Raw genomic sequence first — 41,334 nt, 5'->3', positions numbered from 1 at the left:
ACTATATAATAACACATATTTAAACCATTTTAAATATTTCAATCCACGTTCCCTCGTGGGGAACGACGGTGTAAAAGCACAGTGGGGCGGCAGTTCTTATATTTCAATCCACGTTCCCTCGTGGGGAACGACAGCTTCTGGGGATCCTTCAACCGCTCCTGATCGAATTTCAATCCACGTTCCCTCGTGGGGAACGACGAATCGGACACCAGCGATATGATTTCTTCTAAGATTTCAATCCACGTTCCCTCGTGGGGAACGACAGATTACAGGCATACGGGATCGAAAGACAGGAAAAATTTCAATCCACGTTCCCTCGTGGGGAACGACGACTCAGCTACGAGGCAACGTCCCGCGATATGAGCATTTCAATCCACGTTCCCTCGTGGGGAACGACCCGGGATCACGATGACATTCACCAGAGCATTGCCATTTCAATCCACGTTCCCTCGTGGGGAACGACCATGGAGAAACCTCTAAGTTATCCCAATCAGCAGATTTCAATCCACGTTCCCTCGTGGGGAACGACGAGGTCCTTATTTGATCTTCCTTTCCCCTTGCCGATTTCAATCCACGTTCCCTCGTGGGGAACGACATCTATGCTGGCTGGTTGCGGTAAAGCATATCCATTTCAATCCACGTTCCCTCGTGGGGAACGACTATATTCCAGTAGGAACCTATACCATTGTTGAGATTTCAATCCACGTTCCCTCGTGGGGAACGACGATTTTTACGAGGAGGCAGCCGCCTTGTATCTTATTTCAATCCACGTTCCCTCGTGGGGAACGACGCCATAGATATCAAATTCTACGTACCAAAAATAGATTTCAATCCACGTTCCCTCGTGGGGAACGACGAACAGGCGGAAGCCAGGCAGTGGCAGCATGCAATTTCAATCCACGTTCCCTCGTGGGGAACGACGGCCTGCACTTCCATCGAGACTGGCGTAGATTTATTTCAATCCACGTTCCCTCGTGGGGAACGACGCAGTGTTTAGCTAACACAAGACGCATGAGGTTATTTCAATCCACGTTCCCTCGTGGGGAACGACGAAGGCGGTGGATTTGCTCCACTGAAGAAGGTAATTTCAATCCACGTTCCCTCGTGGGGAACGACCGGAGACTTCGCCAGGACATCCGGCTCCTGGGCATTTCAATCCACGTTCCCTCGTGGGGAACGACTTGCACGACTTGGTAAGTTTGGCTGGACAGCACTATTTCAATCCACGTTCCCTCGTGGGGAACGACGGCAAATTTTCACAAATATTCTTTGTTTTTTATGCAATAAATATAATTTTCTACTTTTATTATCCCTTCTCTCTTTTCTTTAGTGTTATTCATGTTACTTTTCTGATTTTTGTAGTGCGAATCCTGCCGGCATTTTATGTGTACTTCTGATTCGCACCTACATAATTAAAGGTTGATCTACTGGAATTCCACGTTCTATACCTACATGTTCTATTTTAGTCTGATAATTATTTCCGAGGTAATAAAAACGTAAGCTATCTTTATTTTTGTCAATAATATCAGACAATATCCCCTTCAAAGCAACACTTTGAGCGCTATCCAAAATACACTCAAATACAGAATTTTGCACCCTTCTTCCATAATTTGTACATTGCTTCGCCACTTTACGCAAACGAGTTCTTCCTGCAGTTGTCTCTGTATTTACATCATAAGTAATCACTACCAACACTTTGTCACCTCATTTCCACAAAAACACTGGATAACTGTCCAAATCTCCTCTTAAATATCTTGCCAACAACATTGCCTGTACATAAGGAACCATTCCCCATTCCACCTTTTCTTTCAAGAACGGATGTGTGATGGTTTCCTTCTTTTTCTTCTGCCATTCTACCAACAGCTTTTTTCGCAGCTCATCATCCATCAGAACAGCTCCATTTTCTTTTTTGGTAAAATTCTTTCCATTTACAATCTTTTTGTTAACAAGCGATAATACAAAACGATCTGCCAATACAGCTCTTAATTCCTCTATCATATCCAAAGCCAGTGATACTCTACCTGGTCTTTCGGTATGAAGATATCCCACATAAGGATCCAGCCCCACACACTCCAGGGAAGAAGCAATCGTATTTGTCAACAACGTATATACAAAAGACAACATTGCATTCATATTATCTAACGGTGGTCTTTTATTTCTTCCTTGAAATGAAAAATCCTTTTTCTGTTGCAAAATCATTTCATCAAAAACTCCAAAATACACGCTGGCCGCTTCCCCTTCAAAACCTCTTAATTGTGCTTTTGATTCACATGTTTGAATTAATCCCAACGTATGTTTCAGCTTTTCTGATGCTATTTTTATTTTGTCCGCATCTACCTGCATACTATGATCTCTAACACAGCGTTCCAACACCCATCTTGCATTATACACCTTTCCAAGTATACAGTTTTTTGCAATTTCCAGGCTGATTGCTGAATCCAAACTGCTTGCATACTGCTGTTCTCGCAAAAGCACATTTCCTCTTGTCTTTCCGGTTATCCTCGCAAGAAATTTTCCCTGGGGCGTCATAAAACAAAGAGAGATATTTTTTTCTGCACAAGATCCCATCAATGCCGGACTGACGCCCCTGTATCCAAAGGAAACTATCCCTTCCAGATTATGTAATGGAAGTCTTCCTTTTTCTTTATCCTCTTCAAAAACAACTATATTTTCTCCATCTAAACCCAAATAGCTGTTTTCAGAAGTTACATACAACGTATTCAAAAGTTTTTTCATGTCTCTTCCTCCTTCAGCATCTGGTCTATATAATGTTTCACAGAAACTTGTTTGTTTAATTTGGGCAGACAAAGTTCCTTTAATGAACAGGAATTACACATTTTACCTGTTTTTACCTTCGGAGTATAACCTCTATTGTAATACTGATGCATCTCTTCAAATATATCTTTGACTGCATTTCTCAGATCCTCTGTAATTTCCACAACTTCTCTTCGTCTTGTTTCTCCATAAAAAAGAGCTGCTTCAGGTATTGTTGCAGAAAACATTTCTTCGAGACATAAAACCTGTGCCACAAGCTGCAATCTATCGGCATCTGTTGATTTTTCTTTTCCTTTTTGTATTCTACCGGATAAACAGAATACATTCCCCGATGTCCATGAAGCCGTATTCCATCTTCACATTTATGAAATTCTACAAGATCACACTCTCCACTCACTCCCATAATTCTTGAAGAAACCGGCAAAGCTCTTACCAAAATAGTATCTTTTCTTTTTTCCGTCAAATATGGATCATGTACCTTCTGGTGCATCAGTTTTCCAACAGCTGTATGAACATTTTCTGCCCACTGCTGCTCAACATGGATCAATGCCCACTGTCTTCTGCAAAATTTAAAATGCTGTATACCTGATATCATCAAATAATCATCTTCTGTATACTCCATCAAATCATCCTTTTTACTTCAACAGATTCCGGTATTTTATCATTATGAATTTCAACTGTATAATCCTGATATCTTCTCGGATATTCTACATTTTCTTTTCGTGTTACTTCAACTGCATCAAACAATTTATATGCCGGACAATCTCCCAATTCTTTACTGTGCTTAAACACGATCAGTTCACGTACTGACATTTTTCCACGGGCTGCTGAATGGTCATTTTCAAACATATTTATGATCGCATCCCACAGAAGTTCCAGATCTTCTTCTGTAAATCCTGTTGTTTTTCGTGCAAGATTTGCAGATATAAAGCCCTCTGCGCGATACAATGCATATGGCACAATACTCTTTCTTCCCATTTCGGTACTTTTATTTTCGGCATCTTTTTCTGTTGTGATTGCCACACGGGTAATGGTAACTTCCTGACTGATCACTGGGTCGATACTTCTGGCAAATCCAAGCTGAACTGGGCCACGCACCTGTCCGCAGTTTAAAGAAGCTTTTACAAAAGTAGTCATTACTGCCCCAAAAGTTCTGATATCATAATAATTTTCACACATGTAATCCCGCAATTTTGAATCCACACCCGGATCACTTTTTTCAGTTTTTTTAATGCTTCCGTTACTTTCTTATCATCTGTTTCTTTGATTCCAACATTTTCACATGCCGTTCGGTCACTTCGATTCAACGGAACATCTTCTTTAATATAAATTTTGTAACCCTGTGCATCCTCTTTTACTGTTTCCACATAATTTCTTATTTTTCTTTTCAGGCAGACATCCGTAACAAGCCCTAAGCCGCTTTCCGGATCTATTCTTGGCATATTTCCTGCATCCGGATCTCCATTTGGATTACCATTTTCCACATCAAATAAAACTACAAACTCATATCTGTTTTTAATAACTTCGCTCATCTATTTTCCCTCCCGTTTTCCCAAATACTTTCCTGTTTCTGGTGGTAATACCCCAAAATAAATTTTCCTTGTTCCTCCAATGGCAAACGTTTTGGATAAGCTTCTAGCTTACTCACCAATTCGCCCAAAAGATCTTCATATTTTCTTTTCAAATACCCTTTATCTCTTTCTATTTTTTTTATATGACTATTCTTTAATTTAAACAATACTGGAAATACTGATGCCGGTGTTGCACATGCTGAATTAAAATACCGATCTCGAATTGTTGATTTTATTCCAGGATTTGCCTCTGTCTGAATCGACTCCAACACAGAAAATAATCTTCCCAATACATATGCTACATCATTAGATTCTTCATTTAATCCCATACAGATCTCTCCTTCCGTATTTTTATAATTTTTTATCAGAAATGCCTTAACAATAGAAACTCTTCCCCATGTTACACATCCCTGCTCAGCCCGTATTCTTATTAATGTATCTGTATACAAACTTGCCGGATACCTGGAATTTTGTAAAATAGCTGAAAACGCCATAGCGGCCATATTGGAGATTGTTTTTTATCCCGTGAATTCATATTCACTGTTTCTTTTAACATATCTTCAATTCCAAGATATTCCCGCTCTTCCCATTTAGGTTTTATCATCTGCATTCGTTCATAATGACATGCCAGATTTTTCGTAATATTTCCAAATGAACTCTGATAAAAAAATCTTACAGATAACCTGGCAGCATTTGGTGCCAGACATAAAATATAAAACTTCTGAGATGGATTTAATTCAATGTCATCAATTATGATCTGTTCATCTTTTCTGAGTTTTTCAAAAAATCCATGTACCTCACTTTGATTATCTTTTACCGGATTTAACAATGCTAAAAGCGCATCCTGATATTCCGTCTTTGCCTCCTCTGCCCAATATACAATAATAGAATCTCCCAGCGGAAACGTATATTTCTTTTGTGCCAGCAAATAATTCAACGCACTTGTGTAAGCAAACTCTGCATATTTTCCGACCGGTGCATTATAGCTCTGTTCTTTTCCATAAGATTCAAATGATGGTGCATTAAAAGAAACCAAAGCTGCACCACTGGACTGTGCTCCCGGCACCCCTTTTATATTCCTGTGAATTCTTGAAATTTCAGTTTTTTCTCCTGTTACCAGACAAATTCCACTTATATCTGTTTCCGACTGTTTACTTTCTACATTCCATATTTGCTCTATTTCCTTGTCATCCTGGGCATATTTTTTATCCATACAGAATATAAGATTTCCACCATCCGTGATCTCCTCCCAGTTTTCTAAAACAGCAGCATTTTCTTTTGCTTTTTCCGGATTCCATTTATAAAAAAAGCACATATAGCCTGTGCCATTTCTCCGGAAGTATTTTTCAACAACTTCAGATGCTTCTCCTTTGCCGCTTCAAAGCATTCTGTAATTCTTTTTCCTGTACCACTCTTATCAATTCCAAGCATATATTTCGAATTATCACATAAAAAATTCGCCGCAACTCCGGATGATCGCGTGAGCATTGCCGGAACTTTCATTGTTTGTGAAATCCAAATCTGTTTCTTCCCTGCCTGTCTCTCCTCCTTCAGCCATAAGATATTCTTTATATCCCCGTCTGTAGACAAATTGATTCCATAAGAAACTTTTGCCTGACACCACCCCTGTTTGGGTAATTTTTCTTGTCTTTCCAAATCTTCATAATATTTCACCAATGCCTGCAGTATCATCGAACCACCTCGCAGTTTCGCACATCTATTACTCCCTGTTTCATGATTGCTCTAAAAAACATGGGGCTAAGATTCTCTTCATCCGAATAATCAATATCATATAGCATAAATCCAAAATCTTTTTCCTCTACATCGTCATATGCAGTATGAATTTCCTCTTCATTACACAACTCAAAATTTGCAGGAAATTCCCGACACCCAAAATAAGGCATACTGTAACATGCGCCTCTTTTCAATCTCCTCATAATAATATCCTTGAATTTCCCTGGATTATCCGTTTCATTTGCTTTCTCCGTCATTTCAAAATGAGCTTCAATAACATACTCTACATCACTTAACAACAAAGACGCTCTCTGTACAATTTCCTCTTTACTGCTTAAATATAGGGGTTTCATTCCTCCATTATAGGCTTCAAGCACTTTACTTGCAGATACCTTACTCTTCACTTCATTTCTTCTTACACTGGTAAATTTAACCGGTTTCTTCACATAAATCTTATCTATACACCATTTCATGCCCGGATGCCAGTAAATTGCTTCCAAAATTCCTCTGGCAGCCGACGGTGTTATTACATCATAAGAACACCGTTCTACTTTCATCTCTGGTCTTGAAAATAATGCATAATCCCCCCACACTCTGACCTTTACTCCCATTCCCATAGGCACTTTCCCTCTTTTCTCATATTATTTCACCAGCTTTATAACATGCTGCTATATAATCTCGTGATTGATAATAAAAATCTGTATTATAGTCCGAAATATGTGCATCAATCCAGGAATGATAAATTTCCCATATTCCCTTTTCAAGTTCTGTATCATCGTATATGTCTTCTATTAATCTCTCATATACTTCTCCAATATCCCAGTAATCCGGAATTGCATACCTGCATATTGATACATTGTCAAATTCGCCCTCCGGAATATCACATTGCTCTGTAAATTCTGCCGCAACTTTTTCTATTGGCTCACAGTGAAAGACATCCGCATAGTTATATATTCGCTTTATATTTTCCATTCCAAGATAATCCGTAACTTTCCACCGACGTTGTTTTTGAGTTCGTCCTATGTACTCGATCAAACTACAGGTAAAAACAAAGCATTATTATTTTTTCTCGCCATAAACAACCTCACTTCCTACAAATTTCAATGTATCCAGTGCTGAAATTGTATGAAAACTGATTTGATGCGTTGGATACTTGAATTTTACCAATTCCCAGAAAGCAGCTCTTGAAATCTTTCCATCCAGATAATTTTGCAGATAATTGTAGATTGTATCATCTGCCATTGGTCCTTCCACAATATCATACTGATGTGCCTGTCCCTTTCGACAGGAAATAATAAAATCCAGCCATTCTTCCGTCATTTTATCGAATTTAAGAATATTTAATCTCTGATTTTCTGTATACTCATACTTGTTAATATATCCTTTTTTACCATATCTTATAGCCCATCGTTCTGCCTGCTTTTCAATATTTGTACAATAAAAACCAAAATAAAAATCTTTGTTAAATCTGGCTTTTCTGATTTCCGGATATTCCACTACCTCTTTGCTCCCATGATATAGAATCATATGCAGCTCCTTTTTTCTGTAAATTCTTTTATTTTAATAATTTTCTTTTATTTTTTCTCGTCATCTTAAATATACTACACTCATCCAAAATATACAATACTTGCCCCTAAATTATTTACATTTAAATTTATTGAATTCTTTTTATTTATATATTATATTTATAGTATGTCAGAAAACATTTTAATGCCTATGAAGGCAGGCGACTTGCTTGATTCGATTAAAATGGTTCCTGTGGATTGAAATAATAATTTTAAATGTAACCGTGTAGAATTAGAACAGGGAGATTAAGGTTTTTCCACCTTAATCTCCCTGCTCTAATCTACATATTTTCACAACCAAACTGCCATGCCACAGTCAACCTCAAGATTCAGTCCTGTCTCCTCTGAATATTGTTCTAAATCTGTCAGTTCATAGAAATCCTTTATATCTTCCGAAACCAGCTTCAGCATCCCCGCATCATTATATTTCTCAAATTCCTGTTTATACAAATTCACACAATATTGTACAGCCCGTCTCATTCCGGATTTTGTAAAACCTTTATTTTTCAGATCCTGTATCACTTCCTGAGCATCTTCTTCCTGATTTACAAAAACGGTTACCGTGTTTTCATCTATCAGTTTAAACTCTCTTTCCACTGTAGCAAAATGATGCCATCCCCCATTAAACTCTTCGCAGATTTTCTTTTTATCCAAACTTTCACCTCGCATATGATAAAGCATTTCAAAGTATCTTGTTACAGTCTGCATATCTTCAATTTTACATTCATTCGCAAGCAGCGCTTTCGAAACATCCATCTGCTGTCTCTGCCCTGGAACTTTTTCAGCATCATCAAACTGAAAAATCACCACTTTGCTTTCTTCTATCGTCCGTTTTCCCTCACGATTACACCTTCCTGCCGCCTGAATGATAGAATCTATTCCTGAAAGCTGTCTGTATACTGTATAAAAATCAAGATCTACTCCTGCCTCTACCAGACTTGTTGAAATTACAATGCACTTTTTCCCTTCTCTCAATCGTTCTTTTATCTGCTTTAACATACGCTTTCTATGTTTTGGATACATGCTCGTAGATAAATGATAAACGCCATCTTCTCTCATAGCATTATAAATTTTTGAGCTTTCTTTTTTGTATTCACAATGCATAATGCCTGTGTTTCTCTTAACAGACATTCTTCCACGTCTTCTTCTGACAATTTTCCATCGTTTTCAAAGTGAACTCTTTTAAAAAACTCAAACTGTTCCTCTGTCCTTGGACAAAGCTCAGTAATCTGCTTTATATTGCAAAAAAAGCATCCAATGCCGGTTGTGTAGCTGTACATAATACTGCACTCACCTTATAATTTATCACCAGTTCTTCAATTGCTGTCAGACAGGGTTTCAAATAGTCATTTGGCAACATCTGTGCTTCATCAAATATGATCACACTATTTGCCATATTATGTAATTTTCTGCATTTTGAAGATTTATTTGAAAACAAGGATTCAAAAAATTGTACATTCGTTGTAACTACTACTGGTTTATCCCAGTTTTCAGAAGCAAGCTGCATAGGTTTCAGTTCTTCTGCTTCCTCATAATCTATGTTGCAATGATTTTCCAGAACATTTTCATCTCCTAATATCCTTCGAAAAACTGCTGCATTTTGTTCGATAATACTGGTATAAGGTATCACATAAATAATACGTTTCATGTGATGCTTAACTGCATGCCTTAATGCAAATGCAAGCGATGCAACCGTTTTACCTCCACCAGTCGGAACCGTCAGCCGAAAAAGGCCTTTTTCTCTCTCTCCGTTTTCCAGGCAAGCTTTTAAAATCTCTGTTCTTCTGCCATTTACACTTTCTGTTTCTGTATTTTTCAGCCACTCTGTTATATATTTTTCCAATTTATCCAGAAGCACCTGTATCTCTTGCCCCTGCTGTCGTCCCGATCTTTCTTCTGTCATAAATTCTTCTGTATCAAGAAAATCGGCATCGACAAGACAAGAATACATCATTCTCGTAAACATACTTAAAGAAAAATTTAAATCCTTCGTTTTCTCTACATTAACTGGTGATGTTTTTAACTCTGGAATCTTCACTTCTTTTTTGTATGCATAAAAATCTTCTATTTTCTTCTTTCTTCTTCCAAGTGTAGTAGATGAATTTCCTGTATCTGTGCTGACGCCATAATCGGATAAGCCAGCATGATGTCCCGCAATACACATCTCCAAAAACGGATACATCCCACCCAATTCCATGCAAACTCTTGCTCCTGCTGTTGCATGATCCACTTTTATTTCTTCTCCACGAATCCGACGTTGAAATTTATCGCTATATTTTCCGATATCATGCAGCATTCCACAGCAATATCCCCAATCTCCTTTTTCAAAAACTTCTGCAAAATCTTTTGCTTTTTCTGCCGTTCCCTGCAAATGCTCTAATATACTTTGTTCACGTTCACCATCACAATGTGCAATATAATTCATCTTCTTCTCTTCCATTTACAACACCGTACCCTCACTACAAGTTATATATTATACTGCTTTAGTTCATCTATATCAATGTATCCAAAGCGCCATCTCTTATGATAATCTCCCATTCTCCATCTCATACACCACATTCATAGTGGAGACTCTGTGGGATACCAGGACTACAGTGCGGCGGGTGGTGTCTTCTTTCAGGGACTTGAGGATGGTGGCTTCGTAGAGCTGACCTTTGTCTACGTATTTCAGGGAGGAGAGCCTTCCCCTCATATCTGCCCGTCAAACCGGGAATGAGCGTGCATCTCACGAATGGTCAGTTCCAGCCAGATCACCGTAAGCTGTGAGGTAGATGGCGGGGTGGTGATCAGATTCTCGGCTTCACACCTTTGGTGTCTCGCTTGGCGAGTTTGACTTTGTTAAGTACATATGGTTTGTCGTGGTAGGTAATGGCATACTCCTGCCTGCTTTCCAAAAGATACGCATGGTGGATCCGGTCTTCGCCGGTAAGCTTCATGCCGCGGACACCCATAGCGTTTTTCTTAGTGACGGAGATCTCGGTTTTCATGATACGGAGAAAGTAACCCTTTTCAGACTGGAACACAACCTGATCCATCTCGTCCGCTGCTCCTACGAATACAAGGCGGTCATCCTCTGCAAGCTTGGTGGAAACAATGGTACGCTTGGAAGCACGGAACTCATCTCCTTTTACCAGCTTGCACATGCCGTTCTCTGTAACAAAGAGCACTGTGGAGGCTGCCACCTGGCTCAGCGGTGCCACATAAAGGATCTGCTCGGAAGTACTATCATAATTACCCAGATTATCTGCCGGAACACCTTTATCACGGAAACGCACCAGCGGGATATCCTCTGCCTTCACGGTGTGGAGCTTGCCGGTATCTGTAAAGATACAGATCTTGTCCGTATTCATGCAGGTAAAGACATAGCGGCTCTCTGCATGAGCGGCATCCTTATTACGCTCGTAGGCATTCTTGTCAATGAGACGCATATATCCGAAACGATCCATCAGGAAGCAGACTTCGGTCTCTTCCATCTTCTTCTCCTCATAAACAGCTTCCTCGGCGTTTTCAATGGAAGTCTTACGCTTACTGCCGTATTCCTTCTTGATCTGATCCAGTTCACCCATGATCACTGCTGCCATGGAGTCATAATTATTCAGGATATCCTCATAAGCAGCAATGTTCTTCATGGTTTCCTCATGCTCCTTCATCAGAGCATCGATCTCCAGACCGATCAGCTTGTAAAGACGCATGTCCAGAATAGCTGCGGCCTGTTTTTCTGTGAATTTCAGGGTTTTTGCCGCTTTTTCGGAGGTCTTGGTCTTGAATTTAATCCCTTCTGTGATACCATCGGTCAGGCATTTCTTTACCTGGTCACGGCTCTTGCTGCCACGGAGGATCTCGATGATCAGATCAATGACATCGCAGGCTTTGATAAGGCCTTCCTGGATCTCCCGTTTCTCCTGTTCCTTGGCAAGAAGGGTTGTATATTTTCTGGAATTTACTTCAAATACAAAGTCCACATGGTGAGCAATGATCTGCTTCAGTCCCAGTGTTTCCGGTCTTCCGTCTGCAACTGCCAGCATGTTGACACCGAAGGTATCCTCCAGTCGGGTCTTCTTATAGAGCATGTTGGTAAGGTTCTCCACGTCTGCATCGCGCTTCAGTTCCAGAACGATACGGATCCCCTCTTTGGAGGACTGGTTGGAAATATCCACGATATCTGTGGTCTTCTTGGTCTCTACCAGGGTTGCGATATCATTAAGGAATTTTCCGATGTTTGCACCGATCATGGTGTAAGGAATCTCTGTGATCACCAGCTGCTGGCGACCGCCCTTCAGCTTCTCTATTTCCACCCGTCCACGGATACGGAGCTTACCTGTTCCAGATTCATAGATCTTTACAAGGTCGTCCTTATTTACTACGATACCACCTGTCGGAAAATCCGGGCCCTTGAGATAACGCATCAGCCCACGGGTGCTGATATCATTATTCTTCATGTATGCCTTCACAGCATCCACCACTTCGCCCAGGTTATGCGGCGGGATACTGGTAGCCATACCAACGGCGATTCCGTCTGCTCCGTTTACAAGGAGATTTGGGATACGCACCGGAAGTACTACCGGCTCCTTCTCTGTTTCATCAAAGTTCGGCATGAAGTCCACAACGTTCTTATCAAGGTCTTCCAGAAAAACCTCCTGGGTCAGCTTCTCCAGGCGGGCCTCTGTGTATCGCATGGCTGCGGCTCCGTCGCCTTCAATGGAACCAAAGTTTCCATGTCCGTCCACCAGTGTACGACCCTTTTTAAATTCCTGCGCCATGACTACAAGCGCATCATAAATGGAGCTGTCACCGTGGGGATGATATTTACCCATAGTATCTCCTACGATACGGGCACATTTACGGTACGGGCGGTCGTAACGGATGCCAAGCTCATACATATCGTAAAGGGTACGGCGCTGTACCGGCTTCAGTCCGTCACGTACATCCGGCAGTGCTCTGGAAATGATAACGCTCATGGCGTAATCGATATATGATTTCTGCATGATCTCCGCATAATCGGTGCGGATGATATTGTCCTGTTTCGTATTCATAGTTTATTCTCCCAATCAAATATCCAGCTCTGCATCTGTTGCATGCTCATAGATAAAGGCCTTACGTGGCGGAACATCGCTTCCCATCAGGATCTCTGTCACATCGGAGGCCATGCGGGCATCTTCGATCTCCACACGCTTCATCATTCTTGTCTCAGGGTTCAGGGTAGTCTCCCAGAGCTGCTGGGCGTCCATCTCACCGAGACCTTTGTATCTCTGGAGCGTGAAGCTTCCCGGTTTATGGCTCTTACGGTATTTCTCAAGAGCCTTGTCATCGTAGAGATATTCCTCCTGCCCCTTCTTCGGCATTACCTTATAAAGAGGTGGCATGGCAATATACACATGTCCCTCATAGATAAGCTCCGGCATAAAACGGTAAAACAAGGTCAGAAGCAGAGTAGAGATATGAGCACCATCCACATCCGCATCGGCCATGATCACGATCTTGTCATAACGAAGCTTCGTGATATCAAAATCATTTCCGTAGCCTTCGGAAAAGCCGCAGCCAAAGGCATTGATCATAGTCTTGATCTCTGCGTTGGCCAGCACCTTGTCGATGGTAGCCTTCTCTACGTTGAGGATCTTACCGCGGATTGGAAGGATCGCCTGATAGTTACGATCTCTGGCTGTCTTGGCCGAACCGCCGGCGGAATCTCCCTCTACGATAAAGATCTCACACAGTGACGGATCCTTTTTCTCACAGTTGGCCAGCTTGCCGTTGGAATCAAAAGAGTATTTCTGTTTGGTGAGAAGGTTTGTCTTGGCACGCTCCTCGGTCTTACGGATCTTGGCCGCCTTTTCCGCACAGGAAAGGACGATCTTCAGTGTTTCCAGATTTCGGTCAAAAAACAGTACCAGCTGTTCTCCTGCTACCTTGCCGGTGGCTCTGGATGCGTCCTGGTTATCCAGCTTGGTCTTGGTCTGTCCCTCAAAGCGGGGTGCCGGATGTTTGATGGAGACTACAGCAGTCATTCCGTTTCGGATATCTGCACCTGTAAAATTGGGGTCTTTATCCTTCAGTACACCGATCTCACGTGCGTAGGTGTTCATTACCGTTGTGAATGTAGTCTTAAATCCGGTCAGATGAGTTCCTCCCTCTGCATTGTAGATATTATTGCAGAATCCGAGAACGTTCTCACGGAACTCATTGGTAAACTGAAAAGCAACCTCCACCTGGATCCCGTCTGCCTCTCCTTTAAAATAAACCGGATCATGGAGAGGCTGTGCATTCTTGTTAAGGTCACGGATAAAGCCTACGATTCCCTCCGGCTCATGATACTCGATATCCTCAGGAGTGTCCCCTCTTCGATCCTCAAAATGGATGGTAAGCTCCGGATTCAGATAGGCAGTCTCATGAAGACGGCTCTTTACATCCGCTGCTCCAAATCTTGTTTTCTCAAAAATCTCCGGATCCGGAAGGAAATTCACACAGGTTCCGGTACCTCTGGTCTTCCCTAATTTGGGGAGAAGTCCTGCTTCCAGTTCAATGGTAGGGATTCCTCTCTCATAGTGGTCATGATGTATATAGCCATCACGGCTGATCTTAATATCCAGATACGTAGATAATGCGTTCACTACGGAAGAACCTACACCATGAAGTCCGCCGCTTGTCTTATATGCGGAATTGTCAAACTTACCGCCTGCATGAAGGGTTGTAAAAACAAGACGCTCCGCAGATATTCCCTTGGCATGCATATCCACCGGGATCCCTCGTCCATTATCCTCTACTGTACAGGAACCGTCCTTCTCAAGAACTACATGGATACGGCTGCAGTACCCTGCAAGGTGCTCATCCACCGCATTGTCTACGATCTCATATATCAGATGGTTCAGTCCCTTTCTGGATACGCTTCCGATATACATACCGGGGCGCTTTCGCACGGCCTCGAGGCCCTCCAGGACAGAGATACTGCCCGCATCATAAGTGTCTTTTTTTGCCATTCCACTGATTCCTTTCTTTTTATATTCGAACATTTGTTTGTATTATACTCAAAATATATGTACTTGTAAAGTCCACATGATCATCTTTTTTCTGCAATTTTTCCAAAAGATACGCGTGGCAGTTCAAGGAACCGATCTTCCGAAAAATCGCTTTCTTCAGCCGCCACAGCCTATCTATTCTATCAAAAGTATCTGTAAACTTCAAGCAATTTGTGTCTGTCTGAATACAACAGGCGGAAAACCCTGCTTTTTATGAAAGCATGTTTTCCGCCTGTTTCTGATCATTTCAGGAAATTTTTTCCAGAAGCTTCTCCTCGCACAGGGGCCTGGAAAAATAATATCCCTGTATCATATCCACACCCCATTTTTCCAGAAGCTTTACCTCCTTTTCGGTCTCAGCGCCTTCTGCGATCACCTTATATCCCATATGCTGCAGGATCATGACAATGCTGCGATAAAAGGTAGCCGTCTGAGGATCGCTGCTGACCCCGGACAAAAGAGAACGGTCCATTTTTACTGCTGAAAACGGGATGCGAAGAACTGCGTTCAGATTTGCATAACCGGAACCGAAATCATCCAGGCACATGTGGATCCCCACTTCTGCAAAATCATCAATGGCTGTGCAGAAGCTTTCGCTGTATTCGGTTGCCACGTTTTCCGTGATCTCAAACTGAAAATATCCTGGATCTAATCCATACCCCTGTATGATCCCGATAAGCACATGGCTGTATCCGGGTTTCATCAGTTCGGAAGGAGAAAGATTGAATTTCACATTCCGGATCTTCTTCATGATATATTCATGTTCTTTTATAAAACGGCAGACCTTGTGAAGCTGAAGACATCCCACTGCAGAGATCATTCCCTGTTTTTCCGCGATCCCGATAAACACATCCGGCGGGATCATTCCCAGAACAGGATGTTTCAGCCGGCTCAGTGCCTCCAGAGTAATAAAATCCTGGTTTTTTATAGAATATACCGGCTGATAATATACTTCAAACAGATCCTCTTTCACAGCCTTCTGAAGAAAATGCTCCACTTCCTGCTCATAGCGGAAGCCCTCCAGGATCTTGCTGTCCGACTGGATCAGGACCGTATCCTGACGGTTCTGTATCAGAGAGATCATATATTCAATATAAGAAAGAATACTATCCTCTTTTTCCAGTTTTTCCGCATTCATGATCCCGCAGATCGCAGCATGGAACGACACCTTTTCGTTTTCGATAAAAAACGGCTTTTTCAGAAATTCTTCTATGCCGTCTCTGGCTTTTTCATAATCTGTCAGCGAGTCCAGCACTGCCAGAAAGCAATTGCCTGTGATACGAAAGATCTGCACTGAATCCGTGATCTCCCGAAATCCCTTCGCCGCCCGGATCAGCAGCTGATCTCCCACTCTGGTACCGTAGATCCGGTTGATCTGCTTCATATTGCGGGCATCCACAGCAAGCAGATGAAAGCTTTCTTTTCGATAGAGCTTTTCTCCGATCCATTTGTCAAAATACTGTTTGTCAAATAAACCTGTCATACTGTCCGTATATTCACCTGGATTGTTCATAGTAAGATAGATCAGCCAAAGTCCTACAGAAAGTCCGAAGCCGGTAAGCAGTATTCTTTCCGCGGCAATCTGGAGAAACAGGCAGGCTGCTTCGATAAACCAAAATCTCCATATGGTGCGCCGTATTTCTTTTTCTGCTGTTTTTCCATAAAGTAACATAAATGCAACGATCACCAGCATAAAAAAGAATACATATCCATAGAGCAGAAAATGAAAACTTCCCCGGATAAATCTACCTTCCTGGTCAAAATAAAAAGCCATCCCGTCCGTAAGTTTGCTGTAACTGCCAGCAGCATTGCAGCCGGCAGGACCACCCAGCCGGTTTTCAGCCATTTATACTTCTCCTTCTGTCTTCCGGTGATGATCCGAATGTAGCAGAAAAGCCCGTAGGTAAGTATGACATCACAGAAATAATAGAGCGTCAGGACCAGCGCTGACATTCTGCAACCTTCGCTGCTGCCGCCTCCCGCGATCACCGCACTCAGCATATCCAGCAGCACGTAAACGCCGCTGAAAGCCAGAAAACATACAAAATTCCTGTTTTCCGCATTGTTCAGTCTTTTATGAGAAAAATAATGTATCGCGATCATCGTCACCAAAACAAGGGATGTGATCTGAAAACAGTTAATATACTCCATTTTTCAAATCCCCCTTCTTTTTGTTCTCATAAAGCTTCCTGTCTGCCTCATATTTCCATTCTCCCATGGATTTCAGAGAGCCATCCTTATTTCGCAGATGGCTGCATCCCAGGGACAACGAAAAACGATGTCTGCATCCTCTCCCGATATTCCGGAGTTCTTCTTTCAGGCGTTCCGACCAGAATTCGTCCGGTACTTCCGGATCATAGACCAGAACCGCAAATTCATCCCCGCCGATGCGGTAGCAGGTTCCTTTTTCCTGGAAAACGTTCTCCACACATCTGGCCGAGATCACCACCATCTCGTCTCCTGCAGCCCGTCCGTATTCTTCGTTGATCACGCGAAGCTGATCGATATCGATATACATAAGAAGGATATCCCGGTATCTGCCCATATCTGCGGAAATACTTTCCAGTTTTTTCTCAAAATTGGCTCTCGTCTCAAGTCCTGTCATCCCATCCTCTCTGGACAGTCGTTCGTAAGCCTGGGATTCCAGACGGTAACGGACGTTGTCTGCCATCATCATGACTGCGTCTGCAATGACCAGCACAAGAAACACAAGATTTCCCAATTCAAAAATGGATCCATAGTAGGAAATCTCGAACAGCCAGTACAGGATCAGCGCTATGATACCGCTTGCTCCCACGATGATATATGCAATGAGAAGCAAATGTATCTCACGCTGTTTATGCTTCCGGTACTCCCGGATCAGAAGTACCGCTGATATCAGGACCCACACAAACAGCAGGATATGTGTTACAAACAGCATATCCTTAAATTCAAAGGCTCCTAGGATCACCAGAACTCCCTGTAAAACAGCATTCAGATAAAATGTAAAGATTCCAAGATCCAGGAGCCTGTATTTTTTCATGTTTCCGATATTCTGCAAAAAACGCAGCATCGGAACTGCCAGCAGCATGAACATATAAAAAGAAATGAGACATAATACTTCGGGGCATCTGCTGTAGCTTTGTGCCAGTGATGAGTCCGTCACCAGCCAGATACTGCACATCATAAGGAACAGTGCCACATCCCGGAACCGTCTGTCCGGCATCTGCCTTATTCTCATATAGATGCAGATGCACAGGGCGATCATACTTAATACGATCATGATCGTTGCCGCCCCTAAAGGAATGGCTGCTTTTCTGATCTGATACCAGGCTATTGCACTTCCGGTTCCTATGCATACCGGCTCTATAACATATTTTCCTCTCTGAGGCGCAGAATAGCTGAACGTCAGGACTTTTCCCTCTGTGTCATTACCCAGAGCGGCGATGCACTGCACCTTGGAACGCATCTGCACATTTTTGGAAAACATGGCCTCCTTATATTCATACAGGATCTTTCCATTCAGGCGTATCACCAGATCGTACTGGGCTCCTGTAGAAACCACGGTCATTCCTCTGCTTTCCGCTCCCAGACTTTCATTGTACAGGATCAGCTTTTCACCTGTTTTTGCCGGAATTTCCGCAGGCAGGGTGATCTCCTGTTTTTTTCCGTCCTTTATGTAGTACCATCCTTTGTTAAGAAGCTGTACACTGTCCTGCTTCTGGATCAGCCCCCCTGTGTGGATCGCCGCAAAGATCGCGCCAAAAACCAGCAGTACCACAAAAAAAGAAAGGATTCTCCCTTCCATATCAAATTTTTCTTTTTTCTGTAATCCATACTCTTCCTCTTTATATTTTTTTATTCCATTTCGTTTTGTATCTATCATATCATCAATCGATTTTTCCGTCAAAAAAATTGTCAAAAAACAGGGTGAAAATTTTTTTCAAAAAAGAAAAAAAGTGCTTGCATTTTGTAAGAAAGTATTATATACTAACGAAGTCGGTTGCGGGAAACAACAGAAATCAAGAGCAAACGACACAAATGAATATGGCCAGTTGGTCAAGGGGTTAAGACGCCGCCCTCTCACGGCGGAAACACGGGTTCGATTCCCGTACTGGCTATCAACTAAAAGCAGTTAGGATTTTTATTCTGACTGCTTTTTTTGTGATTGTTATACTTCACTTTTTCCTGTTATCGCTATCAAACGTTGCTCTGAACATTGCATATAAAAATTTCGTTCTTCCTGTTTATCTGTTTTCTGTATTTTCACATATATTATTTTGCATTTCTTTCTCTTCTGTTTTATAATTTCCCCTGAAAATACTTAAGATAAGGGGCGACTTCTCATGCATCACAAACGTTCTTTTCGCAGAAAGCTGCAGACATTTTTTCTTTCTCTGCTGCTTGTTCTGCTAACAGTCGCAGAAGTTCCCTCTGCTGCTTACACAGCCGAGGCTGCTTCTGCTGACACAACAATGGCTGTACACTTTCTGGATGTAGGGCAGGGGCTTTCGATCCTGGTCCAGTCACAGGGGCAGAATCTCCTGTATGACGGCGGTGACCGAGGACATTCCAGTTTCGTGGTTTCCTATCTGCAGAAACAGAATATTTCCATCATTGACTATATGATCTCCTCCCATTATGACGAGGACCATGTGGCTGGTCTTGTAGGATGCCTGGACAGCTTTTCCGTAAAAAATGTGATCGGTGCAGATTATATACAGGATACAAAGATCTATCAATCTTTTGAAAACAGTGTTGCCTCTCAAGGATTAACTGTGCAGCATCCGGAGCCCGGAACGGATTTTACTTTCGGAGGCGGGAAATTTACGGTTCTTTCTCCTCAATCGATCAGCAGCAACGATAACGACAATTCTGTTGCGATCCGACTGGAAAACGGAAATAACCATTTTCTTTTTACCGGGGATGCAGAATCTGCCGGGGAGGAAGCGATCTGTGATCTGGGACTTGATCTTTCCTGCGATGTGATCGTTCCTGGACATCACGGTTCTGCCACTGCCACCACCTGGGATCTGCTCCAGCAGACTGTTCCGGAATATGCAGTGATCAGCTGCGGCGCCGGTAATTCCTACGGACATCCTCATAAGGATACCATGGATAAGCTTGCGGATATGGGAATACAGGTATTTCGTACTGATGAGCAGGGTACGGTGATCGCAATCAGCGACGGAAGCAATATCCAGTGGAACCAGAGTCCCTGTAATGATTATTCTGCTGGAGATGAATCGGATACCGGCACACAGCCTTCCTCCGCTTATAAGGATTCCGGTGCGTCCGGCTATGGATCTTCTGATTCGGCTGCTGCAGATCCTCAGACCGGAGTGCAGGCCGATCCGGAACCAGTGGGTGATATGGTCTGGATCTCCGCTACCGGAAGCAAGTACCACCGGATCCCTAACTGCGGAAATATGAATCCGGATAATGCCACAGAGATGACACGCTCCCAGGCTGAAGCTGCAGGATATAAAGCCTGCAAGAAGTGTTATTAGAAACGTCCGCATGCTGTCAGTTTTTCTGAATATCATGCAGTATTGACATAATATGGATAATCTTTGAGAACATTATTTAAGGACAGCTGTATCATAAATTGATATGACAGGCTGTCCTTTTCTTTTACTATTTTATAATATCCTCCGCCGGTTCAGCCGGTACGAAAACTCTCTTCTTTTCTTTTTTCTCCTTTTTTGCTGCCTTTGCCCGCTCGGTAGCCTCCCTGCAGAATTCCATCTGGGAATTTATCAGCGTTTTGCCACGTTTGTCCTGCTTCTCATACAAACCGGAGGGCTGCAGGATATGTGCTTTTACATTGTCACGGAATTCCAGATCCAACACATGCATGATCTCTTCCTTGATCCGCTCATCTTCCACAGGGAAAACAATCTCCACACGACGATCAAGGTTACGTGGCATCCAGTCCGCACTTCCCATATAGATTTCATCGGAACCGCCATTGCGGAAATAGAAAATACGGCTGTGCTCCAGGAAATTACCAACGATCGAACGCACGTGGATATTTTCGCTGATACCCGGAATGCCCACCTTCAGGCAGCAGATGCCGCGGATCAGAAGATCGATCCTGACACCACAGGAAGAAGCATAATACAGCGCTGCAATGATCTCAGGGTCACACAGAGAATTCATCTTTGCCGCAATGTGAGCCTCTTCTCCCTTTTTCGCATGCTCCGCTTCTCTTTCGATCATTTTTACAAAACGGTCCTTCATCCAGATCGGTGCAACGATCAGGCGATTCCAGCGCTTCGGCTCGGAATATCCGGAAAGCATGTTGAACACAGCAGTTGCATCCTCTCCAAACCGTTCGTCACAGGTAAATATACCACAGTCTGTATAAAGCTTGGCTGTGGAATCGTTATAGTTTCCGGTTGCCAGATGCACATATCTGCGGATCCCGTTTTCTTCTCTTCTCACAACAAGAGTGATCTTACTGTGTGTTTTCAGGCCCACCAGACCATAGATGACATGACAGCCTGCCTTTTCCAGCATTTTTGCCCAGACGATATTATTTTCCTCATCAAAACGCGCTTTCAGCTCTACAAGAACAGAAACCTGCTTGCCGTTTTCTGCGGCTTGAGCAAGTGCCGCGATGATGGGTGAATTGCCGCTGACGCGATACAGGGTCTGCTTGATTGCCAGTACATCCGGGTCCTTTGCCGCCTGACGCACAAAATTTACCACCGGATCAAAGCTCATATACGGATGATGCAGGAACACATCACCCTCCCTGATCACCTGAAAAATATCTTTATCATTCTGAAATGCAGGCACTGCTGCCGGTTTGTATTTCGGTTCCTTGAACTGATCGTATCCGTCAATACCATAAACCTTCATCAGCATGGTCAGATCCAGCGGTCCGTTGATAAAAAAGATATCATCTCCATGAACCTGAAACTCCATTTTCAGAATATCCAGAAGCCGCAGATCCATCTTATCTTCCACTTCCAGGCGGATCACCTCTCCCCACTGGCGTTTTTTCAGCTGTTTCTGGATCTCAACCAGAAGATCCTCTGCCTCATCCTCGTCAATAGGAAGATCCGCATTACGCATGATCCTGTACGGATGGGCACAGATCACATCATAGCTTAAGAACAGCTTGTCGATGTTGCGCTCAATGATCTGTTCCAGAAGTGTTACGGTTGTATGGCCTTTTTTCTCAGATGGAATGATCACTACTCTCGGAAGTACAGAAGGCACCTGTACAGTGGCAAAATCAATCTCTTCTTTTCCTTTTTGGTATCTTTTTTGGAAAGAAGTGCTCCGATATTCAACGTTTTATTACGGATCAGAGGAAACGGTCTGGAAGAATCCATTGCCATTGGTGTCAGGACCGGATATACATTATCTTCAAAATACTGATCCACAAATTCTTTCTGCTTCTCGGAAAATGCCTCGTGCTCAAAGATCACATGAAGTCCTGCTTTTTCAAGTGCAGGGACCAGAGACCGGTTTAATGTACTGTACTGTACGTGAACAAGATCATGTGTCTGCCGGCTGATGGCTTTCAGCTGTTCCTTGGCTGTCATTCCTGCAATATCTGTTTTTTTGTACCCTGCATGAACCTGATCCTTCAGGGATGCAACACGGACCATATAAAATTCATCCAGATTGGATGAGGTGATACTCAAAAATTTCAGTCTCTCAAACAGAGGTAGATTTTTGTCTCTGGCTTCACTGAGCACACGATCATCAAATTTGATCCAGCTCAGCTCTCTGTTTACAAAATATTCCGGTTTGTCAAATTCCTTAAATTTCATACAAAAACCTCCTCCGTTATCTTCTTCCCTTCCGTCTCATTACAAGCCGGATTCCAAACACCTCTTCAAAAAATTCTTTTTTATCTTTCAGAAGCCCCAGCTCCAGAGAAACATCCCTTGCGGAATCCACCACCAGGTAAAGGATCCTGTCTTTTAAGGTTACATTAAGCGCTTTTACCTTCTGGTAATGGCTTCTGTCCATAGCATTGGCCAGGCGGAGAATCGCGGTCAGCTTCGCAGTCAGGAGATAATTTTCCCTGCTCATGGATGTTTCACGGTTGATCTCTTTGTAGCAGCCGAATTCTCTGGTATTATACCTCACCGCACTAGCGATCACCTGCCGCTCCTCTGTGGAAAGACCTATGATCTCCGTAGCCATGATGATCCGGTAAGAGCATTCTGCCACCTCACTCATACTGATATATTTTCCGCAGTCATGAAGAAGAACTGCGATCTGCAGAAGAAGCCGTTCACGTTTTCCCATGCCGTGGATCTTCCTTGTGCTGTCAAAAATATCCAGTGCCACATCGGTAGTTCCTGCAATGTGGTTCTTTCCGCTGGAATACCTTTTGGCAATGTTCCTGGATGCCACCAGAATATCATTTTCAAAATTGTGTACACTTTTCAGATATTTGTTTTTTCCGCATAGTCATAGGCAATCCCGTCCAGAAGCGAAACACCCGGGATCCAGAGTGCTTCTGCCTGAAAGATTTCTATAAAGTTTCGGATGATAACCATGTTCGGCACGATCAGAGACGCATATTCCGGTTCCAACTCCATGGATTCGGCAAGGTCATGATCGGACATGTTTACAATGGTCTCGTATTTCTTCAGGAATTCCTCCTTTGTGATGATATTCTCTCCGGATCTGTCCTGAAAGATCGTATCTGTGAGAAAATCTCCCATCAGGATCAGATTGGAGATTTCCTTGTCCTTAAGATAAAGACGTTGAAAGCTTATCAGATCATTTCGGATAAATTCCTCTATCAGCCGGTCATAATGTGGAGTTGTTTTCTCCAGTTCTTTCAGACGTTCGCGGATACGAAGACTTCCCATACGGATACTCTGGGTCAGCACCAGAGCATCTTTATCAAAGAGAGAGATCTGCAGATTTCCTCCTCCGATATCCAGGATCGCCGTCCCCTTCTGAATAGCCTTTTTGAAGCCGGATTCAATGGCAGCAATGGATTTATATCCCAGAAAATGCTGTTCCGCATTACTCAGGATCTCTACCCGGATACCAGTTCTCTGATAGATCTGCTCCAGGATGATCACCGGATTTTCCAGCTCACGGAGAGAGCTTGTTGCACACGCACGCCAGCTTTCTACCCCAAATTCAGCCATCATGCATTTAAAATCATTAAGGGTCTCGCAGAGCTCATCCACAGTCTCCATCTCTAGCCGTCCTGCAGCATAAGTTCCACGGCCCAGCTCCAGCTGGTAACGGACATCATTGATCTCCCGGAAGCCGATCCGCTTTGACATTTCAAAGATCTTCATACTGACTTCATAGGAGCCTATATCAATTGCTGCAAAGGTTGTCACCGCCATAGTTTTTCATCCTTTCCCCCAATACACAGGTAAACTATTTCTTTTTTCTTCCTCTGTTCCCACAATGTAATCAATAAACTGCTGCGCTGCACGTCCGGTCAGTCCGCCGTGAGAGATCTCCCACTGGTTGGCTTTCAAAAGCAGTTCCTCATCCGGCATGGTAACTCCATAACGAGCTGCCAGTGTACGGACGATCTCCTGGAACTGTTTTTTGTCCGGTTTGCCAAAGTAGATACGGACACCAAAGCGATATACCAGGGAAAGCTTCTCCTGCACGGTGTCGGAGGAATGCAGATCATTGTCATCTGCGATCTCCAGCTTATCTGTGGCACGCTCACGGACAAGATTACGCCGGTTGCTTGTGGCATAGATCAGGACATTGTCCGGTTTTTTCTCAAGACCGCCCTCGATCACGGCTTTCAGGTATTTATATTCAATCTCAAATTCCTCAAAGGAAAGATCATCCATATAAATGATAAAACGATAGTTACGGTTTTTGATCTGGGCGATGACTTCATTAAGATCCTGGAACTGATGCTTATAGGCCTCAATGATACGAAGTCCCTGATCATAATACTGGTTCAGGATTCCCTTGATACTGGAAGATTTACCGGTTCCCGCATCACCAAAGAGCAGACAGTTGTTCGCCTTTCTCCCCTGTACAAATGCCTCTGTATTATCAATGAGCTTTTTCTTGGCGATCTCATATCCTACCAGATCATCGATCTTCACATGTGCGATCCTTGTGATAGGCTGGATCTCCACCTTTCCCTCCTCATCGTGGCCGATACGGAATGCCTTATGGAGACCAAGCTTGCCAACACCGAAATCTTTATAGAAGGATACCATATCATCCATAAATTCTTCGGTTGTGGTGGCTGCTGCCAGGGTTTTGCTCATCTGACAGATACGGTCACGGATCCTGGTATTAAAGAGCTTGCTGTTCTCATCCGGTGTCTGGTAATCACAGATCACCCTGCAGCATACAGTTCCGAACACTTTATCAAAGACCGTGATGTCAAAATCATACAATTCCTTGAAAATCTGGAAATCATTTTTTGCCAGGTCGTTAATGCTGCCCTTGATCGCTCCTCGTATCTCGCTTGCCATACTGAAAGCGTTCTCATGATTTACCAGAAGGAAGGTAAGATATGTATGCCAGATATTTCCGGAAAAACCGTACATTCCTGCCAGCTCCACCAGCCCGTTGACACTTTTGAAAAACTGGTCTTCTCTTGCCTTGAGTGCTTCTTCATCTGCTTCATAAAGATTAATAAGTTCTGTCATATCGTCCAGTATCTCACCGTTTGAAAATCCACGGTAAAGGATACATTCCTGAATTCTTGCCAACATAATAATTTAGCTCCTCTGTCTCTTAATAATTTCCAAGAACACGGAGAACATTCGCCTCCGCCTCGATTCCTCTTAACGCATTCTCCACAGCGCTTTCGCCAAGTTTCCCTGTGAAATCCACGAAAAAACGGTATTCCCAGGATTTTCCCGGAATCGGACGGGATTCAATTTTGGTCATGTTCAGTCCGTTGTAGATAATATGTGAAAGCATGTTGTAAAGAGTTCCGCTTTCATGAGGCAGCTCAAAACAGATGCTGATCTTCCCGGCCTTTTCCTCGTATTCCGGTTTCCTGCTTACAATAATAAAACGTGTAGAGTTTGCTTTTTCTCTGCAGATATTTTCTGCAAGGACCTTCAGACCAAATACCTCACCAGCCTCACGGCTTGCGATAGCTGCCACGCCTTTGTCCCCCACCTCACTGACCTTTTTGGCCGCGCCTGCGGTGTTTTCCACTTCCTTCTTTTTCCAGGAAGGGTTTTCCTCCAGAAATGCCTTGCACTGGGCAAGCCCCTGAGGATGAGAGCAGACTTCCCTGATATCCCCTATCTGTGCATCCGGCATGCCCAGAAGCACATGATCCACACGGATGATCTGCTCGCCTACGATATACAGCTTGTACTCCATAAGAAGGTCATAGATATCAGCCACGATACCTGCAGTAGAATTCTCAATAGGAAGTACCGCATAATCGGCCTTGCCATGGGTTACATCCTCCATAGCTGTCCTCCATGTTTTTACATGGTAGCTTTCGATATTTTTCCCAAAGTACTGCCGCATAGCCGCATAGCTGTAGGCTCCCTCTACACCCTGGAACACAACCGTTGCGTTTTCAAGGGGAACATGCTTCACAGTTGTGAAATTGCGCTCTCCGTAAATCCCATGCTCTGTCAACAGCTGGTACTGTCTCTTACGGCTGATGGCCATGATCTGACGAAAAAAGCTCCTGCACGCCGAGGCTGTTAAAGTCCCCGTGGGCCTTGTTTTTCAGCGTATGGATCTTCTGGCTCTCACGTGCCGGATCCAGTACCTGCTTACCGGTTTTTATTTTATATTCAGCGACTTCCTCACTCACCTTCATTCGTTTTTCAAAGAGACGTACGATCTCACTGTCGATCTCATCGATCTCGTCTCTGTATCTTTCCAAATCCGTCATTGGTTTCCTCCGTTATGTTTCCTGATAATTTCTGTAAGATCCCCCAGGAACGCCAGGGAACCAAAAGCAATGATCACATCCTCTTTTCCTGCCAGCTGATAGGCCTCTGCTACTGCGGCTTCGATGTTGTCAAAGGGCCTTACATCAGAATGAAATTCCCGCACCGCATCTGCCAGCTCCTGCGGGGTCAGAGCCCTGGGGTTATCCGGTGCCGCAATCGTCAGGATGGTATCTGCGTATTTTTCTGTTTTCCGGATGACCTTGCGGTAATCCTTGTCACGGAACATTCCCATGATGTAGATGATCCTTTTCCCCTTAAAATACCGTTCAATGGATGCTGCCAGCATGTCTGCCGCTGCAGGGTTATGAGCTCCATCAACCACAAAATCCGGTTCTGTCCCGAGAAGTGCAAATCTTCCCGGCCAGGTGGTACGTTTCAATCCATCCTGTCTCTGGACCAGTGTTGTGGGATATCCTTGTTCATTCAGGATTTCCAGTGCCCGGAGCGCTGCCACCGCATTTTCCTTCTGATAGGCACCTGCCAGGGATATTGTATATTTTTCTCCTTTATAAAGAAAGGTCTGGCCGGTTATGGATGCTTCCAGTACCTCTGCGCTGTCCTGGTCTGCCGCCTCGTATGGCACATTCTGTTCTGCGCATATTCTTCGTATGACCGCCTCTGCCTCCGGCTGCTGCTTTACAGTTACCATATGACTGTTCGGTTTAATGATGCCGGCCTTTTTTTCTGCTATCTCGCCCAGGGTATTTCCAAGAAATGCCGTATGATCCATACTGATGGATACCAGAATGGAAAGAACTGTAGTACTTATAATGTTGGTGGCATCCAGATCACCGCCCATACCAACTTCCATTAATACCAGATCGCATTTCTCATCCCGAAAATAAAGAAATGCGGCTGCAGTTTCAATTTCAAATACTGACGGATGCGGTTTTCCCTCTTTTACGATCTCATCGATCACCTCCGCGATCCTTGTCACATATGCTGCAAATTTCTCTCTGCTGACAGGTTCTCCGTTAACCTCCATCCTCTCTCTGTAGGAATAGACCGCCGGGGAAATATATCTTCCGACCCGGTAACCTGCACCTGATAAAGCGGAATACAGATATGCGATCACAGAACCCTTTCCGTTAGTTCCCGCTACATGAACATACTTCAGTTCATCCTGGGGATCTCCAAGCCGCCTCATCAGTTCTCTCATATTTTCCAGTCCCAGAACAATTCCCTTTTTCAATTCCGCAGCTCTGATGTAGGCACGACTTTCTTCATAATTCATCGTCTGTTTTCTCCTTCCGCATGTGTTGATGATCCATTACTGCTTTTTCACTTTGCAGTAATAATTTTGTTCATTATAACCCACGTGTATATTTTTTTCAAGGCAGGGAAGGCTATTAAAGACGCTTTTCCACGTTAAATATATTTAAAGTCCAGGCGGATATTCGCAGCCCCGCAGGGGACTTTCTTAATTCAGTTAAACTGACATTTTTCCGGAAAGCGCAGGATTTCTGCTGATGAGAAGGAGCTTTAAAATGCAAAAGAAGGATTTTTTCTATGTGGTTTTACAGGCTGGTGTCTGGAGATCTTATGGACAGGACTGCACTCTCTTGTCACCGGACATTTTACTATGATGGGCAAAACCTCTCTTCTGATGTTCCCTATTTACGGACTTGCAGCACTGATCCGTCCGGCTTACTACAAGCTTGCCCGCTTTCCGGTTATGGTACGGGGGATCATTTACAGCTGCGGGATTTTTTTCGTGGAATTTTTAAGCGGATCTTTTTTTCAGAAGCTTCACATCTGTCCCTGGGATTATTCTCATGTTCCGCTTCAGTATAAAGGAGTGATCCGGCTGGACTATGCTCCTCTGTGGTTTTTTACCGGTCTCTTTTTCGAATGGCTTCTTCGACAAAATCCTCGGAAAGTCTCTTGAAAATCTCACAGTTATATTATATGATAACTGGAAGGAATCTTATTTCCAGTAAATAATTGGAGGTACAACATGAGACATTTAATGAGTCCATTGGATTTCTCGGTTGAAGAGCTTGATAAGCTTCTGAATCTCGCCGACGACATCGGGAAAAATCCAAAAAAGTATGCGCATACCTGTGATGATAAAAGGCTTGCGACATTGTTTTACGAACCAAGTACACGTACACGTTTAAGTTTCGAAGCAGCCATGATGAATCTTGGAGGAAAGGTTCTCGGTTTTTCTTCTGCTGATTCCAGCTCCGCATCCAAAGGCGAAAGCGTTGCCGATACTATTCGCGTTGTTTCCTGTTATGCAGATATCTGTGCTATGCGTCATCCGAAAGAGGGTGCTCCGCTTGTAGCTTCTATGTCATCCAACATTCCGGTGATCAATGCCGGTGATGGCGGCCACCAGCATCCTACCCAGACATTAACCGATCTTTTAACTATCCGCTCCCTGAAGGGCAGACTTGACAATATTACCATCGGCCTCTGTGGTGACCTGAAATTCGGCCGTACCGTTCACTCTCTGATCGAGGCTCTGGTCCGTTATGAAAATGTGAAATTTGTTCTGATCTCTCCGGAGGAGCTTCGTATTCCAAGCTATATCCGTGAGGATGTTCTGAAACGCAACAATGTCGAGTTTGTCGAGGAGGAACGTCTGGAGGATGCACTTCCGGATCTGGATATCCTGTACATGACCCGTGTTCAGAAGGAACGTTTCTTCAACGAAGAGGATTATGTCCGCATGAAAGATTTCTATGTTCTGGACAAACAGAAAATGGAGCTTGCACCGAAGGATATGTATGTCCTCCACCCACTCCCACGTGTTAACGAGATTTCTGTTGAAGTGGATTCTGATCCACGTGCCGCTTATTTCAAACAGGTCCAGTATGGTGTGTATGTCCGTATGGCCCTGATTCTTACATTACTGGAGGTGGAACTGCCATGTTAAACGTAGGTGCTCTTCGTGAGGGTTATGTTCTGGATCATATCAAAGCCGGCAAGGCAATGACGATTTATCATGACCTGAAGCTGGATAAGCTGGACTGTACGGTTGCTATCATCAAAAATGCCCGCAGCCAGAAAATGGGAAAAAAGGATATCATCAAGGTTGAATGCCCCATCGAGGATCTGGATCTGGATATCCTTGGTTTTATCGATCATAATATTACCGTAAATATCATCAAGGACGAAAAGATCGTTGCAAAGAAAGAGCTGAAGCTGCCGAAGCAGGTTGTGAACGTGATCAAATGCAAGAATCCTCGCTGCATTACTTCCATCGAGCAGGGGCTGGATCAGATTTTTGTTCTTGCAGATGAAGAGAATGAAGTTTACCGGTGTAAATATTGTGAGGAGAAATATAGAGGTAAACGGAATAAATAGGGATTCAAGGATTCCTGCGAGAATTATTGACAAACAGACGCGTCCGGCTCCTGCGAAGGCCTGAATATCGAAGCGGGAACCGGGCGCTGTGTTTTCATAGAAAAGTTTTTTACAAAAAAGCAACTGATATTTTACAGAACATATCTGCAAAATACAGTTGCTTTTATTATGTGCTTATTATCATACACAGTCAGACCGATAAGCCGGGTTATGTCGTTGGGTGATCATCTATCTAGGCCTTCCGTTGCCAGAAGGCTCCAGCGACCTACCTGAAAGCACGACGGGCCGCCGTATGGCTTTCTTCTCGGTCTTGCTTCGAATGGAGTTTACATGTGCCCGCTCTGTTACCACAGCGGCGGTAGTCTCTTACACTGCCTTTCCACCCTTACCCCGCAAAACGGGGCGGTTTATTTCTGTTGCACTGGTCTGGGAGTTACCTCCACCGGACGTTATCCGGCATCCTGCCCTGTGAAGCCCGGACTTTCCTCGTCTGGACCCTTTCGTCTGTCCAGCCGCGATCACCTGGCCTGGCTGCGCACCTGCTATTTTAACACAGGTGTATAGACTTGTAAAGTTGGAATTTTCTTGGTCTCCTATGTCTTTTACATGGAAATCCATCCAAATGCATTTGCCACAGAACTGAAAAGAATGATCGCCGCAAAGATTGGGCAAAGATACTGGATCATAAAATTAAAGATTCTTTTTCTGCGGAAAGTACCACCTTCCTGCAGTACTTCCTCTTCAATCTTCTTTGTACCAACTACTCTGGATATCAGAAGACAGGTAGCAATCGCTGCGATCGGCATCATGACAGAGTTCGTCAGGAAATCAAAGAAATCAAGGAACTGCATTCCAATGATCTTAACACACGCCAGAGGACCATAGCCAAGAGAAGAAAGACTTCCGAGAACAACCATGATAATTCCGACAAATACTGTTGCCTTCTTGCGCCCCCATTTCAGTTCATCCTGAAAAGTAGATACTGCACTCTCAGTCAGTGCAATAGAACTGGTCAAGGCTGCACAGAGAACCAATACAAAAAACAGGATTCCAACCAAAGTTCCAAATCCCATGCTTGCGAATACCTTCGGAATCGTAATAAACATCAGTGCCGGTCCCGCCTGTAACGTATCCGGATTTCCACCGGAGAATGCAAACACAGCCGGAATGATCATCAGACCTGCCATCATTGCGATCGCTGTGTCAAAAATTTCTACATTTTGTGTAGACCCTTCAATAGATACATCCTTTTTCATATAAGAACCAAAAGTTACCAGAATACCCATTGCGATCGACAGAGAATAAAACATCTGTCCCATTGCCGCAACCACTGTCATCCAGGAGAAGTTTTTGATATTTGGTATCAGAAAATATTTCACACCTTCCAGTGCTCCTGGCCTCGTTACCGAATAAATGACAATGACCACAGACAAGAATACCAGTATCGGCATCATTAATTTGGAAACTCGTTCCACGCCATTCTGCACACCTGCATAAATGATCACCAGCGTAAGCAGTGTAAAAAACAGGAAACAGGTTTCTGTAGAAAATCCATCCGCTATAAAAGCAGAAAAATATCCGTCTTCAGCAAGAATCTGACTGCCTCCCTTTACATACTCCACCAAGTATTTAATTACCCAGCCACCGATCACGGAATAATACGGCACGATCAGAACCGGTATGATCGCATTGATCCAACCGCCCAAAGACAGCCACTTTGATTTACCAAAAGTTCCAAACGCACCTACCGGACTTTTCTTTGTCATACGTCCCAGAGCTGTCTCTGCCACGATCATAGAATATCCAAAGGTCAATGCCAAAATGATATAGATCAGTAAAAAAATTCCACCGCCGTACTTTGCCGCCAGATAAGGGAATCTCCATATATTCCCAAGCCCTACCGAAGCACCAGCTGCAGACAGTACAAATCCAATCTTCCCGGAAAATGTACTCCTCTCATGTTTATGTTTCTCCATAATTCTTCCTTTCCCGTCACATTTTTCATATTCTTTCTTTATGTCTTCTCAATTTCCGCTCATATGATAATACCATGCTTTTATCCCTTAGGCAAACAATATATAAAAAATACAGAGCATATATTTCATGAATTACTGTTCACTCCATTCTCAGTAACACGCTTCGCAATGCACAGAATTTATGCTAATCACATAAATTCGCGCAGTATGGCTCGGGTTTTCTGTGACCTTCGCTCACAAAAAACACCTCGCGGAATATTACCAGTAAACAGTAATTTTCCTGTTCTGCATCCCACAACCATACTCTCCACACATTTTATGTTTTTCCTACCAGCTGGATGCACCAGCCTGGGGGAGAGGATATCGGTTTGGGCTACTGCGGAGGAGGGGTGATAACTACTTGGGCTGCGGGAGTCGGCGTTATTGCGGCAGGGACAGCTGTCTGAGCCAACGGCGAGTTCTGACCCTGCCGCAATGCTTTTAGCCGACTCACGGAGTCCTAGTAGTATCCCCCGACGGAGTCCCTGCCCGGACCGATATCCTCTCCCCCAGGCGTCCGCCATCCGCCATCCGTCATTCTGCTACCACCACTTTCCCCAGCAGTATCCCCCTACGCAACCATCCACTCTGACGTTATCGTCCAAACATTCGTTCGTAAATTAATTTCCTACCGGATCTCCAACGTCCACTCCCGCCGATCCACAACCTCACCGATCACCCCAGCCTGCAGACCAGCCGCATCCAGCCGCTTCATGATCTCCTGCACATCCCTCTCCGGAACCGCCGCCAGCAATCCCCCAGAAGTCTGCGGATCAAACACCAGATCCTCCCGCCAGAGCTCTGCCACACTTTTCACTCCGGTTTTCTCAGCAAACTCCCGGTTCCTGTAAGCCCCACCCGGAATCAATCCCATAGAAGCAAACTCCTCCACATCCGGAAGCACCGGCAGCTTCTCCGTATCGATCACAACCGTCCGGTCACTGGCCACAGCCATCTCCGTAGCATGTCCCCCAAGACCAAACCCCGTCACATCCGTACAGGCATGAACCTCAAACTCTTTAAAAACCTCACAGGCATCCCGGTTCAGTTTCTTCATGGAAGCCAAAACCGCCTTACGTGCACCTTCCGTCACCAGATCCGCCTTGATCGCCGTATTCACGATCCCCGCACCCAGCGCCTTCGTCAGGATCAGCTTATCTCCGGTCTGCGCTCCAAAATTCTTCCAGAACTTCCTCGGATCTACAAAACCCGTCACACTGAGCCCATACTTTGGTGTATCATCCTGGATCGTATGGCCACCGGCAAGAACCGCCCCGGCCTCCATCACCTTATCCGCACCGCCACGCAGGATCTCCCCGAGGATCTCCACATCCATATCCTTCGGAAACGCCACAATATTCAAAGCTGTCTTCGGAGTTCCACCCATGGCATACACATCACTCAATGCATTTGCCGCCGCGATCTGCCCGAAATCATAAGGATCATCTGCCACCGGAGTAAAAAAATCCAATGTCTGGATCAGTGCCAGATCTTCGGAAACCTTATAAACGGCCGCATCATCCGAAGTGTCCGTTCCAACCAGAAGATCCGGATCACAGAACTTTGGCAGCCCGCCAAGAACTCCCGCCAGAGTCCCCGGTCCTACCTTAGCTGCACAGCCACAGTTTGGAGCCAGTTTTGTCAATTGTATTTTTTCTTTCATGATCATTTTCCCTTTCCTTTAAGTCCTGTAAATCCCGTCATCCATCCGCAGCACCACAGAGGACTTTAACTTTTCCGATTCACACTCAAAAGGCTCCACACACCACAGATCCTATGCACAGAGAAATCCTAATCTTCTCATCTTTGTGCCAACCGATATCTGCATTGCATAGAGCCTTATATCTACACATAGCTTTTTTTATTCATACAATTAATTTATACATTAAAACAACTACCGCCAATAAACTCCCTCAGAAGCGAATTAAACGGAACGCCTTCACTGGGCACCGGCACAAAATAATCCAGGAACTTCAAAAGCCGCTTCGCCTCCTGATACTCCGGTTCACTCTTGTCAATTCCAAAAAGCAGCGGTTCCGCATAAACCTTCAGGCAGGCAAGCTCATACACAAGAGCTGAATTAAACATCACATCTGCTTCCTCCTGGAACGGAAAAATATTCTGCTCCTCGCCTCTCCGTACAGAAGGCCACCTTGCAATGGTATCCTTTGCGGAAGTTCCACGTGTACGTGCATCACGGACAATTCGGCGTATCAGTCTTCCATCCGTTGTGGGGATCCGGTTATGCTCATCAATGTTCAGCTGTGTCAGTGCACTGATATAGATCTTAAACTTACTCTCTTTTGGAAGGGCATAACTCAATTTGTCATTGAGCCCGTGGATACCCTCAATGACCAGGATATCATCTTTTCCAAGCTGAAGCTGGTCTCCCCGGTATTCCCTGCATCCGGTCTTGAAATTAAATGTAGGAAGATCCACGGTTTTTCCCGAAAGGAGATTCAGCATATCTTCATTAAACTGCTGCGTGTCAATGGCTTCCAGACACTCATAATTCTTTTCTCCGAATTCATCCAGCGGCGTATGTTCACGATCCACAAAATAGTTATCCACAGCAATGGGATGCGGCTTCAGACCATGAGCAGAAAGCTGAATAGATAATCTGTGAGAAAAACTGGTCTTTCCGGAAGAAGACGGACCTGCGATCATTACGAACTTTACATTGCCCCTTCTCCGGATCTCCTCGGCAATCGAAGAAATCTTGGCCTCATGAAGTGCCTCCTGAATCAGCATCAGGCTCTGCACACCTTCTCTTGTGATCCGGTCATTGAGATCTCCTACAGTGGCAACATCCAGCTTATCGCCCCACTCTTCCGATTCCTTCTGCACATGGAAGATCTTAGCCTGGGGTTCAAAAGGCTCCAGCACATCCGGGTTCTTCTGCCTCGGAAGGATCAGCACAAAGCCTTCATCATAAAGCTGCAGATCAAAATACTTCACATAGCCGGTATCCGGTGCCATAAATCCGTAAAAATAATCCTCGAAATTTTCCAGGCTGTAAATATTCACTCTGGAAACCCGCCGATAACGGAACAGCTTTTCTTTATCATACATATGATGCCTGTGGAACATGGAAACGGCATCATCCGTGCTGACACTGCGTTTGCAGATCGGAAGCTTCCGTTCTACCAGTTCCCGCATCCGCACTTTTACCCGGTCAAGAAGCTCCTGATCCAGGGTAGCACTGCCTTTCATGGTAAAATAAAGAGCATTTCCAATAGAATAATGGATCACAACATGATCCACATTCTCTTTTCCAGCTACATCAAAAATTGCCTTCAAAAGAATAAAGATCGCACTTCTCCGATAGGTTTTTCGACCGGCACTGTCCTTTGCGGTTATAAATCCCAGTGTACAGTCATGCTGAAGCTTCTTGTGAAGCTCACGGAGCTTTCCGTTTTCAGTCACAAGGATCACCGGATACTCTGTTTTGCCCTCATAATCCCTTATGATCTCAGAATACGGTGTCATTTTGGGGTATTCCCTTGTTTCTCCGTTTATGGTCACTTTAATCATTGTCTGTTCCATAACGATCCCCTCCACAGGCTTATATATTTATACAGCTGCCCGATTTTTCGGACAGCCATGTGTTTCACAATTCATTTTTCCGAAACAGATAATCGTATTCCATCCCACTACATATTCATGAATACAAGCACTTTTTGCAATCCGCTTTTACAAAACAGTATATGGATTTTTCACACTGGCGCAGGTTGTCTTAAGCGCAGAGAATGCCTCATTCAGTTCCTTCTCCATAGCTTCCGCAAAAATATACTCCGTACCGTAATGTCCGGCATCTACGATTGCCAGACCATCTGCCATAGTATCAATGGCAGTATGATAATCAATATCTCCTGTCACATATACATCCGCACCGGCGGCCATAACATCACCGATCATACTCTTTCCGCTTCCTGTACAGATTGCTACAGTCTCGATCTTCCGATCCAGATCACCGTAAACCCGCACATCCGGAAGATGATTGCATTCTTTTACATATTTTCCAAACTCACCAAGAGTCATAACATGGGGAAGCTTTCCTACTCTTCCGAACCCCTCCGGCTGCTCCCCGGATCCATCGGTAACTGTAAGCACCCTTGTATCCTGAAGCTTCAGATGCTCTGCGCTTAAATCTGCCATTCCGATCACATCATAATTGGTATGCATGGCAAAATACGGGATATCCTCCTTTATCAGACGGAGGATCTTTCTTCCGGTAAAGGTATGATTGTTGATCTTTTTGATTCCGGAAAAGATCATTGGGTGATGGGTAAGGATCATATCCGCACCAGCAGCCACCGCCTCATCCAACACCGGTTCCGTAAGATCCAGCGCAAGAAATACATGGGAAATCTCTTTCTGGTCATCTCCCACCAGCAGTCCCACATTATCCCAGTCCTCCGCAAATTTTTGCGGATGGTGCTCATTCAGCCATTCGATCAGTTCATATGCTTTCATATCGTTTCAGAGCTGTATGGATCAGCTCCATTTCCTCCTTTACTTCTTCCAGACGAGTTTTTGCGGAAACAGACTCTGCCCCGGAAAGACCGGCAAGTATTTTCTTACGGATCATTTCCTCCCGGAGAAGATACTCTTTAAGGACCGGGTGACATTTTTTCAGAAGGAGAGGTCCAAACCAGGCCTCTTCCTCTGTGTAAACAGTCTTTTCTCCCGAATTGTTACGTACCGCTTTCATCATAGGATAAAATTTTCCGTCTTCTTTTATCATTTCTTCCCTTACGATCTCCCAGCCGATCTCAGAAAGAAAATGTCGGAAATGAGGAAGGTCCGACTGAGGCTGCAGGATCAGTTCCTGAAACCCCTCCCGGACCTTCGCTCCATCCTTTAATATCCTTTCCATCAGAGGACCACCCATTCCCGCGATCACCAGGGTATCACCTTCTCCCGGCTCAAGCTTCGCAAGCCCGTCGCTCAAACGGGTCTCTATGTAATCTTCAAGGCCATAACGGGTAATATTCTCCCTGGCTCTTGAAAGCGGTCCCGGACGTACATCCATGGCAATGGCTGACGGAACTGTTTTTTCACTGACAAGCCAGATTGACAGATAGCCATGGTCACATCCTACGTCTGCCAGCCGGTTTCCTTTTGTTACCATACCGGCAATGGCACGAAGACGCATGGAAAGCTGTACGGATATATTTTTATCAGTCAAGATAATCCTTCAGCTTGCGGCTGCGGCTGGGATGACGCAGCTTGCGCAGAGCTTTTGCCTCGATCTGACGGATACGCTCTCTTGTGACATTGAACTCTTTACCAACTTCCTCCAGAGTTCTGGCACGTCCGTCGTCCAGTCCGAAACGGAGGCGAAGAACCTTCTGTTCACGGTCAGTAAGCGTACTTAAGACTTCTACCAGCTGCTCCTTCAGAAGTGTAAATGCAGCTGCATCTGCAGGTACCGGAACATTATCATCCTGGATGAAATCGCCAAGATGACTATCTTCCTCCTCACCGATAGGAGTTTCCAGAGATACCGGCTCCTGGGAGATCTTAAGGATCTCACGTACACGGTCTACCGGCATGTCCATCTCCTCAGCGATTTCCTCCGGCGTAGGTTCACGTCCAAGCTCCTGGAGCAGCTGACGGGAAACACGGATCAGCTTGTTGATGGTCTCAACCATATGCACAGGGATACGGATGGTACGTGCCTGATCCGCAATGGCTCTTGTGATAGCCTGACGGATCCACCAGGTTGCATAGGTACTGAACTTGTAGCCTTTTCTGTAATCAAATTTTTCAACAGCTTTGATAAGGCCAAGATTTCCCTCCTGGATCAGGTCGAGGAACAGCATTCCACGTCCAACATAACGCTTTGCAATGCTGACAACAAGACGGAGATTGGCCTCTGCCAGACGTTTCTTGGCAGCTTCATCCCCCTTTTCCATTCTCTTGGCAAGCTCGATCTCCTCATCTGCACTTAACAGACTGACTTTACCGATCTCTTTCAGGTACATACGGACCGGATCCTCGATGCTGACACCTTCCGGTACAGAGAGGTCGATCTTATCAAGCTCTACCTCTTCTTCATCTTCCATCCCATCCATATCCATATCGTTATCAAGGAGGAGTTCGTCACCGCTGTTGTCTGTGATACGGAGAACGTCCACACCGCTGGCCTCCAGGAAGTCAAAGACTTTCTCCATCTGATCTACTTCCAGTGGAGAGTCCTTGAAGAAGTCGCTGATCTCCTGATATTCCAGCACATTCTTTTTCTTTTTCGCAAGTTCAAGAAGCTCTACAAGTTTCTCGCTGAATTTTGCCATATTCATTTCCATAGGTGCTCTATACCTCCATATAGTGTTTATATTTTATCCTTAATTGAAAGAAATATGCAGCTGCTGCCTCTTTCTTCCAAGGTCTTCCAGTTCTTTTTTGGCTTTTATCAGTTCCTGAAGCCCGGCCATGTCTGACGGGTCCCAGGTACGGTTTTTTCTTTGAGGCTTTCTTCCTTGATCCGCAGCAGCGCATCGGAAAAAGCCCTCTGCTGTTCTCCTTCGTTTTCCAGATGGATGGTGGCGTTAAAAAGAGATGCCACCTCCCGCTGCTCCTCACTGTCTGTAAAGGCGTTGAGAAGCTTTCCCGGATTGGTCTCTCCCTCCTTATGCTGTTCAAACAGCATCTGGGCTACCTCTTTATACAGCGGTACCACAAAATCGGAAGGGGAAATGTATTTTTCCACCTGTTCAAAAATACCCGGATAATTTACAAGCCAGGTCAGCATCAGCTTCTGTGCTTTGTCTGCGGCGGATTCCTTTTTCTTTGTTTCCGGAGTCCCGGACTTTGGCTGGATCCGTTTCTCGGCAGGCGTTCCCTTCAGAGCCAGCGTGTTGACCCTTTTCCGGATATCCTCCGTGCCCACTCCATAGCGGCCGTATTCCTTTACAATGGCTTCTATATAAAGATTCCTCTCCAGTTCATCGGAAAGCTCCAGAAGCATCCCGGCACACCGCTCAAAAAACTGATTCTGTCCCTGGGGTGCATCCATGGCAAATTCCTGTTCCGCAATATGTACACGGAACATAAAGCTGTCCATGGCCCGGTCCAGACGTTCCTCAAAGGCCTCCGCTCCTTCGTTCTTGATGAACTCGTCCGGATCCTTCCAGGGCTTCAGGCTTACTACCCTGGACGTGACTCCTGCCTCCCGCAGGATCGGGATCGCACGAAGGGCCGCCCGGATCCCTGCACCGTCACTGTCATAAAGAAGCAGGACTTCCTTGGTGTAACGTTTCACAAGACTTGCATGTCCGGAGGTCAGTGCAGTTCCAAGCGACGCCACTGCATTGGTAAAGCCTGCCTGATGCATGGCGATCACATCCATATATCCCTCACAGAGGATCAGATAATTCTTCCTGGTGGTCCTGGCCACATTCAGCCCGTAAAGATTCCGGCTCTTATCAAAGATCTTCGTCTCCGGTGAATTCAGGTACTTGGGCTTGCCATCTCCCATGACACGACCTCCGAAACCAATGACCCGGTTGTTTACATCCATGATCGGGAAGATCACACGGTTCCAGAACTTATCATACATGCCTCGCCGCTCATCTACATTGAACAGGCCGGATTCCCGGAGAAGTTCATCACTGTAGCCCTTACCCTTAAGATATTTGTACAGATCATCACTATACTTGTCCGAATATCCAAGACCGAATTTACGGATGGTTTCCTCGGAAAGACCTCTTCCTGTCAGATATCCGTAAGCCGTCTTTCCGCCTTCTCTCCGGAGCTGATAATAAAAGTACTGCGCTGCCAGCTTGTTGATCTCCAGAAGATTTGCTCTCTGTTCTGCTTTTTCTCTGGCTTCTCTGGAATACTCGATCTTCGGAAGCTCTACCCCTGCCCGGTCAGCCAGATGTGACAGCGCCTCACCAAACGAGTAATTCTCATATTCCATGATAAAATTGTATACGTTTCCTCCTGCCCCGCAGCCAAAGCAGTAATACATCTGCTTGGATGGCGTTACGGAAAAGGAAGGGGTTTTCTCATTATGGAAGGGACACAGCCCAAAATAGGAACTCCCCCTCCGTGTCAGTTTCACATACTGGGATATCACGTCTACAATGTCATTTTTCATTCGGACTTCTTCTATGATGTCATCTGAATAACGCATGCTTATCCCTCTTTTCCATTTAATAGACCTCCCAGGCTCTCGGTATATAGATCTCCCTGAATTTCTCCATGGAATACTGATCCGTCATTCCCGAAATATAATCACATACTGCCTGTTCCTTAGGTACTCCCCGGTATTCCACCAATTCCCTGTATTCCCGGGACATCGCCTCCGGATGGTCAGTATAATATCCGTACAGTTCACTCAGCATCTGGATCACTTTATCCTCTTCCTTCCTGGCAACCGGATTCTCATAGACATTCCGGAACATCAGCGCCCGAAGCTCCATCATCGCCTCAAAAACATCCGGCGACATGGAGATGCTGTCTTTCCCCATACTGTTCTCTATAATATTATGTACGAAAGTATTCAGCCGTTCTCTCGTGGTATAGCCCAGAAAAGTTCTCATTGTGACAGGAATATCATCTTCTGTGATGATCCCTGCCCGCTGGGCATCGTCCATATCATGGTGGATATAGGCGATCTTGTCAGAAAAACGTACCACCTGTCCTTCCAGTGTGAAAGGATTTCCGCTGGTGCGGTGATTCATGATCCCATTGCGGACTTCCCAGGTAAGGTTCAGCCCGTTTCCGTTCTTCTCCAGTACTTCCACAACCCGGACGCTCTGCCTATAGTGTGCAAAGCCACCCGGATGTACCTGATCCAGTGCTCTCTCTCCTGCATGTCCAAAAGGCGTATGCCCCAGATCATGTCCCAAAGCGATTGCTTCCACCAGATCTTCATTTAGGCGAAGTGCCTTGGCAATAGTCCGGGCGATCTGCGATACCTCCAGTGTATGTGTCAGCCTGGTACGGTAATGATCTCCCTGTGGTGCCAGAAACACCTGTGTCTTATCCTTCATACGGCGAAAAGCCTTACAGTGAAGGATCCTGTCTCTGTCTCTCTGATACGTTGTCCGCACATCGCATTCCTCTTCCGGGTGCTCCCGGCCTCTGGTATCTGCGCTGTGAGAAGCATAAGGGCTCAAAAGCTCCCGTTCTCTCTGTTCCATGCTCTCTCTGATGTTCATAAGCATTTCCTCCACAGTCTGACAAACAGCGGCGACAAAATACCCTCTGTTAATTATATTCTACACAAAACCACAAATTCCTCTTTTCTGAAAAAATAATTCAAAAAATATTGGAGTTACGGTCTGATCAGCCCTTAAGATGTCCAAAATTATCCTATTGTATATGAAACGAATACAAATATATCACGCAGATCTTCCCATTTCAGCTTCTCACCAGTGCAGGCATGCAATAATTTACTTTCATATAGCCAAAAACAGAGCTGCGATTCACAGCTCTGCCTTAAAGTC

Annotated in this window: 31 protein-coding genes, 1 tRNA gene, 1 other RNA gene, 5 pseudogenes and 1 CRISPR repeat array; of the genes and pseudogenes, 6 read left to right on the top strand and 32 right to left on the bottom strand. The window is 44.6% G+C overall.

What is annotated here, in order from left to right; translation table 11 throughout:
- Positions 1 to 35: 35 nt before the first annotated feature.
- A CRISPR array of direct repeats spans positions 36 to 1,247; the repeat unit is 32 nt; unit sequence ATTTCAATCCACGTTCCCTCGTGGGGAACGAC.
- 157 nt (positions 1,248 to 1,404) lie between these two features.
- From cas2 to CK1_RS18150, 11 genes and pseudogenes are all read right to left on the bottom strand, one after another.
- Positions 1,405 to 1,695, bottom strand: a complete 291-nt coding sequence (cas2, locus tag CK1_RS08175; RefSeq protein WP_059085214.1) for a CRISPR-associated endonuclease Cas2 — start codon at positions 1,693 to 1,695, stop codon at positions 1,405 to 1,407.
- Positions 1,696 to 1,704: 9 nt separating this feature from the next.
- A complete protein-coding gene (gene cas1c / locus CK1_RS08170) occupies positions 1,705 to 2,736 on the bottom strand; it encodes a type I-C CRISPR-associated endonuclease Cas1c (protein WP_015525792.1) in 1,032 nt (343 codons plus the stop codon).
- A pseudogene (cas4, locus tag CK1_RS08165) lies at positions 2,733 to 3,397 on the bottom strand (CRISPR-associated protein Cas4). Before cas4 ends, cas1c begins: the two are co-directional and overlap by 4 nt.
- Positions 3,397 to 4,307 (bottom strand): annotated as a pseudogene (gene cas7c, locus CK1_RS18825) (type I-C CRISPR-associated protein Cas7/Csd2). The pseudogenes cas4 and cas7c overlap by 1 nt, the downstream one beginning before the upstream one ends.
- The gene (locus CK1_RS18820; RefSeq protein WP_502685097.1) at positions 4,304 to 4,840 is read right to left on the bottom strand and encodes a type I-C CRISPR-associated protein Cas8c/Csd1; all 537 of its coding nucleotides are present in this window, start codon (positions 4,838 to 4,840) and stop codon (positions 4,304 to 4,306) included. The pseudogene cas7c and the gene CK1_RS18820 overlap by 4 nt, the downstream one beginning before the upstream one ends.
- Positions 4,777 to 6,038, bottom strand: a pseudogene (gene cas8c / locus CK1_RS08155) (type I-C CRISPR-associated protein Cas8c/Csd1). The gene CK1_RS18820 and the pseudogene cas8c overlap by 64 nt, the downstream one beginning before the upstream one ends.
- A complete protein-coding gene (cas5c, locus tag CK1_RS08150) occupies positions 6,035 to 6,697 on the bottom strand; it encodes a type I-C CRISPR-associated protein Cas5c (RefSeq protein ID WP_015525785.1) in 663 nt (220 codons plus the stop codon). The pseudogene cas8c and the gene cas5c overlap by 4 nt, the downstream one beginning before the upstream one ends.
- Before the next feature lie 19 nt (positions 6,698 to 6,716).
- On the bottom strand, positions 6,717 to 7,052 hold the full coding sequence (locus CK1_RS08145) for a hypothetical protein (RefSeq protein ID WP_015525784.1): 336 nt from the start codon (positions 7,050 to 7,052) through the stop codon (positions 6,717 to 6,719).
- An 87-nt stretch (positions 7,053 to 7,139) separates the two neighbouring features.
- Positions 7,140 to 7,607 carry a DUF3990 domain-containing protein gene (locus CK1_RS08140; RefSeq protein ID WP_015525783.1) on the bottom strand — a complete coding sequence of 156 codons (468 nt, stop codon included), beginning with the start codon at positions 7,605 to 7,607 and terminating at the stop codon, positions 7,140 to 7,142.
- 329 nt (positions 7,608 to 7,936) lie between these two features.
- Complete coding sequence (locus CK1_RS18155; protein WP_353611230.1) at positions 7,937 to 8,704, bottom strand: hypothetical protein; 768 nt, start codon at positions 8,702 to 8,704, stop codon at positions 7,937 to 7,939.
- Positions 8,705 to 8,879: 175 nt separating this feature from the next.
- Positions 8,880 to 10,085 carry a CRISPR-associated endonuclease Cas3'' gene (locus tag CK1_RS18150; protein WP_015525781.1) on the bottom strand — a complete coding sequence of 402 codons (1,206 nt, stop codon included), beginning with the start codon at positions 10,083 to 10,085 and terminating at the stop codon, positions 8,880 to 8,882.
- Between the two features lie 135 nt (positions 10,086 to 10,220).
- Between CK1_RS18150 and CK1_RS08130 the strand changes: the two genes are divergently transcribed.
- Positions 10,221 to 10,361 (top strand): hypothetical protein, encoded by a 141-nt coding sequence (locus tag CK1_RS08130; RefSeq protein WP_173733046.1) that lies wholly within the window; start codon positions 10,221 to 10,223, stop codon positions 10,359 to 10,361.
- Positions 10,362 to 10,431: 70 nt separating this feature from the next.
- On the opposite strand, the gene CK1_RS08125 is transcribed toward CK1_RS08130, so the two are convergent.
- From CK1_RS08125 to CK1_RS08105, 5 genes are all read right to left on the bottom strand, one after another.
- Positions 10,432 to 12,678: a DNA gyrase/topoisomerase IV subunit A gene (locus tag CK1_RS08125; protein WP_015525780.1), complete on the bottom strand. Its 2,247-nt coding sequence runs from the start codon at positions 12,676 to 12,678 to the stop codon at positions 10,432 to 10,434.
- 15 nt (positions 12,679 to 12,693) lie between these two features.
- Positions 12,694 to 14,619 (bottom strand): DNA gyrase/topoisomerase IV subunit B, encoded by a 1,926-nt coding sequence (locus CK1_RS08120; RefSeq protein WP_022426613.1) that lies wholly within the window; start codon positions 14,617 to 14,619, stop codon positions 12,694 to 12,696.
- Between the two features lie 286 nt (positions 14,620 to 14,905).
- Complete coding sequence (locus tag CK1_RS08115) at positions 14,906 to 16,141, bottom strand: EAL domain-containing protein (protein WP_243874518.1); 1,236 nt, start codon at positions 16,139 to 16,141, stop codon at positions 14,906 to 14,908.
- Positions 16,142 to 16,341: 200 nt separating this feature from the next.
- The gene (locus tag CK1_RS08110) at positions 16,342 to 16,809 is read right to left on the bottom strand and encodes a hypothetical protein (RefSeq protein ID WP_015525777.1); all 468 of its coding nucleotides are present in this window, start codon (positions 16,807 to 16,809) and stop codon (positions 16,342 to 16,344) included.
- Positions 16,796 to 18,523 (bottom strand): GGDEF domain-containing protein, encoded by a 1,728-nt coding sequence (locus tag CK1_RS08105; RefSeq protein ID WP_015525776.1) that lies wholly within the window; start codon positions 18,521 to 18,523, stop codon positions 16,796 to 16,798. Before CK1_RS08105 ends, CK1_RS08110 begins: the two co-directional genes overlap by 14 nt.
- Positions 18,524 to 18,686: 163 nt before the next feature.
- Here CK1_RS08105 and CK1_RS08100 point away from each other — a divergent pair.
- Positions 18,687 to 18,758 (top strand) — tRNA-Glu (locus CK1_RS08100).
- A gap of 225 nt (positions 18,759 to 18,983) precedes the next feature.
- Positions 18,984 to 20,147 (top strand): ComEC/Rec2 family competence protein, encoded by a 1,164-nt coding sequence (locus CK1_RS08095; RefSeq protein ID WP_015525775.1) that lies wholly within the window; start codon positions 18,984 to 18,986, stop codon positions 20,145 to 20,147.
- Positions 20,148 to 20,274: 127 nt separating this feature from the next.
- On the opposite strand, the pseudogene CK1_RS08090 reads toward CK1_RS08095, so the two are convergent.
- The 7 genes and pseudogenes from CK1_RS08090 to CK1_RS08065 all read right to left on the bottom strand — a co-directional run bounded on the left by CK1_RS08090 (position 20,275) and on the right by CK1_RS08065 (position 27,780).
- Positions 20,275 to 22,427: pseudogene (locus CK1_RS08090) on the bottom strand (RNA degradosome polyphosphate kinase).
- Positions 22,428 to 22,443: 16 nt separating this feature from the next.
- Positions 22,444 to 23,019: an HD domain-containing protein gene (locus CK1_RS08085; protein WP_306288843.1), complete on the bottom strand. Its 576-nt coding sequence runs from the start codon at positions 23,017 to 23,019 to the stop codon at positions 22,444 to 22,446.
- Positions 23,020 to 23,051: 32 nt separating this feature from the next.
- Complete coding sequence (locus tag CK1_RS08080; RefSeq protein WP_015525773.1) at positions 23,052 to 23,978, bottom strand: Ppx/GppA phosphatase family protein; 927 nt, start codon at positions 23,976 to 23,978, stop codon at positions 23,052 to 23,054.
- A gap of 6 nt (positions 23,979 to 23,984) precedes the next feature.
- Positions 23,985 to 25,331, bottom strand: coding sequence for an ATP-binding protein (locus tag CK1_RS08075; RefSeq protein WP_015525772.1), 1,347 nt, complete (start codon positions 25,329 to 25,331; stop codon positions 23,985 to 23,987).
- 22 nt (positions 25,332 to 25,353) lie between these two features.
- Positions 25,354 to 26,223: a prephenate dehydratase gene (gene pheA / locus CK1_RS08070; protein WP_353611146.1), complete on the bottom strand. Its 870-nt coding sequence runs from the start codon at positions 26,221 to 26,223 to the stop codon at positions 25,354 to 25,356.
- A 16-nt stretch (positions 26,224 to 26,239) separates the two neighbouring features.
- Positions 26,240 to 26,485, bottom strand: coding sequence for a chorismate mutase (locus tag CK1_RS18145; protein ID WP_015525770.1), 246 nt, complete (start codon positions 26,483 to 26,485; stop codon positions 26,240 to 26,242).
- Positions 26,482 to 27,780 (bottom strand): bifunctional folylpolyglutamate synthase/dihydrofolate synthase, encoded by a 1,299-nt coding sequence (locus CK1_RS08065; protein WP_015525769.1) that lies wholly within the window; start codon positions 27,778 to 27,780, stop codon positions 26,482 to 26,484. Before CK1_RS08065 ends, CK1_RS18145 begins: the two co-directional genes overlap by 4 nt.
- 279 nt (positions 27,781 to 28,059) lie before the next feature.
- Between CK1_RS08065 and CK1_RS08060 the strand changes: the two are divergent.
- The 3 genes and pseudogenes from CK1_RS08060 to CK1_RS08050 form a co-directional block, all read left to right on the top strand.
- Positions 28,060 to 28,434 (top strand): annotated as a pseudogene (locus CK1_RS08060) (putative ABC transporter permease); the annotation flags it as partial.
- 69 nt (positions 28,435 to 28,503) lie between these two features.
- Positions 28,504 to 29,427: an aspartate carbamoyltransferase gene (gene pyrB / locus CK1_RS08055; protein ID WP_022426605.1), complete on the top strand. Its 924-nt coding sequence runs from the start codon at positions 28,504 to 28,506 to the stop codon at positions 29,425 to 29,427.
- Positions 29,421 to 29,858: an aspartate carbamoyltransferase regulatory subunit gene (locus CK1_RS08050; RefSeq protein WP_015525765.1), complete on the top strand. Its 438-nt coding sequence runs from the start codon at positions 29,421 to 29,423 to the stop codon at positions 29,856 to 29,858. The genes pyrB and CK1_RS08050 overlap by 7 nt, the downstream gene beginning before the upstream one ends.
- Positions 29,859 to 30,041: 183 nt before the next feature.
- Here CK1_RS08050 and rnpB read toward each other — a convergent pair.
- The 9 genes from rnpB to CK1_RS08005 form a co-directional block, all read right to left on the bottom strand.
- Positions 30,042 to 30,392, bottom strand: an RNA gene (gene rnpB / locus CK1_RS08045) — RNase P RNA component class A.
- Between the two features lie 68 nt (positions 30,393 to 30,460).
- Positions 30,461 to 31,834, bottom strand: a complete 1,374-nt coding sequence (locus CK1_RS08040; RefSeq protein ID WP_015525764.1) for a sodium-dependent transporter — start codon at positions 31,832 to 31,834, stop codon at positions 30,461 to 30,463.
- A gap of 667 nt (positions 31,835 to 32,501) precedes the next feature.
- On the bottom strand, positions 32,502 to 33,536 hold the full coding sequence (selD, locus tag CK1_RS08035) for a selenide, water dikinase SelD (RefSeq protein WP_330418235.1): 1,035 nt from the start codon (positions 33,534 to 33,536) through the stop codon (positions 32,502 to 32,504).
- 215 nt (positions 33,537 to 33,751) lie between these two features.
- Complete coding sequence (locus tag CK1_RS08030) at positions 33,752 to 35,419, bottom strand: nucleoside kinase (RefSeq protein ID WP_015525762.1); 1,668 nt, start codon at positions 35,417 to 35,419, stop codon at positions 33,752 to 33,754.
- A 147-nt stretch (positions 35,420 to 35,566) separates the two neighbouring features.
- Positions 35,567 to 36,349, bottom strand: coding sequence for a Nif3-like dinuclear metal center hexameric protein (locus tag CK1_RS08025; RefSeq protein WP_015525761.1), 783 nt, complete (start codon positions 36,347 to 36,349; stop codon positions 35,567 to 35,569).
- On the bottom strand, positions 36,336 to 37,064 hold the full coding sequence (locus CK1_RS08020; protein ID WP_330604059.1) for a tRNA (adenine(22)-N(1))-methyltransferase: 729 nt from the start codon (positions 37,062 to 37,064) through the stop codon (positions 36,336 to 36,338). Before CK1_RS08020 ends, CK1_RS08025 begins: the two co-directional genes overlap by 14 nt.
- On the bottom strand, positions 37,057 to 38,184 hold the full coding sequence (gene rpoD, locus CK1_RS08015; RefSeq protein ID WP_015525760.1) for an RNA polymerase sigma factor RpoD: 1,128 nt from the start codon (positions 38,182 to 38,184) through the stop codon (positions 37,057 to 37,059). Before rpoD ends, CK1_RS08020 begins: the two co-directional genes overlap by 8 nt.
- Before the next feature lie 107 nt (positions 38,185 to 38,291).
- Positions 38,292 to 40,016 carry a DNA primase gene (dnaG, locus tag CK1_RS08010; protein ID WP_015525758.1) on the bottom strand — a complete coding sequence of 575 codons (1,725 nt, stop codon included), beginning with the start codon at positions 40,014 to 40,016 and terminating at the stop codon, positions 38,292 to 38,294.
- A gap of 19 nt (positions 40,017 to 40,035) precedes the next feature.
- Positions 40,036 to 41,046 (bottom strand): deoxyguanosinetriphosphate triphosphohydrolase, encoded by a 1,011-nt coding sequence (locus CK1_RS08005; protein WP_015525757.1) that lies wholly within the window; start codon positions 41,044 to 41,046, stop codon positions 40,036 to 40,038.
- Positions 41,047 to 41,334 lie beyond the last annotated feature (288 nt).

The organism is Ruminococcus sp. SR1/5, from assembly GCF_000209835.1.
GTDB classification, from domain to species: Bacteria; Bacillota; Clostridia; order Lachnospirales; family Lachnospiraceae; genus Blautia_A; species Blautia_A fusiformis.
Note: the sequence above shows the minus strand (reverse complement) of the source record. Positions and strands in the feature narration are given on the sequence as shown.

What these genes read in the sequence shown, in the direction of transcription:
- CK1_RS18155 (WP_353611230.1), bottom strand. Translation starts at nt 8,704, where the DNA reads ATGAGAGAAGATGGCGTTTATCATTTATCTACGAGCATGTATCCAAAA.
- CK1_RS08115 (WP_243874518.1), bottom strand. Translation starts at nt 16,141, where the DNA reads ATGACAGGTTTATTTGACAAACAGTATTTTGACAAATGGATCGGAGAA.
- CK1_RS08075 (WP_015525772.1), bottom strand. Translation starts at nt 25,331, where the DNA reads ATGTTGGCAAGAATTCAGGAATGTATCCTTTACCGTGGATTTTCAAAC.
- CK1_RS08145 (WP_015525784.1), bottom strand. Translation starts at nt 7,052, where the DNA reads ATGGAAAATATAAAGCGAATATATAACTATGCGGATGTCTTTCACTGT.
- CK1_RS08030 (WP_015525762.1), bottom strand. Translation starts at nt 35,419, where the DNA reads ATGGAACAGACAATGATTAAAGTGACCATAAACGGAGAAACAAGGGAA.
- CK1_RS08140 (WP_015525783.1), bottom strand. Translation starts at nt 7,607, where the DNA reads ATGATTCTATATCATGGGAGCAAAGAGGTAGTGGAATATCCGGAAATC.
- CK1_RS08080 (WP_015525773.1), bottom strand. Translation starts at nt 23,978, where the DNA reads ATGGCGGTGACAACCTTTGCAGCAATTGATATAGGCTCCTATGAAGTC.
- CK1_RS08105 (WP_015525776.1), bottom strand. Translation starts at nt 18,523, where the DNA reads ATGATAGATACAAAACGAAATGGAATAAAAAAATATAAAGAGGAAGAG.
- dnaG (WP_015525758.1), bottom strand. Translation starts at nt 40,016, where the DNA reads ATGCGTTATTCAGATGACATCATAGAAGAAGTCCGAATGAAAAATGAC.
- CK1_RS08065 (WP_015525769.1), bottom strand. Translation starts at nt 27,780, where the DNA reads ATGAATTATGAAGAAAGTCGTGCCTACATCAGAGCTGCGGAATTGAAA.
- CK1_RS18150 (WP_015525781.1), bottom strand. Translation starts at nt 10,085, where the DNA reads ATGGAAGAGAAGAAGATGAATTATATTGCACATTGTGATGGTGAACGT.
- CK1_RS08040 (WP_015525764.1), bottom strand. Translation starts at nt 31,834, where the DNA reads ATGGAGAAACATAAACATGAGAGGAGTACATTTTCCGGGAAGATTGGA.
- CK1_RS08110 (WP_015525777.1), bottom strand. Translation starts at nt 16,809, where the DNA reads ATGGAGTATATTAACTGTTTTCAGATCACATCCCTTGTTTTGGTGACG.
- CK1_RS08120 (WP_022426613.1), bottom strand. Translation starts at nt 14,619, where the DNA reads ATGGCAAAAAAAGACACTTATGATGCGGGCAGTATCTCTGTCCTGGAG.
- CK1_RS18820 (WP_502685097.1), bottom strand. Translation starts at nt 4,840, where the DNA reads ATGGCGTTTTCAGCTATTTTACAAAATTCCAGGTATCCGGCAAGTTTG.
- selD (WP_330418235.1), bottom strand. Translation starts at nt 33,536, where the DNA reads ATGAAAGAAAAAATACAATTGACAAAACTGGCTCCAAACTGTGGCTGT.
- cas1c (WP_015525792.1), bottom strand. Translation starts at nt 2,736, where the DNA reads ATGAAAAAACTTTTGAATACGTTGTATGTAACTTCTGAAAACAGCTAT.
- CK1_RS08050 (WP_015525765.1), top strand. Translation starts at nt 29,421, where the DNA reads ATGTTAAACGTAGGTGCTCTTCGTGAGGGTTATGTTCTGGATCATATC.
- pyrB (WP_022426605.1), top strand. Translation starts at nt 28,504, where the DNA reads ATGAGACATTTAATGAGTCCATTGGATTTCTCGGTTGAAGAGCTTGAT.
- CK1_RS08125 (WP_015525780.1), bottom strand. Translation starts at nt 12,678, where the DNA reads ATGAATACGAAACAGGACAATATCATCCGCACCGATTATGCGGAGATC.
- cas5c (WP_015525785.1), bottom strand. Translation starts at nt 6,697, where the DNA reads ATGGGAATGGGAGTAAAGGTCAGAGTGTGGGGGGATTATGCATTATTT.
- CK1_RS08095 (WP_015525775.1), top strand. Translation starts at nt 18,984, where the DNA reads ATGCATCACAAACGTTCTTTTCGCAGAAAGCTGCAGACATTTTTTCTT.
- rpoD (WP_015525760.1), bottom strand. Translation starts at nt 38,184, where the DNA reads ATGGAAATGAATATGGCAAAATTCAGCGAGAAACTTGTAGAGCTTCTT.
- CK1_RS18145 (WP_015525770.1), bottom strand. Translation starts at nt 26,485, where the DNA reads ATGACGGATTTGGAAAGATACAGAGACGAGATCGATGAGATCGACAGT.
- CK1_RS08005 (WP_015525757.1), bottom strand. Translation starts at nt 41,046, where the DNA reads ATGAACATCAGAGAGAGCATGGAACAGAGAGAACGGGAGCTTTTGAGC.
- CK1_RS08025 (WP_015525761.1), bottom strand. Translation starts at nt 36,349, where the DNA reads ATGAAAGCATATGAACTGATCGAATGGCTGAATGAGCACCATCCGCAA.